The organism is Foliimonas ilicis (assembly GCF_039939195.1).
GTDB classification, from domain to species: domain Bacteria; phylum Pseudomonadota; class Alphaproteobacteria; order Rhizobiales; family Rhizobiaceae; genus Foliimonas; species Foliimonas ilicis.
In genome coordinates this window covers 1-55,510 of the sequence record NZ_JBDUUH010000008.1, presented here as the reverse complement: position 1 = coordinate 55,510, position 55,510 = coordinate 1, and the positions used below count along the sequence as shown (strand labels likewise).

The window sequence follows — 55,510 nt, the reverse complement described above, 5'->3', positions numbered from 1 at the left end:
GTCTTCGATTCATATTCATGCGTGGTGATCGTTTCAGAAACGACCTTGATGTCCATGCCGGCAAAAGGCTTCGCGGCATCGATGAACCATTGCATTTCAGCTTCCTGCGCCGCGCGGTCCAGCGCGGACATATCGCCGATCTCGGCGTCCAGGAATTTCTTCGCAGCGTCCATGTCGGCAAAAGCGCTGCCGGTGAAAACCAGCAGTGCCATGGCCGTCGTCGTAGCCAGAATATTACGTTTCATCAGTTCCTCCCGTTGAAACAAGGTTCGCTGTCTGTTTCTTGCCCCCGCGAAGCCAGCTATCGACGCGGTCGATCTTCCTCCCTCCGTTTCGCTGATCAGACGAAGCGGAATACGCCGATGGCGTAAGCCACCGACAGAGCCGTTGCCCACCACAGATCCGGACCGACAAGCCCGAGCCAGGCGAGATGAATGAACGCTGCGCCAAGCAGCGATATGAACAGCCGGTCGCCGCGCGTCGTCTCGAAGCGCAGCAGGCCAATGCGCGGATTGCCGCCGGGCGAGACATATTCCCAGACCGACATGGCAATCAGCAGCGCCAATATGGTAACGAAGAAGAGCGCGGTCGGCACGGTCCATGCCATCCATGAGAGGTTCATGAGAGTGCCTCCGGATGATGGTACGAAACCGGTCCACCCCCCTCTGGCCTGCCGGCCATCTCCCCCTCAAGGGGGGAGATTAGCTGCGGCAATGAGGAGAATAATCTCCCCCCTTGAGGGGGAGATGGCCGGCAGGCCAGAGGGGGGTGATTTTTGCTCACTAAGCCCATCACACCCTCCCCAGGGCAAAGCCCTTGGCGATGTAATTGCGTACGAACCAGATGACGAGCGCACCCGGAATAATCGTCAACACGCCTGCCGCCGCCAGTACCCCCCAATCCATTCCCGAAGCCGAGACCGTACGCGTCATGATTGCCGCAATAGGCTTCGCGTCCGTCGTCGTCAGCGTGCGCGCGATCAGCAGTTCGACCCATGAGAACATGAAGCAGAAGAAGGCAGCAACGCCGATGCCCGACGCGATCAGCGGCATGAATATCTTTACGAAGAAGCGCGGGAAGGAATAGCCGTCGATATAGGCCGTTTCGTCGATTTCCTTCGGTACGCCCGACATGAAACCTTCCAATATCCAGACCGCCAGCGGCACATTGAACAGGCAGTGCGCCAGCGCGACCGCGATATGCGTGTCGATCAGGCCGAAGGCCGAATAAAGCTGGAAGAAAGGCAGCACGAAAACGGCAGGCGGTGCCATGCGGTTGGTGAGCAGCCAGAAGAACAGATGCTTGTCGCCAAGGAACCGGTAGCGCGAAAAGGCGTAAGCCGCAGGCAGCGCCACGGACACCGAGATCACCGTGTTCATGACCACATAGATGATGGAGTTGATGTAGCCCTTGTACCAGGACGGGTCGGTGAAGATCACCGCGTAATTTCGCAGTGTCGGGTTCTGCGGCCACAGCGAAAAAGCGCCCAGAATTTCCTGATTGGTCTTGAAACTCATATTGATGAGCCAATAAATCGGCAGCATCAGGAAGATGATGTAGATGGTCGGCACCAGCCACCAGAGCCGTGACTCATCTCCGCGACGCCGCATGCGCCTCGCAAGGGCCGTATCGACTGGCGCAATGGCTCCGCCCGCATCATTATTGCGCAGTACGGTTTCGGACGTGGCGTTCAAATTCACCATCTCACCGCTCCGCGTCGTAATTGGTCATGACGGTGTAGAACACCCATGACAGCAGAAGGATGATCAGGAAGTAGATCAGCGACATGGCCGCCGCCGGTCCAAGATCGAACTGGCCGACCGCGATCTTCACGAGGTCGATCGACAGGAATGTCGTGGAATTGCCGGGTCCGCCGCCGGTCACGACGAAGGGCTCGGTGTAGATCATGAAGCTGTCCATGAAGCGCAGCAGCACGGCAATCAGCAGCACGCGGTTCATCTTCGGAAGCTGGATGTAGCGAAACACGGCCCAGCGCGATGCGCCGTCGATCTTGGCCGCCTGATAATAAGCATCCGGGATCGAGACGAGACCGGCATAGCAGAGCAGCACGACAAGACTCGTCCAGTGCCAGACATCCATGACGATTACCGTCACCCAGGCGTCGAACGGGTCGTTGACGTAATTATAGTCGAAGCCGAGCGACGTCAGCACATAGCCGAGCAGGCCGATATCGACGCGGCCGAAAACCTGCCAGATCGTGCCAACCACATTCCACGGAATGAGCAGCGGCAGAGACATCAGAACGAGACACACCGGCACGCCCCAGCCGGATTTCGGCATGTTGAGCGCGATGAAAATGCCGAGCGGTATTTCGATCGCCAGAATAATCCCTGAGAAAATCAGGTTCCGCCCCATCGCTTCCCAGAAACGGGATGAGGTCAGGATTTCCTCGAACCATTCGGTTCCGGCCCAGAAGAACTGGTTGTTGCCGAACGTGTCCTGCACTGAATAATTGACGACCGTCATAAGCGGGATCACCGCCGAAAATGCGACCAGCACGAGAACCGGCAGGACCATGAACCAGGCGCGATTGTTCCAGCTTTTTTCCATGATCAGCCCCCCGCCCCGTCTCGTCCGAGTTCGGCGCGCCCAAGTTCGACCCGCCAAGAGTCAGCGTAGAGGTTGATGCCCGCCGGATCGAAGCGGATGCGCGGTTCTGCCGGAACCTCATCATCCTCGCCGAGCAAAGCCGCGATCTCACGCCCTTCGAAGGTTCCGCGCACGATTTTCTGGCGCCCGATGTCCTCGACCTTGGAGACAGTCACCAGCATGCCCTCGCGTCCGAGCTTTACGAATTCGGGCCGCACGCCGAGTTCAAGCGAACCGGCGACAGCGGATGGCGCACCGGGCAATTCGATGGTCTGGCTGCCGACCCGCGCGGTTCGCCCGTCCAGCGTGGCGGGCATGACATTCATACCCGGCGAGCCGATGAAATAGCCGACGAATGTGTGCCGGGGCCGCTCGAACAATTCGTGCGGCGTGCCGATCTGCACGATCTGACCATCGAACATCACCACGACATGCTCGGCGAAGGTCAGCGCCTCGGTCTGGTCGTGCGTGACGTAAACCATCGTGTAGCCGAAGCGTTTGTGAAGCTGCTTCAACTGCGAGCGCAACTGCCATTTCATATGCGGATCGATGACCGTCAGTGGTTCGTCGAACAGGATCGCATTCACATCCGAACGCACCAGACCGCGGCCAAGCGAGATCTTCTGTTTCTGGTCCGCCGTCAGCCCGCGCGCCTTGCGATGCGCGCGCTCTTCGAGGTCCGTCATCGCCAGAATCTCGCGCACCTTGCGGTCGACATCGGCTTCGTTCACGCCGCGATTGCGCAGCGGAAACGCCAGATTGTCGTAGACCGTCATCGTGTCGTAGATGACCGGAAACTGGAACACCTGCGCAATATTGCGTTCCTGCGTCGAGGCGCGTGTCACGTCGCGCCCATCGAAAAGCAGCTTTCCATGCGAGGGATGCAGAAGGCCGGAAATGATGTTGAGCAGGGTCGTCTTGCCGCAACCGGAAGGGCCTAGCAGCGCATAGGCGCTGCCATCCTCAAACGTATGGTGCACCTCCTTCAGCGCATAATCGGCTTCCGACTTCGGATTGGCTCCGTAGGCGTGGCGGATATGGTCGAGATCGATGCGTGCCATCCCGGTCTCCCCTCACGCCGCCATTTGCGCGGCATGCATCGCGCGGCCATCGGCCCCGAACACCATGATGTGGCGCGGATCGATGAACACTTCGACGGTTTCGCCCGGCTCGAAAATGTGGATGCCCGGCGTCAGCATCACCCAGCGCATATCGGCGAAATCGACATGCACGAAGCTTTCAGACCCGGTGATTTCCGTAACCTGAACAGTCGCACGCACCGGCACTGCATCCGGCGAACGCTTTTGCAGCGACAGATGATGCGGCTGGAAACCGACCGTGTAGCTGGCGTCGGGAATGTCGCCCAGCGAAGCAGGAACGGCGAGATCGACCCCGCCATCGAGCACGAAGCTGCGCCCGCGCTTCTCCAAAACGATCGTATTGAGCGGCGGATCGGAAAAAGTTCTGGCCGTAATCAAATCTTCGGGCCGCCTGAACACATCGATCGTAAGCCCGAACTGCGTGACCCTGCCTTCGGAAAGCGTCGCAGTATTGCCGCCAAGAAGCAGCGCCTCATGCGGTTCGGTCGTCGCATAAACGAAAATCGCGCCGGTTTCGGCGAATATGCGCGGCAGTTCGGCGCGCAATTCCTCGCGCAGCTTGTAGTCCAGATTGGCCAGCGGCTCGTCGAGCAGCACCAGCCCCGCCTGCTTGACCATGGCGCGGGCCAGCGCCGTGCGCTGTTGCTGCCCGCCGGAAAGATTCAACGGCGTGCGTTCGAGATAAGGCGTCAGTTTCAGGAGATTGGCCGCTTCGCGGACTTTCTTGTCTATGGTCGCTTTGTCGACACCCGCGACCCGCAGCGGCGAGGCGATGTTCTCGTAGACGCTCATCGCCGGATAATTGATGAATTGCTGGTAGACCATGGCCACGGCGCGTTTCTGCACCGGCACGCCGGTCACATCCTTGCCGTCGATCCAGACCGTCCCGGAAGTCGGTCGGTCGAGCCCGGCCATCAGGCGCATAAGGCTGGTTTTTCCCGAAAGCGTCGGGCCGAGCAACACGTTGAGCGTGCCTGGATGAAGCGACAGCGATACGTCGTGGATATGATCCACGCCAGCCACGCTTTTGGTCACGTTCTTGAGTTCCAGCATTCCGCCTCCTCCCAGGCTTTATGCTCGACGGTCGCTTATTCGCCCGCCGTACTACTCACGCTTTCCAATTCCAAAATGTCATTTCAACGCGCCTGCTATTGTTATTCTTGATGCAGCAGGCTGCGCGCCGTTTTATCCAATTCCCCTCAGCCACAGCCCATATTCAGGTTGAAAGCTGATCGTCGCCGAAATTTCACCGAACGTCCATCAAAGAAGGCGTTACGCGGGCAAGTAGGGCTACTTTGCTCGCCCTTTCGACTTTCGAAGCGCAATGAACCTCCCTCATTACGAAACATTCCGCGATTATTTCGAACCATGATCGAATGTCAAACGAAATTCATTGCAATAGATTTATCGTCGTTTGCAGCGATGATCTTTTTCAACATCGGGAGCGCCATGATCACTCCGCAATCCGCCGCGGCGCGCTCAATGCCGCCCTCTGGATCGCTGCCAGTGACGATGCTGCCGAAACCTTCCGTGCCCTAGCTAGAGGGCTTCTTGCGAAGCCCGTGTAAATTGACGGCGCACTATACGTTGCTGGAAATCACCACAGCCGAGAAATACCGCAGGCGCCGTAGCCTTGATGGTTTCTGCCGAATAAGGTGCCATGGTTGCAAGTGGCCAAAGGATACACGGATGGGCAGCAATATTGCCGGGACATTGCGTATCGTCGCAGCGCTGACAGTTGTGATATCGCTCATCGCAGCGGGGTATCTGAGCCGCTCACCCTGGATCGTCGTGCTGGCGACGCCGGTGCTGACCTTGCTTTATGTGCTGGGCAAATTTCGACAGTGGCGAGCTGCATGGCGCGCCGGTGGAACGAAGTCCATCATGCTGAGCGTGCTGACGACGCTGCCTATCCAGCTAATTCTCGGCTACGTTCTCTACCTGATCGGACTTGGGCTGGCGCAGCTCATCGCACCGGCTCCTATCGCCAGTTTCGGCTCGGGAGACGTTCTTGGCGTCGGTCTCATGTTTGTGATCTGCCTGATCTGCTCCCTCGCCATCATCAGCCTTGAAGGAGATGCTCCCGCTGCGTTTCAGCAGGCAGGCACCGCGCAAGCCGCAAACCAGCCGGACCGGGATGAAGAGGTGGAGCTAGACATCGATCCGAACCCGCTGACATCGGAAACATTCTTCACCTCGCCAGGATATTGGCGACCCGATCCGGTGCGCGAAGTGCTGGAGGGGCGCGGCAGACGCGTTGCTAAACCTTTGCTGACGGCAAGCGATGCGGAGATCACCGCTGCCGAAGAGCGGATCGGTTTTCGACTGCCGCAAAGCCTGCGCGGGCTCTACCGCGTCATGAACGGAGGCAATGTCGGCGAGCTCTATGTGCCGCTGAAAGCCAAGCCGGGACCGGTCTATGACGATTGGCGCGGGGCCTTCAGCATCGATTACTCCAGCCTCAATCCACTGGACAGGCTGCGCACCGTGCGCGAGCATTATGAAGACTTCACCGAGGACCCGGATGAGTTTCCCGCCAATGCCGACAAGCTGCTTGTGCTTCAGGCGCGCTATGGCGACATGACCTTGCTCGATTATTCGAAGCCCGGCGAACCCAGGGTTTCGATCGTCGACTTCGACAAGAATGGCGATCTGCCCGACATTGCGTTCGACACATTCGATGATTTCTTCAAGGCGTTGCGTCGACCGAAGAAGGAACCGCTTCGCCCGTTCAATCGCGAGATGTACCGCAGCAAGCCGCTGGGGACTTTGCCGCGGGAGAACCGGGCGGCGGCTTTCTGGGGCACAGCCAACCATCCCTTCGCCAATATGGCGCAAGGGCGCGACGACGGCTGGCAGCCGAAAACCGCTGCCGACGACGCGCTGATCGCCGAGACGGAAAAGCGGATCGGTGCAAAGCTGCCCGAGGCGGTCAAGGCGCTATGGAAGGCCAGGAACGGAGGCGATGTAATGTACCGCTTTCTGGATGACGGTCCGGACAAGGAGATCCAGCCCTTCGAGGAACTGGCGCCGCTGGAATATGCCTCGAAGCTGGCCGAGCTTTCGCGGCGCATCGATTTTCCGCCGGGGGAAACGCCCTGGCATGAGACGATCGCCGGTGCCGACAAGCTGATCGTGTTGAACGCCAAGCGCGATGATCTGGTGCTGTTGGATTATCGCGGCGGCGGTGATCCGTCGCTCTTGCTGGTCGACGATTTTGAAGCCTCCGGCATCAACAACGCGCGCGTTTTTAAGGACGTTGATGCATTCGTCGAAAAGCTGCGGAAGTTCGAGCGGTCGCCATTGCTGCCAAAGCTTCCATGACGCGCAGAAGACAGGAAAGTACGATGAAAAATTTCCAGCTTTTGTTCGTTCGGCACGGAAAGCTCTTGCGTGGCTTGGTAATGGCCGCAGGGCTATTGACGCTCGCGCAAGGGCAAGTGCTGGCGCAGGACGCTCCGAGTACGTCCAAATTCAAGGAAAAGGTCGTATCCTGTTTCACGCCGCCGCCCGGCGCTACGGAAAAGACCATTGTTTCTGCCATGCTCGAACAGGACGGCTCTCTGAAGGGGAGCCCAGTGGTAGTCCATAAGGGCGATGGACCGATAAACGACACATTTGCGAAAGCGGCGGTTCGTGCGATTTTGAAATGTCAGCCTTATGCCGGGCTGGGCATTCAGGGAGAAGTCACGGTCAATTTCGTACCGGACCCCCTACCTGTTTCAAGTGCAGACGCTCAGCCAGAACCACAGATTTTAACAACGCCCGACGGAAGCCGATTGTCTTTCAATCCGCCACCGGGCCTTTGCCGGGTTGATCCAGCTCTGGGCGGAGCCGACGAGCAGATCTGGCGCACCAATCCTTTTGGAACCGGAGGCGCCGATCTGCTTGCGGTGTGGATCGATTGCGCTGCATTAAACACAATCAGAAAGGGCGACCGCTCCTCACCGCCCCGGCAAATGTTGTCAGTCGTCGAGATGCAGAGACTTCCGACGAACAATCCGCCGATATCCGACACTCTCAGTGGATTTGTTGCGGCTCTGGTCACCCGAGACAAGGACCGCTACACGCCGGTAAGCCAATTTCTGAACAATCCAACGCAGGACGGGAGCGCACTTGTCAATCACGATCAGCAAGCTGTTTATTACGGCCTTCGTAAAATAGGTTCCGATGGCACAGTCAACGGTGGCGGTGCCAGCGCTTACACCATGATTGGAACCCGTCCGCTGGTCGCTTTCAACATGACGTTCCGCGGCAGAAACTACGATGATGCCCTGCTATCGGAAAGCAAACCCATGATTGAAAGCCTGCACTCGCTCAATCGTTAGGAATTGATACGCAGCCAAGATTGTCAAAGGCAATTTACCTTTGGCAAAAAGGGTATCCTTACGGCCCGCAAGACCAAATACCCGACAATCAACAAATGAAGTAAAATGGCGCGCCCGAAAGGATTCGAACCTCTGACCCCCAGATTCGTAGTCTGGTGCTCTATCCAGCTGAGCTACGGGCGCGCATACCGCTAAGATGCGGTCAGAAACGAACAGGCAGTAGCCCGCTGCGTTTGCGAGACGGTACCTACCCACTGCCGAAAAGAATTGCAAGCGGGCATCTGCTAAAAGTTGGGAGGAATTTTGCATCCCCTAAGGGCAGCCTGTGCGAAACCGGCTAAAATCCGGCCCGGCGCGAAATCCCTGGGCCTTAGGCCGGGCGGCGCATAGAGTTGCGGGCTTCCTCGAGACGCACGGGCTGATCGGGAATCGTCACTGCGAACACAGTCTTGCCGCCGACGCTCTCCACAAGCTCTATCGAGCCGCTATGAGCGCGGACCAGTTCATGGGCGATGGCCAGCCCCAGGCCGGTGCCGCCGCTGCGTGCCGATCCCCTGAACGCCGCGAACAGGTTTTCACGCGCCTTCTGCGGGAGGCCGGGACCGGTATCGGCCACCATCACGCGGCACACGCTGCCCTCACGCTCGGCAGAAACGGTCAGGCGGCGCACGATCGCGCTCTCTTTATCTGCCGACATCGCCTCGACAGCGTTTCGGCAAAGATTGTTCAAGACGCGGAAAAGCTGTTCGGCGTCGGCATCGATCTCGAACGTGTGTTCGATCTCGTTGAAGAACTCTATGTCCTGATCGGAAGCGATGCCAAGCATGCCATGAACCTCATCGACCACCTGCCGAAGCCGTAGCCGTCGCCGCGAGGGTGCCGCTTCCTGCGTTCGTCCATAGGTCAAAACGCCTTCGGAATAGGAGACGGCGCGGTCGATCGTGCGCATCAGTTTTGGTACGAATGCCTGCACGGTCGGATCTTTCACCATGTTCAGCCGGTCGGACATGAGCTGCGCCGACGCCAATATGTTGCGCATGTCGTGATTGATCTTGGAAACGGCCAGGCCAAGATCGGCAAGATGCTTCTGCTCACCAAGCGTTTTTTGAAGCCGTATCTGCATTCTCGCCAGCTCGCGTTCCGCAACGCCGAGTTCATCAGCCCTGCCCTCAGGCTCGATGATGTGCCCCGGATTATCCGGCTCCTCCGAGAAGGCGAGCATCGAACGCGTTATCTTTCGGATTGGCCTGATCATTTTGCGGTCAATCGCGTAGAAGACCAGCATTGCCGTGAAAAGCGATATCAAAAGGGAAAGAAATGCGAGAATTTTGGAGAAGTTCAGCATCGCCGCCCGCAACTTCTTGTCGGGCATGATCAGTTCGAATTCCTTGGTACTGTCGCCGACAGGGCCATAGACGCGCAGCATCCGGTCCCCGCCGCGCACCAGCGTATCGAGCGCATCGACCATGGCAGATAATGGCGCGACATCGGCAAGGTTGACATGCTCATCGACGGTCGGCGGCATTTCAGTGGTCGCCAGAAGCCGCGAGACGCCGCCATCGCGCACGGCAATTGCCTTCGCACCGATGGATGCCAGAACATCGTTCTGCACGGGGCGTGAAAGCTCCATCGCGTCTTCCTGAACGAGCACGATGGATAGTGCTGCGGCCGTGTTCAGCCGTTCTTCCAGCCAGCGAATGCGGAAATTCGCGATAGCGGGGAAGAAAATCAGGATTTCCGCAATAAGGACGAAAATGACCGTCAGAATGAGAAGCTTGGTCGACAGGCCGCGCGACAACGGCACCATGCGCGATGTGCCGCACTTTTTCTCGGAAACGGTTTCTTCGCTCATAAATGCCTGTCTAACTTGCCACACCGGGCCAACATGGATTCGCGGCAGTGGTCTTTCGACATCTAAACTAGGCGATTAAGGCGGATTTTCCAATTTCGCCGGCTGACGCACGAAAGATTTCGGTTTGTGTTGTTTGCAAGACACGTATACGAGCCGCAAAGTGTTTCGGATGAAGTAAAGCTGCAACCGTCTATGCAACGGTCGGCAATTGACTTTCAGGCACCTTCTTTTTATAAGCCCGCCACGCTTGGGCCTTATCGTCTGGCGCAATTTGCATTGCGTTGAAGAAAGCCCGGCGAAAGCTCCTGTTACCAAGTGACAGAATTAAGAAGGGCCGCACCCCGCGGTATTAAAAGAAATGAAGCGTACATATCAGCCGTCCAAACTCGTTCGCAAACGCCGTCATGGTTTCCGTTCTCGCATGGCAACCAAGGGCGGTCGCAGCGTCGTCGCAGCTCGCCGCAACCGCGGCCGCAAGCGGCTTTCAGCATAAGGGAAGACGAGACGTTGCCGGAAACGGCTGCCCTCAAGCTCCCTGCCAGGCTCCGCAAACGTGCGGAGTTTCTGGCTGTCAGACGCGGTGAAAAACGCCGCGGACCACTGATGCTGCTGGAAGTGCTAAATCGCGGCGATGAACAAGCGCCGCGTTTCGGCATTACAGTTACCAAAAAAGTCGGCAATGCCGTCATTCGCAATCGCATCAGGCGGCGCATACGCGAGGCCGTACGCGTACATGCCGCAGGTGACATGACGCCCGGCACGGATTATGTGATCGTCGGCCGCGGCGAAATACTAAACGCGCCATTCGAGAAGCTCGCGTCAGAGCTTTCAAGACGAATTCGCGGAACGCGTTAGGACCAAAGGCCCCCGATGCAAAATAATCGCAATTTCCTCATCACCATCGCGCTTTCGGTGCTGGTCCTCACGCTGTGGCAAGTGTTCTACATGAACCCGCGCATCGAACGTCAGCGCGAAGCCGCGCAGATCGAGGCGCAGCAACAGCAGGCACAGCAGCAACAGGCGCAGCCAGGCAGCCCCGCACCGGGCGCCGCCGTTCCCGGCGCTCCGCAGGCCACTGTACCCGGCATTCCCGGCACGGACGGCACAACGCCTGTCGGTCGCGAGCAGGCGCTTGCCGCATCGGCCCGCATTCAGATCGAGACGCCGAGCCTTGAAGGCTCCCTCAATCTTACCGGCGCGCGCATCGACGACCTTCGCCTGAAGGATTACACGCTTACGGTAGACAAGAATTCGCCGATCATCGACCTGCTCAACCCGCAATCGCTGCCCAATGGCTATTATGCCGAAGTCGGCTATGTGGGCAACGAGGCGAGCGGCGACGTTCCCGGCCCGCAGACCACCTGGACTGCCGCAGCCAACCAGACGCTGACGCCGGACACCCCTGTCACGCTGACCTTCACCAACGACAAGGGCCTGACCTTCACGCGCGTCGTATCCGTCGATGCGGACTACATGTTCACGGTTTCCGACACGGTCGCCAATACGAGCGGCACCAGCGTTTCGCTGTCCAACTATGGCCGCGTGACGCGCTTCGACAAGCCAAGCACCGCCAGCGTCTACGTGCTTCACGAAGGCCTGATCGGCGTAACCGGCACCGAAGGCCTGCAGGAGATCAAATACTCCAAGATCGAGGACGACAAAGAGGTCAAGCCGGGCAAGTCCAGCGATGGCTGGCTCGGCATTACCGACAAGTATTGGGCGGTAACGCTCATTCCTTCAAAGACGCATGAATTCCAGCCGCGTTTCGGCTACTTCTCGGATGGCCGCTCGCGCTTCCAGTCCGACTATCTTTCCGACGCGATCACCATCGATGCCGGACAGTCCACAAATGTCGAAACTCTGGTGTTCGCCGGTGCCAAAGAAGTCGCCAAGATTGACGGCTATGAAAAAGACCGCGGCGTACGCCAGTTCGAACTTCTGATCGACTGGGGCTGGTTCTACTTCATCACCAAGCCGATGTTCTGGCTGATCGACACGCTCTACAAGATGCTCGGCAATTTCGGTCTTGCCATTCTGGCAACGACCGTCGTCGTCAAGCTCATCTTCTTCCCGCTTGCCAACAAGTCTTATGCTTCGATGGCGAACATGAAGAAGGTTCAGCCGAAGATGCTGGAAATCCGCGAGAAATATGCGGATGACAAGATGAAGCAGCAGCAGGCGATGATGGAGCTGTACAAGACGGAAAAGATCAATCCGCTTGCAGGCTGCTGGCCGATCCTCATCCAGATCCCTGTCTTCTTCGCGCTCTACAAGGTTCTCTACATCACCATCGAGATGCGCCACGCGCCCTTCTTCGGCTGGATTCAGGATCTTGCAGCACCGGACCCGACATCCTTGTTCAATTTGTTCGGCCTGTTGCCGTTCATGGTGCCGCAATACCTGCATATCGGCGTATGGCCGCTCATCATGGGTGTCACCATGTTCCTCCAGATGCGCATGAACCCGACGCCGCCAGACCCGACGCAGCAGATGATTTTCAACTGGATGCCGGTGATCTTCACCTTCATGCTGGCATCGTTCCCAGCCGGTCTGGTGATCTACTGGGCCTGGAACAACTCGCTTTCGATCCTCCAGCAGGGCGTGATCATGAAGCGCCAGGGCGCGAAGATCGAGCTCTGGGACAATCTGATCGGTCTCTTCAAGAAAAAACCGACGCCGGCGGAATAGCCGGAACTCCAAACAAAAAAGCCCGGCTCGACCGGGCTTTTTTTTATGTTCAACGGGTTTTCCAACGTGAAATGGCAAATTTCCCGTTTGCAACCGGGCCGTGTTAATTGTGAAACTCCTATTGTGGAATGCGGGGGAAACCATTTCCGTCTAGACTAATTGCGTAATGACCGGAGGACGACATGCACGGACCTAGCCCACAAACGAAGCACCCCACCCTTTTCAAGCGAGTCGGTTTTCTCAAGCCTCTGGTCAACGCACCGAATGTCGAGATTGGCGATTTCACCTATTACGACGACCCTGACGGCCCCGACCGTTTCGTCGAGAAATGCGTGCTTCATCACTACACATTCATCGGCGACAAGCTCGTAATCGGAAAGTTCTGCGCGATAGCCGAGGGCGCGAAGTTCGTGATGAACGGCGCAAACCACACGCTCGCCGGGTTTTCCACCTTTCCCTTCAACATATTCGGCCAGGGCTGGGAGAAGGGTTTCGACCCGGAAGTCTGGAAAAGCGAACTGCGCGGCGACACGGTGGTCGGCAACGATGTCTGGATCGGCATGGAATCCGTCATTCTGCCCGGCGTCACGATCGGCCACGGATCGATCGTCGCTGCGCGCGCAGTCGTCAGCCGTGATGTGCCACCCTACTCCATCGCTGCCGGAAATCCGGCGACGCCGGTCAAGATGCGCTTCGACGAAAAGACGGTCGAACGTCTGCTTGCGGTCGCATGGTGGGATTGGCCGGTTGACAAGATCACCAGAAACCTTGAAGCGATCCGGGGAGCCGACATCGACCGGCTGGAAGCTTCTGATTGATGATCGAAAGAGTGGTACGGTTTTGACGCGCGACGAGAACAGTTTTCCAAATCCCTGGATTTTCATCCGCGGCGTGCCGTCCATGAAGTTCCTGCCGCCCGAAGGGCCGTCGGAAATCGCTTTCGCCGGCCGTTCGAATGTCGGCAAATCCTCGCTGATCAATGCACTGGTCGGGCAAAAGGCGCTTGCCCGCACCTCGAATACGCCGGGCCGCACGCAGGAGCTCAACTACTTCGTGCCGGACGGCTATTCAGGTGAGCCGGGCGACCTGCCGCCGATGGCCCTGGTCGATATGCCGGGCTATGGCTACGCCAAGGCTCCCAAGGAGCAGGTGGATTTGTGGACGAAGCTCGTCTTCGACTATCTGAAGGGCCGCGTGACGCTGAAGCGCGTCTATGTGCTGATCGATTCCCGGCATGGCATCAAGAAGAACGACTCGGACGTCCTCGACCTGCTCGATAAGGCCGCCGTCTCCTACCAGATCGTGCTGACCAAGACGGACAAGATAAAAGTGGCGGGCATACCGCGCCTGATCGAAGAAACCGCCGAGAAAATTCGCAAAAGACCCGCCGCTTTTCCCGAAATCATCGCGACTTCTTCAGAAAAATCCGAAAATATCGACGAGCTTCGCGCCGCAATCATGTTTGCGATCAGCCATTAGAGCGCTTCATTAGAAGCGCTGGCGGGACATCACCCCCCTCTGTCCTGCCGGACATCTCCCCCTCAAGGGTGGAGATTGGCTGACATCGCTATCTGGTTTCATTCTGCAACATCAGCGATTGGTGCCGTGCATTCATGACAGGATAATCTCCCCCCTTGAGGGGGAGATGCCCGGCAGGGCAGAGGGGGGTGCCTCGCGATTGCGTCAAACAGAAACCGCTCAAAAGAAAAAAAGGGCCGGTTTCCCGGCCCTTTCAACGTGCTGGCCTGAGACGGCCGATCACATCTTGGGAAGAAGCACCTTGTCGATGACGTGAATGACGCCGTTCGACTGTTCGACATCGGCGATAGTTACATTTGCAACATTGCCGTTTTCATCGGTTACGGTGACTTTGCCGCCGGTGTCCTTGAGCGTCAGTTCGCAGCCGCCGACTGTCTTGACCTTGTGCTCGCCGCCATCATCCTTGACCATCTTCATCACGTCGGCCGACATCGCCTTTGCGCCGATGACGTGGCAGGTCAGAACCTTGGTGAGCTGATCCTTGTTTTCTGGCTTCAGAAGCGTGTCGACCGTGCCTGCTGGCAGCGCCTCGAAGGCTTCATTGGTTGGTGCCAGAACGGTGAACGGGCCTGCGCCCTGCAGCGTCTCGACCAGGCCTGCTGCCTTAACTGCTGCAACCAGCGTGGTGTGATCTTTCGAATTCATCGCATTTTCAACGATGTTCTTGTCGGTAAACATTGCCGCACCGCCGACCTTCGGATTTTCGGCATAGGCAGAACCTGCCAGTGCGGAAAAAGCAACGGCGCTGGCGAAGAGGATGGAGGTTAGTTTACGCATTTGGAAAAACTCCCTGGATTGTTTCCCTCTGTGGGGCGCAAGGAGATACGGAAAGAAAATCTACAAGTTTCCGGCTGCGCAAAAAAAGTTTTGATTTTTTTGCGATTTACAGAAAATAAAGCCGCCTTCGTCTTTACGAAAACCTTTAAAATAAAAATAAAGCCGCGCACCGCACCCTTACAGATGCAGAACACGACTTGCATTTACATGAGGAAAACTTTGTCGTCTTAGATGTTTCTCAAATCGCCCGCCGCTACAACTGGGCCGGTCGGCTGGCCGGTGGGGGAGCCGCCCTGCGGCTCAAGACTGACTGCGAGAACCGCACCGCCTGCCAGTTTCTGGCGTGCGGCCTCATCCATTTCCATCTTCATGTGAACGGAAGCACCGGCGGGGATGACACCCATCGAGACCGGAGCATTGTCGCCCTCGATCATCCAAAGCTCGAAATCCTTGCCGCTTTCGCGCTCCCCGGAGACATGCGACAGCGAAACCTCGCCCCGCGCCTCGTCATACATTGCGAGATAGCGCACATCGCTGTTGTCGGCTGCCAGTGAAGCCACCATCCGCATCGGCGGCGTGGTTGCCGGAGGGCTGACATAAGGAACCGCGATATAAATCGCGAGAGCGGCCACGGCAGCGGTGGCAAGCCCGCGCCAGAAGGCGAGGCTCAACCAAAGTCCGGCTTTGCTCTCGGTTGTTTTGGCCGACGAGGAGAACAGGCGCGCATCTATCGCCTGCTTTACCGATGCCGGTGCCTCGACGGGCGCGTAGCCATCATTGAGCGGCGAAAGATGTACCGTCCAGGCATCGACCTGCCGCGCGAAGTCCTGATCGGTCTCGACGCGAGCACTGGCAGCCTTGCGTTCGTCCGCAGGCAAGACGCCGAGCACGTATTCGGCGGCGATCATGTCGCCGTCTCCACGTTCGGGCAGGTTTTCGTCTGCGAAGCTCATCTTTCCAGGCATTCTCTCAGTTTCAACAGGCTGCGGCGCAGCCATGTTCTCATCGTGTTGAGGGGTACGCCGTGGCGCTCAGCCAGTTCGGCATAACTCTCGCCCGTCAGATAGGCACCGCGAACGGCGGCCGCCCTATCCTGCTCAAGTTCCTCCAGGCAATGATGGATACGCTCTCCCTCCGCGCCCGCAATGGCCGAAGCCTCGGGGTCTGGTGACGGGTCGGCAATATCGTACGCGGCATCTATATCTGTCGTCGGTTGCCGTCTCGCCCGGATTCGATCTATCGCGTGGTTCCTGGCAATCGCCACGAGCCACGATATCGGGCTTAGGTCCGTGACCGCGAAACGATCAGCCTTCGTCCATATCTTGACGTAGACTTCCTGCAACGCTTCCTCGGCTTCTGCTCGATTGTTCAAGACACGGAGGCACACGCCAAAAAGTTTCGAATTTGTTTGACGATAGAGCTGATCAAACGCGCTGCGATCCCTCATGGAGGTCCGGACAATCAACTTTGTGATATCCTGAGTAGTCATCGCAACCAAATTAGAATCCTGCCTAATATTTGCAATCGCTGATTTTATACCGCTGCAAGCAGCATTTTGTGGAAACGCAAAGGCTACGGTTTGGTTCAACGCAAAACAGAGCCTAAATCATAATGCTTTCCGGGTCGTGAACCATTTGCCCCCGGCATGATTTACCGCTAAGACCCCGCGCATTAATTGCCGCGAGGACACTCCATGAAATCTGACATGGCTACCGCCGAGATGCAGGCGGGTCTGCTTTCCGCCGCCCTGCCATTCATGCAGCGTTACGAGAACAAGACCGTGGTGGTCAAATATGGCGGGCACGCCATGGGCGATGCCGCGCTGGGCCAGGCTTTCGCGCGCGACATCGCGCTGCTCAAGCAATCCGGCGTCAATCCGATCGTCGTGCATGGCGGCGGCCCGCAGATCGGCGCGATGCTGACCAAGATGGGCATCGAATCAAAATTCGAAGGCGGCTTGCGCGTCACCGACCAGAGGACGGTCGAGATCGTCGAGATGGTCCTTGCAGGCTCGATCAACAAGGAAATCGTCGCGCTGATCAATGCCGAAGGCGAGTGGGCAATCGGCCTTTGCGGCAAGGACGGCAATATGGTTTTTGCCGAAAAAGCCAAGAAGACCGTGGTCGACCCGGACTCCAACATCGAGCGAGTGCTCGATCTCGGTTTCGTCGGCGAACCGGTAGAAGTCGATCGCACCCTGCTCGATTTGCTTGCACGCTCCGAAATGATCCCGGTGCTGGCACCTGTTGCGCCCGGCCGTGACGGCCACACCTACAACATCAACGCAGATACGTTTGCAGGGGCCATTGCAGGTGCGCTCGGCGCGTCACGCCTCCTGTTCCTGACCGACGTTCCCGGCGTGCTCGACAAGGACAAGAAGCTGATCGACGAGTTGACAGTCGCCGAAGCAAGGTCGCTCATCCGCGACGGCACGATTTCCGGCGGCATGATCCCGAAAGTAGAAACCTGCATCGAGGCCATCGAGCGCGGTGTCGAAGGCGTCGTGATCCTGAACGGCAAGACGCCGCATTCGGTGCTGCTCGAACTCTTCACCGAGCACGGCGCAGGTACGCTGATCGTTCCTTGAACCGGAGACGAAGAGAATGCCGGTCGTCTTCCGCTACAAGGGTTTCCGGTTTCTCTTCTATTCCAATGAGGGCGACCCCCGCGAACCGATGCACATTCACGTCGTGAAAGACGGCATCGACGCCAAGTTTTGGCTCTGGCCCGATGTTCTGGTAGACTATAATGACGGGTTCAATGCGAAGACCCTGCGTGAGCTTACGGAAATCATTGAGCAACGCCGCGACGAGATAGCGAGTGCGTGGGATGAATTCTTTGGTTAGAGCAACACAAGTCCGCTTCGATCAGGACAGCATGTGGGTCGATCTTTCCGATGGCCGCACATTGAGTGTGCCGCTTGCATGGTTTCCACGGCTTCTCCACGCGACTTCCTCGCAGCGCGATAATGTTGCCATCAGCAGCCGCGGACTACATTGGGAAGAGCTCCACGAGGACATTTCCGTGGAAGGCCTTCTCGCAGGACGTGGCGATCAAACCCGCCCCGGACCAAAGGTCGAAGCTGCGTAACCCGACTCAACTCCGCAAATGCTGCAAAGGTATGTGGCCGGGGCCTTTGATGTTCTGCAGCACCAGTTGCGTGTGGACGTCACGGACACCGGCCAGCCGCATCAGCCGGTGCATGACGAAGTCGTTCAGATCATCGACGGACGCCACCATGACATGCAGCAGGAAGTCGTGATCGCCCGTCATCGTCCAGCAGGATGACACCTCATCCATATCGCGGACGGCTGCGATGAAGCGTTCCGGCGAACCGTCGCTGTGGCTGGTCAGCCGAACCTGCACGAAGACCTCGACGGCAAGCCCCAACGCCCTTCTGCTGAGATTGGCCGAGAAGCCCTTGATGACACCGCTGTCCTGAAGCGCGTCGAAGCGGCGTGCGCAGGGCGTTGCAGAAAGCCCGACTTCCTGCGCCAGCTCCGTTACGGATTTGCGCCCGTCGCGCTGGAGAATGTTCAGGATCTTGATTTCAAACTCGTCGAAACTGCGCATCATCTTCTCCAAAACCCAGAAATTGAGAGAATTCCACTCATTCTGTCACCATTTCGGAAGAAACTAAGCCGGTTTCACTCGCTTTTCCATCTTACTCTTCGATAAACGGGAGGAAATCGAGATGAATATCAGCGTCGAAGCCTATGCCAGGGAATGCGCGGATCAGGGCCTGCGCGGTGATTACATGGCCTGCCGATCGGATTTTACGGTCGTGCAGAAATACAGCTACTCGAAGGCCGAACAGGATGTCTGGCGCACCCTATGCGACCGCCAGATCAAGCTCACCCGCAAGCTGGCGCATCATTCCTATCTCGACGGTGTGGAAACGCTCGGGCTTCTCGATAAAATTCCAGATTTCGGGAAGGTCAGCGAGCGGTTGCGTGAGCTCACAGGCTGGGAAATCGTCGCCGTTCCGGGCCTCATTCCGGCGGGACCGTTTTTCGATCACCTCGCCAATCGGCGGTTCCCGGTAACGAACTGGCTGCGCACGCGCGACGAACTCGACTACATCGTCGAACCGGACATGTTTCATGACTTCTTCGGGCATGTTCCGATCCTGACGCAGCCGGTTTTTGCCGATTTCATGCAGATGTATGGCCAGAAAGCAGAAGAAGTGATTGCGCTGGGCGGCGATCTGATGATTACGCGGCTTTACTGGTACACCGCGGAATATGGGCTCATTCAGGAACCCGGCGCACCGCTGAAGGCCTTCGGTGCCGGGCTGATGTCGTCTTTCACGGAACTGCAATTTGCGGTGGAAGGCGCTGATGCGCACCATGTGCCGTTCGACCTCGAAACGGTGATGCGGACCGGTTACGAAATCGACAAATTCCAGCGCGCGTATTTCGTGCTGCCGTCCTTCGACAAATTGCGTGACGCGTTCGCGAAAACCGATCTGAAGGCCATCGTGAAACGCTGGAAGGACGCGCCGCAGCTCGATCCTTCCGAGATTTAGCCAAAGGCCAGAAGCGTCAGGATACCACCGACGATCAGGATGCAGCCCGCTATCTCCAGCGGGCTGATCTTTTCCTTGAAGAAGAATATCGTTGCGGCGAATGTGAAGAGCATTTCGATCTGCGCCAGCGATTTCACCACTGCGGCCTGCTGCAGCGTCATTGCCATGAACCAGCCGAAGGATGCCGATGCGCCGACAAAGCCGGTGAACAGCGCGGGCTTCCAGGCTTTGGCGATGCGGCCAATTTCTGCGGGTTCCTTCCAGAGCATCCAGCCGAACATGATGATGCTTTGGAAAATGATGACGAAAAGCAGCGTCACGGCCGCCTGCATCATGAAATTCGGCCCATCCAGAGACAGGGATGCAGCACGATAGGCAACGCCGGAAATGCCGAAGAACATGCCCGATGCAAGGCCGATCAATGAATTCCGGCTTGCCAAGGATGACAGCATCGTGCGCCAGTTCACGGCAACGGGTGCGACGGAAATCAGCATGACGCCGAATACGCTGATCACGATTGCCGCGATAACGCCAATCGATGCGCGTTCGCCGAAGAATATCAATGCGAAGAGGGCCGCCTGTGCAGGTTCGGTTCTTGAATAAGCCGTACCGACCGCAAAATTGCGGAACGAAAACAGATAAAGCAGCAGAAATGTCGCCGCGATCTGCGCCAGCCCGCCAATCAAAGCCCAAAGCGCGAAACGCTCGTTCAGTGCAGGCAACGGATAGTCCGCGGCCAGATGAAGCAGCGCGACGAAGACGATTGCGAACGGCACGCCGAAACCGAAGCGCACGAAGGTTGCACCGGTGGTGCCCATCACGCCCTTCAGATGTTTTTGCGCCATCGAGCGCAAATTCTGCAGAAAGGCCGCAGCTATCGTTATCGGAATCCACAGTTCCATGAAGCGCACGCTGTTTGTTTGCGAAGCGCCTCTTCTAATCCAATTTTGTCGTGAAGAAACAGGTGGACAATGTTTTATGCGGCGTGGGCCACATCCTTGTCGAGAAACACCAAATTGCGCCCGCCGCGCTTGGCTTCGTAGAGCTTGGCATCGGCGCGGCGCATGATGTCACGCACGCTGGCACCGACCGCGCAGAGCGTTCCGCCTATGCTGACGGTCAGCGGGATGATTTGCTGGTCGGTCGGCCTGAAGCGGATCGCTTCCACCTCTCGCCGCACACGTTCGGCAACCAGTTCCGCTTCCTCATCGCTGGCGCCAACCAGAAACGCGCCAAACTCCTCACCGCCGATACGGCCCAGAACATCACCACTGCGCACGGCGCGCTTGATCGCCGCGACAATACTCAACAGCGCATCATCGCCCGCCAGATGGCCGAAACCGTCGTTGATTTTCTTGAAATGGTCGGCGTCGATGATCAGCAGCGCGCCCCGGTTCGGCTGGTCGCGCAGGCTTTCAAGCTCGACGAAAAAGCTCTCGCGGTTGAGCATGCCAGTCATGTCGTCGAGGCTGGCCTTCTTGGTGAGGTTTCGATGCGCAGATCTCAGATGCGCGTGGGCGCGCGAAAGTTCGCGGTGCGCCTGCTGCAGTTTCGCATTTTGCCAAAACGTGTAGGCGCTTGCAGGCCATGCAACGACGAGTGGGCAGACGATGCACATGAGCCAGGCGTTACCGTCCACCACGCCGCCAAGGGCTGGCACGACGGTAAGTGCTGCAAGCAGAGAAGCTCCCACCGCCAGCAATGTAACGATGGTCGCCTTCAGGAATATCTTTGTCATTACCCACCCCGTTCGTCAGATGGAGTACCACCGAGCGTTGAAGAGCCCATTTAACACGCACCTAAAATTTGAACCAATTCCTGCCAATCTGCCAGTTCACTTCTGAAAATGACTACGAAAATCGAAAAACCGTGGCATAAGGGCAGCATGACCGATAGCCCTGACCCCGCCCGCTTCGCCCATGTCAAAGACTGGGTTTTCGACCTCGACAACACGCTATATCCGCATCACTCGAACCTGTTTTCGCAGATCGACGTGAAGATGACGGCCTATGTGTCGGAACTGCTGCAACTGCCGAGGGATGAGGCGAGAAAGCTGCAGAAGGAGTTTTATCGCGATTACGGGACGACGATGAATGGCCTTATCGAAATACATGGGATCGATCCGGATGATTTTTTGAACAAGGTTCACGACATCGATTATTCGTCGCTTGCGCCGGACCCGTCTCTCGGAGAGGCCATCAAGGCGTTGCCCGGCCGCAAATTCATTTTCACCAATGGCGACAGGGGCCATGCCGAGCGCACGGCAAGACAACTCGGCATTCTCGACAATTTCGACGATATTTTCGACATTGTCGCCGCCGGTCTGACGCCCAAACCCGCCCAGCAGACCTACGATAAATTCGTAGCACTGCATAAAATCGCGGGTGCGAACGCCGTGATGTTTGAAGACCTCGCGCGCAACCTGACCGTGCCAAAGGCACTCGGCATGACCACCGTGCTGATCGTGCCGCGCAACTTCGAGCCTACATTCTCGGAGATATGGGAACGCGACCCGTTGAAGGACGATGACGTCGATTACGTCACCGACAATCTCTCCACGTTCCTGCAAGCGATAATCTAGGATTTCTTCGCACTCCGGCGTGAATTGACGCGCTCCACTGCCTTGTGAAGGTCATTGCGCGTTTCGTCGCGCGACGGGCCATGATCATTGCGCACCGCATGCGGGTAATCGTCGAGCCCTTCGTCCAGACGCTTTTCGAGCCGTGTTATGCGTTCTTCGAGCGCGTGCTGCGTTTCGGCGGGCAGTTGCTCTTCCGGCTTCTTGCCGGGATCGGCATCCTGATTCTTCTTCGCGGCATCTTTGTCGGGGTTGGACATGCGAGACATCACGCTCTCCCATTTTCAGGACAGGGAGAACGCCCGACAGGCCCGCACGTTCCGAGACGTGCGGGAAAGACTTAAAGTTTGTAGAAGCGGCGAATAATCTCCCAGGCTTCCTCGGCCGTATCGACATAGTCGATGATGTCCTGATCGCCCGGAGTAATCGTTCCCTGCTCGGCCAGATAATCGAGATCCATCGCGCGCTCCCAGAACTCCTTGCCGAAAAGGATGACAGGCACCCGCTCCATGCGGCCGGTCTGGATGAGGGTGAGTGTTTCGAAGAACTCGTCCAGCGTGCCGAAGCCGCCGGGGAAAACGGCTACCGCCTTGGCACGCATGACGAAATGCATCTTGCGGATCGCGAAATAATGGAAATTGAAGCACAGTTCCGGCGTCACATAGGCGTTGGGTGCCTGCTCGTGCGGCAGCACGATGTTCAGCCCGATGGAAGGCGCACCGACATCGTCGGCACCCCGGTTTCCGGCTTCCATGACGCCCGGCCCGCCGCCGGTGACGACGACATATTCACGGTAATAGGACGTTGCCGAATGCTGTGAGCAAAGACGCGCGAATTTCCGTGCCTCTTCGTAATAACGGCTGTTCTTTTCGAGATTCTTCCGCTGCGTCTCGTTCTTTGCAGCCCAGGCCTCGCCGCCCGGCTCAGGCAGGCGCGCGCCGCCGAACAGGATCACCGTCGAGCGTATGCCACGCTCTGCCAGAACGAGCTCGGGCTTCAAAAGCTCCAATTGCAGGCGCACGGGCCGCAATTCGCGGCGCGTCATGAAGTCCTCGTCCGTCCACGCCAAGCGGTATTCAGGCGCGCGCGTCTGGGGCGTATCGGGCACGCTTTTCGCGCGCTCGAGATCCTCGTCGGAGTGCGGCAGCGGCGTCCAGCCCGTGTTTTCCTCTGGTTTCATAATCTAGGCATTCCCGGTTTCTTAATCGATGCGCTTTGAAGGCGCTGGCATGATTGACCCTCGACCTTGCCTGACATAGGGTCCGCGCGAATTTTTGATACCTTAATAGCCTGCGCCTTAACAGCGCGTGTAACGGAGCATTTCATGGCCAAGACTGACCTCGCCGCACTCGAAAAGACCATCGAGAAGGCTTTTGACGAGCGCGATGGTGTCTCCACCGATACGCGAGGCGAGATCAGGGATGCGGTGGAAACGTCGCTGAACCTTCTCGACAAGGGTGAGGCCCGCGTTGCCGAAAAGCAGGCAGACGGCCAGTGGAAGGTCAATCAGTGGCTGAAGAAAGCCGTTCTCCTTTCCTTCCGCCTGAACCCGATGGAAGTGATGCGCGGCGGCCCCGCCGATGCCGTCTGGTGGGACAAGGTGCCATCGAAGTTCGACGGCTGGGGTGCGATGGATTTCGAAAAGGCAGGCTTCCGGGCCGTGCCGAACTGCATCGTGCGCCGTTCCGCCTACATTGCGCCCAGCGTCATTCTGATGCCGTCTTTCGTTAACCTCGGTGCCTATGTGGACACCGGCACGATGGTCGATACATGGGCCACCGTCGGCTCCTGCGCGCAGATCGGCAAGAATGTGCATCTTTCGGGCGGCGTCGGCATTGGCGGCGTTCTTGAGCCCATGCAGGCCGGCCCAACGATCATCGAGGACAATTGCTTCATCGGTGCACGTTCGGAAGTGGTCGAGGGCTGCATCGTGCGCGAAGGCGCGGTGCTCGGAATGGGCGTGTTCATCGGCAAGTCGACCAAGATCGTCGACCGTGCGACCGGCGAAATCTTCTACGGCGAAGTTCCGCCCTACTCCGTGGTCGTTGCCGGAACGCTGCCGGGCAAGCCATTCCCGAATGGTGAGGCCGGTCCGAGCCTCTATTGCGCGGTGATCGTCAAGCGCGTCGATGAAAAGACACGCTCGAAGACTTCGATCAACGAGCTGCTGCGCGATTGATGGATGCACCATTGCCGCAGGCTTTGGACTTGCTTTGACATGGAAAGGCTGGCACGAACCCACAGGGGTCGGCCAGCCTTCACGGTTGCCGGTCGGACCGTCATCGAAATCTGGACCGGATACCTCTTGTCTAACAGCAATCAATTCATCTGGTTCTTTTTCCGCTTCCAGGGCCGCGTCAGTCGCATGGCCTATTTTCTCGGCGGCCTGCTGATCGCAATCGCCCAGGCGTTTCCGCTGTATCGAGCGACGCTGGTGCCGCAGGACAGCACATCCGGCGAAATGTGGGCCTCCATCTTCATGGTGGCGCTGATTGCGTCGCTTTGGTCGAATGTGGCGCTTGGCGTCAAGCGCCTGCACGATTTCGGCAAGCCCGGCATCGCTGCGATCGCGCTCTTCATTCCAATCGTCTCTATCGCCATCTTTCTGGTGCTTTGCTTTTTCCCCGGCGACCGCGGCCCGAACCGCTATGGCTACGAGACAAACGCGCCTTAAAGATGCGCGGTGAATGAGGGCGCCCTGTCCTGCCTGTCGTGAAGCCCGTCTTCGTAGACGATAGGGGCTGCGGCCAGTTCCTCTTCCGTTGCATCATCCAGACAGACGACATTAACGGCGTGAAAATTGCCGTTGAACGGGTCCATCTCCAGATAGCCGCGGCTGAAAGGCTGCATGCCGCAATTCTCGCAGAAATAATGATCGATATGCCCTTCCGGCCAGTTGGAAGGTGTGGCGCGATAGGTTTTCAGGCTGTCCTTTCCTGCCGTGATGCGAAAATCATCCTTATAGGCAAATGCCTTCTGGTATCCGGCCTTCCGGCAAAATGTGCAGTTACATTTGCGAATTCCCTCCGAGAGATCGATTTCGCATTCGAATTTCACCTGACCGCAGTGGCAACTTCCGTGATATTTTTTCTTCATATCCTCACTCCTCGGATGGTTTTACACATAGGACGAACGCCAGAACGGGAAACCGACCGGCATTGAAGATAATTTTGTTGTGCTGGCATATTTCCGCGCATTTTCTGTCGCGTGACAGGCGGGATCGTTTCGACTATCCCTGCCATTCATGAGCACACCGACAGACCCCTCCGCCAACCTTGCAACGCTTATACGCTGCGCTTCCGTGACACCCGCAGAAGGCGGCGCCTTGTCGGCGCTTCAGGCCATGCTCGAACCGCTCGGTTTCAAGGTGGAACGGCCGGTTTTCAGCGAAGATGGCACGCCGGACATTGAAAATCTCTATGCAAGACGCTCCGGCAACGGACCGCATCTGATGTTTGCGGGGCATACCGATGTCGTGCCGCCCGGCGACGAAGCATCATGGCGTTTCCCGCCTTTCTCGGCTGAAATCCACAATGGCGAGATGTATGGGCGCGGCGCGGTGGACATGAAGGGCGGGATCGCCTGCTTCATCGCGGCACTTGCGCGCCATCTCGAAGATGGCGGCAAGCTGAACGGCTCCGTCTCGCTGCTGATCACCGGTGACGAAGAAGGCCCGGCGATCAACGGAACGGTCAAGCTTCTGGAATGGGCGGCGGCAAAGGGCGAAAGCTGGGACGCGGCAATTGTCGGAGAGCCGACCAACCCGAACCAGCTCGGCGACATGATCAAGATCGGCAGGCGTGGTTCGCTTTCGGGCACCGTCACCGTAAAGGGCGTGCAGGGCCACGCCGCCTACCCTCACCTTGCGGACAATCCCGTGCCCGGCATTTTGTTGATGGTCGATGCGCTGCTCGACCCGGCCTTCGATGAAGGCACAGGCGATTTCCAGCCTTCCAACCTCGAAGTCACGTCGGTCGATGTCGGCAATCCTGCGGTCAACGTCATTCCGGCCAAGGCGACCGCCTCGTTCAACATCCGCTTCAACGACACATGGACTGCCGAAACCGTGCAGGCGGAAATTCACAATCGTCTCGACAAGGCGAGCAGACGCCGGAAGTACCGCGAGGGAAAGCAGCCGGTGAATTTCGAACTCACCTGGCGCGACAGGCCGAGCCCGGTATTTCTGACCCGCGACGACAAACTCGTCGAGACGCTCAGCCGGTCGATCAATTCGGTAACGCAGCGCGAACCTACGCTTTCGACTTCGGGCGGCACCTCGGATGCGCGCTTCATCAAGGATTATTGCCCGGTCGTCGAATTCGGGCTCGTCGGCCAGACCATGCATATGGTGGACGAGCGCGTACCGCTGGAAGATCTCGAAACGCTGACCGAGATTTACCGTCACTTCATCGTCGATTGGTTTGCCTGAAACTAGGGTCTGAACGAAGATGCTGTCTGCCGACGATATTTACCAATATTTGAACGGTGCATGGCGGCTGATGCGGGGCAAGCCGGATGGCGTGCGCCTTCTCGATCTAAGCCCGGACGGCTTCTGGAATTCCTTTTTCGCAATCGTGCTGGCGCTGCCTGCGCTCATTCTTGGCTGGACCGGCGTTGCAGCCGAGTTCAGCGCCTCGGAGACGGGCACCAGCGCGTTCTCGGTCGTCCTGAGACTGGCGATCGTCGATCTTGGCTCGTGGATCCTGCCGCTCATCGCACTCGCCGCTGCCGCGCCCTATGCGGGTGTCAGCGACCGTTTCGTGCACTATGTCGTGGCCAGCAATTGGGGCTCGGCGCTGTTCGCCTGGATGATGTTGCCGGTCGCGCTGCTGCGCTTCCTCATGCCTTCGGCAGGCGACTTTCTGATCCTTGTATCTCTTTTCGTTTTCGGCCTTTCCATGGTCTTCTCATGGCGGCTGACCAACGCCGTGATCGCCAAGGGTCCGGCAGTCGGCACGACGGTTTTCGCCGCCATGTTCGTGGCGTCGCTGTTCGTGCTGTTTACCTTGCAGAGTCTGCTTGGAATTCAGTCGGCGGGATAATCGACGCCGGTTAGATAAAGCCCATCCGGCGGCGCCATCGACGCGCAGGCAGCGCGATCCTTTGCCTCCAATGCCGCTTTCACATCGTCGGCAGTCCAAGCGCCTTCGCCGACGCGCTTCAAGGTGCCGACCATCGAGCGGACCTGATTGTGCAGGAACGAACGAGCCGCAGCGCGAATTTCGATCACCTCGCCGTGACGCTGAACGTCGAGCAGTTCCAGCGTCCTGAGCGGACTGTTCGCCTGACATTGCGCCGAGCGGAACGTGGTGAAATCGTGCCTGCCGAGCAGCATTTTCGCGGCTTCATGCATGGCATCGGCATCCAGCGCTTTCGGCACCCACCACGCCTTGTTGAGTTCCAGAGCCAGCGGCGCACGGCGATTGACGATGCGGTACAGATAACGCCTGCCCGTCGCCGAAAAGCGCGCGTCGAAATCTTCGCTCACCAGGCTTGCCGAAATGATGGAAACGGTTTCCCGCTCCATTTTCATATGCGCGTTCAGCGCATCGCGCACGACATCGGCGCGCCACTCGGCAGTCAGATTGACATGCGCGACCTGACCTGTCGCGTGAACGCCTGCGTCCGTTCGGCCTGCCGCACGCAGCGAGATTTCCTCGCCGGAAAAACGCAGCACTGCGCGTTCTATCGCGCCCTGCACGGTCTGCTGGTCGGCCTGACGCTGCCAGCCCGCATAGGCGGTGCCGTCATATTCGATGTCGAGACGGTAGCGCGGCATCAGGACAGGCCGCTCATTTGAGCAGCGATCCCTTGCCCAGCCGCGCACCGCGCTGGAATTCTTCTGCCGTTGCCGCCTTGCTGCCCGCCTTTTGCAATTCGGTGATGCGCAGCGCGTCTTTCCCGCAGGCGACCGTCAGACGGTCGTCGAGCAACTCACCGGGAGTTCCCGTTCCCTCTGCAAGCCCTGTGCGCAGCAGCTTCAGACGCTCAGTCTTCTCGCCAACCGGCATTTCGCACCATGCGCCCGGAAACGGCGACAGAGCGCGGATTCGGTCATGCACGGTGGAGGCCGGAAGCGTCCAATCGATGCGCGCTTCGGATTTTTCTATCTTCTTCGCATAGGTCACGCCGTCCGGCGACTGCGGAATGAGCGGCAGATCGCCGGTCTCCAGCCTTTCCAGCGCCGTGACCATCAAAGCCGCGCCGATATTCATCAAACGGTCGTGCAGTTCACCCGCAGTCGTATCCGGCCCGATGACCACGCGCTCGGTCAGCGCGACCGGGCCAGTGTCCAGCCCCTCTTCCATCTTCATAATCATCATGCCGCTTTCGGCATCGCCTTCCATCACGGCGCGTTGGATGGGGGCAGCTCCGCGCCAGCGCGGCAGGAGCGAGGCGTGGCCGTTGAAGCAGCCGAGGCGCGGTGCATCGAGAATCGGCTTCGGCAGCAGAAGGCCATAGGCGACGACCACCGCGACATCCGCGTTCAATGCGCTGAATGCCTGCTGCTCTTCCGCACCTTTCAGCGATTTCGGTGAGCGCACTTCGATGCCCAGCCTCTCAGCTTCGCGCTGCACAGGCGACGGGGTGAGCTCGAGACCGCGCCGCCCGGCCGGACGCGGCGGCTGCGTATAGACCGCGACGATTTCATGCCCGGCTTGCGATATGGCGCGCAGGGTTGCCACCGAAAATTCCGGCGTACCCATGAAGATGACGCGCATTGCCATTATCCCACCATACGGCTTTGTGGTCGGTCCTTGGCGATTTTCTTGAATTTCTTGACCACCATATCGCGTTTCAGCTTCGATATGTGATCGATGAAGAGAACACCGTTGAGGTGATCGATTTCATGCTGGAGGCACGTTGCCATCAGGCCGTCGGCAAAGATTTCCTGTTCCTTGCCGTTGCGGTCGAGAAATTTCACATGCACGGCTGCGGGACGTTCCACCTCGGCATAATAATCCGGAATGGAAAGACAGCCTTCCTCATAGGTTGAACGCTCATCCGAGGTATCAACGACTTCCGGGTTGATGAACACTTGAGGCGCCGGTTCCTCGTCCTCTTTCGCAAGGTCGATGACCAGCAAACGAATCGGCTCGCCGATCTGGATGGCGGCAAGGCCGATGCCCGGCGCGTCGTACATTGTTTCGAGCATGTCATCGGCAAGCTTTAGCAGCAGCGCATCGACACGTTCGATGGGCTTGGACACGAGGCGCAGAACGGGGTCCGGCAATATGATGAGCGGTTTAATGGCCATGCCGCTCACCTAAAACTTCGGATCAAAACCGTCAACAGCTTTGCATTGCCGATGTTCTCGTTTTGATCTATGCGAACGGGCCGAATCGTATATGCTCGCGCGATGAATGACATTTTATCCGAGCCGATCGCGCGCCTTGGCGCCAGCACCGTCACGCTGGGCGACCTCTTCATTTTCGCCGGCGTGCTGCTTGGCGTTCTTCTCATCGCGCTCGTCGTCGTGGTGTGGCGTTCGGCGAAAGTGCGTGTGGCCGCGGCAGCGGAGGCCGCCGACAATGCGCGCGATGCGGAAGCGCGCATGGCCAGTATTCTTCAGTCGCAGGCCGAAATGCAGGGCCGCCTCGGTGCAGTCGCAGAAGTGTTCGGCGCGCGCCAAGCTGAACTCACACAATCGCTCGGCCAGCGCCTCGACGCGATGACCGGCAGGCTCGGCCAGACAATGACCGAGCAGACGAAATCAACGCATGAAAGCCTGGCGAAACTGCAGGAGCGGCTTGCCGTTATCGACAATGCGCAAAACAATATCCAGTCACTGACGGGCCAAGTCGTTCAATTGCAATCGATACTGTCGAACAAGCAGACGCGCGGCGCATTCGGCCAGTCGCGCATGGAAACGATCGTCGCCGACGGGCTGCCTATCGGCTCGTATGAATTTCAGGCGACGCTTTCCAACAACAGCCGCCCGGATTGCCTTATCAGAATGCCGAACGGCTCTCCTTCTCTGGCCATCGACGCCAAGTTTCCGCTGGAAGCGTGGAACGCTATCCGTGCCGCCGAAGGGCCTGAGGCACAGAAGTCCGCCGCGCAGGCGTTCCGCCGAGATATGGACGTCCACATCAAGGACATTTCAGAAAAATACCTGCTGACGGGCGAAACGCAGGACACCGCATTCATGTTCGTGCCTTCCGAATCCGTTTTCGCCGAAATTCACGAGAATTTCGAAGTCATCATCCAACGCGCCCATCGCGCGCGCATCGTGATCGTTTCGCCATCGCTGCTGATGCTGTCCATTCAGGTCATCCAGTCGATCCTGAAGGACGCGCGCATGCGCGAACAGGCGCATCTCATACAGGGCGAAGTCATTCGCCTCATGGAGGATCTCGGCCGTCTGGACGAACGCGTACGCAAGCTTCAAACGCATTTCGGACAGGCATCGAAGGACATTGACGACATTCTCGTCTCGTCGAGCAAGGTCACGCGTCGCGGGCAGAAGATCGAAGCGCTGGAATTCGGCGCGACCGGGGCGGAAGACGAGACACCGGAGCAGCGTCCGGCAGCGGCCAATTCAAAAACGGGACATCTTCGTCTGCGGGTCGTCGAGGGGGATGACTGATTCAGAGCGGTTTCTGTTTGGATGGAAACGCGAGGCACCCCCCTCTGCCCTACCGGGCATCTCCCCCTCAAGGGGGGAGATTATCTTGTCATGAAAGCGCGGCGCTAATTGCTGACGTTGCAAAATGAAGGCAGGGAGATGCATCAGCCAATCTCCCCCCTTGAGGGGGAGATGCCCGGCAGGGCAGAGGGGGTGTTGTTCCGCCAGCGCTTCTATCAAAAAATGAAAAGCTCTAGCTTTATCGCGCCGCCTTGGCGGAAAGTTTCATACGGCGTTTTTCCCATGTGCCGGTCGTTTGCGGCTTTACGAATAGTGCCGAGACTTCCGGCAATTCCTTTTTGAGGCGCGCTTCCAGCCGTTCCACACATGCTTCGATTTCGGGCGCGGATAGATGGTCTTCGAACTCGATGCTCAATCCGGTAACGATCTCGTTCGGTCCCATGTGAACCGTCAGGACGCCATTGGCGCTCTGCACCGCCGGATCGCTCTGCGCAATATCCAGAATGGCTTTCTGCGTTTCGGGAGCCGCCGGCTCGCCGATCAGCAGCCCCTTGCATTCGCGGGCGAGAAATATCGCCGTCGTCGCCAGAATTGCCGCAATGCCGAGAGAAGCGACACCGTCGAGTTCCGGCATGTCGAGAAGTTGCGCAGAGAGAATGCCGATGAAGGCGACACCAAGACCGAGCAATGCGGCGCTATCCTCGAACAGCACCGTGAAGACGCTGGGATCCTTGCTGCGCTTCACCGCCTCGATGTAGCCGAGCCTGCCCTTGCTCTGGCGGAACTCCTTCAACGCGACGCTCCACGATGCGCCCTCGAAAAGAAATGCCAGGCCGAGCACCACATAGTTGACGGTGGGATTCTCGACGCGTTCAGGATTTAGAATATGGATGATGCCTTCATAGAAGGAGACGCCCGCGCCCAGCGCGAACACCAGAAGTGCGACGATGAAGCTCCAGAAATAAAGTTCGCGTCCGTGGCCGAGCGGATGGGAATGGTCAGCCGGGCGCGCGGCGCGGCGCATGCCGTAGAGCAGCAGCCCGCCATTGCCGGTATCGACCAGAGAGTGCACGCCCTCGCTTAGCATTGCGGAGCTTCCGGTGAAGAAGGCGGCGATAAATTTGGTGATAGCAATCATGAGATTGCCGGCAAGCGCTGCGTAGATGACCTTCTTCGAGCCCGACTGCGTCGCCATGCGATTGTCTCCCTGCCAAATGCAATGTAGCGCATCGGCAGCACGCGTACAGGGAGCAGCTTGCCTGTATCAGCCTTATCGTTTCAGGCATTCTCGGTCTGAAACTATCGGCCTGAACTCCAGACGCAAAGCATCGAGCGCTGGACAAGCCTGCGCTCGATGAAAAAACATACGGAAGGAATCAGGGCCGCGGGGGCGGCGGCATGCGTCCGTTGCGAGCCTTGCGTGCGGCATAGCGCGCGTCGCGCTTGGCCTTACGCTCTTCTTCGTCAGCCAGAAGACGCGCAATGCGCTGCGATTCGTCCGCTGCGCGAGCGGCAGCTTCTGCGTTCGCAGCTTCTTCTTCGGCCAGACGAAGTGCTTCGGCTTCCGCTTCGCGCTTTTCGCGCTCTGCGGCTTCACGTGCTTCGCGTTCCTGCTTCTGCTTCAGCTTTTCTGCTTCGCGGATCTTGCGCGCTTCCAGAATGGCCTTGCGTTCGGCCTGCTTGGCCAGAACTGCCGGATCATCTGCTGCCGGCTTCGCCTTGAATCTTTCGAGTAGTGCCTTCTTGGCTTCATTTGCGGCATTTCGCCGTTCGTTGAAGTCTTTTTCTCTAAATATCGACAATTGTAGCCTTCGCTTCCGTTTAGTCACTTCGCGCCGCTTACATACGCCCAGCGGCGCAGAGTTCAAGCACGAAATCGGCGATTTCTCTATGAAACCTGTCTATTGTTGCGCACAGGGAACGCTTATTGCGCAATCCGGTATGCACTGTTCACCGTGTTGCTACTGGCGCGCCGGGTTTACGACCTCTAACTGAGCGTAAACGACACGTTGGGAAACTTGCCATGGAACTCGGCCTATACACATTCGGAGACGTCAGCCCCGATTCTACGGGCATCGGCCCACATGAACGATTGCGCAATCTGATCGAGGAAATCGAACTTGCCGATCAGGTCGGCCTGGACGTTTTCGGCCTCGGTGAACATCACCGCCCGGATTATGCAATCTCCGCACCGCCGGTCATTCTGGCGGCTGCGGCGGAAAGAACCAAGCATATCAAGCTGACAAGTGCCGTGACGGTTCTTTCGTCCGAAGACCCGGTTCGCGTCTTCCAGCAATTCGCAACTCTCGATCTGTTATCAGGCGGGCGTGCTGAAATCATGGCGGGACGCGGCTCTTTCATCGAGTCTTTCCCGCTTTTTGGCTACAATCTCGACGATTACGACACTTTGTTTGCCGAAAAACTCGATCTTCTGCTCGCAATTCGAGAAAAAGAGCGGGTTACATGGAACGGAAGCCTGCGCGCCGCGATCAATGATCGCGGCGTCTATCCCCGCCCCGACCGGGAGTTGCCGATCTGGATCGCCGTCGGCGGCACACCGCAATCTGTCGCGCGCGCCGGGGCCGTGGGGTTGCCGTTGGCGCTTGCCATCATCGGCGGTGAGCCTGCGCGCTTCGCACCGCTGTTCGAGCTTTATCGCGAGGCGGCAAGACGCGCCGGAAACGATCCGCAGAAGCTGGCGACCAGCATCAATGTTCACGGCTTCATCGCGGAGACGACCGAGCAGGCTGCCGATGATTTTTACGAACCGCAGGCAGCGGTCATGAACCGTATCGGTCGCGAACGCGGCTGGGGACCGACCAACCGTGCCCATTTCGATCAGTCGCGCGGGCCGCAGGGCGCGCTTTTCGTCGGGAACCCCGAGCAGGTCGCCGAAAAGATCGTCGCCCATCACAAGATTTTCAAGAACGATCGCTTCCTTCTGCAAATGGCAATCGGCCTGATGCCGCATGACAAAATCATGAAAGCGATCGAGCTTTACGGCACGAAGGTCGCCCCCCTCGTACGCAAGGAGACTGCCGGCGCTTCTACAGTTTCAGTCTGAGACGCCGGCAAAGGAACCAACGCCGCTTTCCCGCATTTGGCGGGTGAAGGGATTTCGCATTGTCGCGCTATTGTGGCCGGCACGCGAAATTTGTGGGGGTCCTCGTCATGAAAATCGAACCTGCCGCTTCCGACCCGTCCGTCGCGGAGAGGCGGAAGATTTCGTCGGATATGGGCCTGACAAGATCGCTGCTGATGGGGATATTTCTCTTCATGGCGGTCTACGCGCTCTATTTCGGGCGCGATTTCTTCATGCCGGTCATTCTCGCCTGCCTTCTGGCTTTGATGCTGACGCCGATCGTCCGTTTCCTGCGAAAACGCGGCATTCCCGAAGCCGTTTCAGCAACGGTTCTGGTTATCATCTCTGTCATCGCGATAGGCGTAACCGGTTATTTTCTGAGCGGGCCGGTCATCGCGCTGATCAATGATGCACCTCAGATCGGGCGTCAGCTCACGGAAAAGCTGGCACATCTGCGTGGCCCGTTCGAGCAATTGCTAAGCGTATCCCATCAGATTGAACGCGTGACAGAGACAGCGCAGGAACCCGGCGTTCAACGGGTGGTGGTGGCGCAACCCGGCATCATTTCGCAGGCAGCAGGCAACATATTGTCCGCCGGTACGACGACTGCCGTTACTTTCGTGCTGTCGCTGTTCCTGCTCGCTTCCGGCACGATGTTTTATGAAAAGATCATCCAGTCCTTCACACGGCTCAGCGAAAAGAAACGGGCGCTCCGGGTCGTCTACGATGTCGAACTGGAAATTTCCCGCTACCTGCTGACGATCGCACTGATCAATGCAGCGCTTGGTTTTGCTATCGCAATGGGTCTTTGGGCGATCGGCATGCCCAATCCATTCGTATTCGGCGTAGCGGCCGCACTGTTGAACTTTCTGCCCTATATCGGCGCGTTCATGACAATCCTGCTGGTCACGGCGATCGCGATCGTTTCGTTCAGCAGCCTTTCCTTTGCGATGATCGCACCAGCCTACGTTCTTTTGTGCAACATCATAGAAGGACAGTTCCTGACACCGCTGGTGGTGGGACGCCGCCTTGAGATCAACGCTGTGGCTATCTTTGTCGCGGTCGCGTTCTGGTCGTGGCTGTGGGGTTTCGTCGGTGCGCTTATCGCCGTTCCGCTGCTCGTCGTGGTGAAGGTTTTCTGCGACAATTTCGAGGGTCTTCGGCATGTCGGCAATTTCCTGTCTGCCCAGCAGATAGCGGATGAGGACGAAGAAGAGATAGCGGGTTAGGTTTTCTTTGCAGATTGGCGGTTCGTTCCTATATCCGGGGAACAATTCTCCAGAATTCGCAGAGGCCCTCATGATCCCGCTTTCCGTTCTCGATCTTTCGCCGATCACCGAAGGCAGCACCGCCTCGCAATCTCTGGCAAACACGCTCGATCTGGCGCGTCACGTCGAAAAGCTCGGCTACCAGCGCTACTGGCTCGCCGAACATCACAACATGTCGGGCATTGCGAGCGCGGCCACCTCCATCGTCATCAACCATGTCGCGGCGGGCACCAAGACAATACGCGTGGGTGCAGGCGGCATCATGCTGCCCAACCATGCCCCGCTGATTATCGCCGAGCAGTTCGGAACACTGGCCGCACTTCATCCCGGACGCATCGATCTTGGTGTCGGCAGGGCACCCGGAACCGACATGGCGACGGCACGCGCATTGCGCCGTAATCTTGAAGCAGGCGTCGATGGGTTCCCGCAGGATGTGGTCGAGCTGATCAACTATTTCGCGCCTGCCGAAGAAGGACAGCTCGTGCGCGCCATTCCCGGCGAAGGGCAGGATGTTGCCGTCTGGGTGCTGGGGTCCAGCCTCTACGGCGCGCAACTCGCGGCCATGCTTGGCCTTCCTTACGCTTTCGCATCGCATTTTGCGCCAAGCGAACTCGAACATGCGTTGGATATTTATCGTTCGCGTTTCCAGCCGTCAGAGCGGCTCGCAAAGCCTCATGCGATGGTCGGCGTGAATGTGTTTGCAGCCGACACGGATGCGGAGGCGAAGCTGCTTTTCTCATCCCTGCAACAGGCATTCGTGAACATCCGCACTGGACGCCGCGGGCTGTTGCCGCCGCCGATCGAAAATTTCGAAGCGACGCTCGATCCGCAAATCAGGGCAATGATCGATCATTCGCTGGCATGCTCAGTTGTGGGTTCACCCGAAACCGTGCGCAAGGGCATTCAGGATTTCGCGGCCAGCACCGGCGCCGACGAATTGATCGTCACCGCCCAGATGTTCGACCATAAGGCGCGGCTGCGGTCTTTCGAGATTTTGGCAGATGCGCACAGAGAGTTGTCGCAGGCCGCCTAGCGGGACGCGGTTTGATCAGGTTTTCGGCATGATGCGAATGCATCTAGCGTGCGATTGTAGACGCTGGTCTGGATGTCCATCATGCCGAGCACGGTGTCGAACAGATTGTCGTGCGAGAAGCGGTCGCCCGCCTTGCCCCTGATGCAAGCGGTGTCGAGTCCGTTTGTCGTTGCGAAATCGTCCGACATCCAGGCGATGAAGGGGATGTGCGTCTGCGTATCCGGTGCGATCGCATAGGGCGCGCCGTGGAGATACACGCCGTCCTCGCCGAGCGACTCGCCGTGATCCGACATATAAATTATCGACGAGGCGAACTCGCCCGAATGCTCTTTCAGCACGTCGATGATGGAAGCCAGAATGTGGTCCGTGTAGAGGATCGAATTGTCGTAGGCGTTGACCAGTTCGGCCGATGAGCATTCCGAGAGTTCAGGCGTCTGGCAGGCCGGTTTGAATTTCTCGAAACCCGGCTCGTAGCGCTGGAAATAGGCCGGGCCGTGGCTGCCCATCGTGTGAACGACGAGCACGCTGTTGTCCTTGAAATCCGCGATATGCTCGCGCAGGCGTTTAACCAATATCTCGTCGAGGCACTCACCGTTTGTGCAGAGCGCATTGTCGCCCGTCTCCGACATGGTCACTGTGGGGATACGGTCCGCTACGCTTTTCGGGCCGGTATTGTTTTCCCACCATTCGACCTTCAGGCCCGCGTGCTGAAGCACATCGACCAGATTTTCCGATGAAAGTGCCGCGCGGCGCGAATAATTATCGTGCCCGATATGCGAGAACATGCAGGGCAGCGAAACGGCGGTCGCCGTGCCGCAACTCGTGACGTTCTGGAACGCAAATACGTCGCGTGCTTTCAGTTCGGGATTGGTGTCGCGCGCATAGCCATTGAGGCTGAAATTCTGCGCCCTTGCAGTTTCACCGACCACGATGACCGTCAGCATCTTTTTCGGTGAGGCCGCTATCCTTGGACCCTGCTTCGCATCGCGTCCATAAGGACCGGCAACGATATTGATGTCGCGCATCTGACGCTGGGCATAGTCGATGGTGCCGATGAAGGCCATTGCCGGGTTCAGATAGGACATGGTGGTTTCGCGCTGATGCTGCCAAAGCGGAATGAAGGTCCGCGAATTGACGGCGATGACGCCCGCGCAGACTGCCAGGCAACCCACAATGACGACCGTGTTTCGCCGGACCTTCTGCCAGATCGGCAGATGAACGATGCGGACCCACAGCACGGCAAGTGTCGGCAGCACACCCAAAATCAGCAGGTGCATTGCGAGATTGGTGGTTAGCAGATGACTCGATTCCGCACCGTTCGTCTGCGCGACATTCTGGATCATGTCGCGGTCGACCATGATGCCGAATTTATCGGTAAAATAGGACGCAGCCGCCGCGACCCATATGGCGAAAATATAGATCGGCTTGATGATATAGGGTGCCGAGAAGACCAGCAAAACCGCGAAATAAAGCAGGAAAAGCATCAATCCGAGCAGCGCCAGACAGATGGGCTGATCTGAGAGAACGGACGAAATCTTCGTCCAGAATGTGTGATTGGTGAGAAAAAGCAGCCATGCGGCTACCAGCATTGCCAGCGTCGTGCTGCCGATGGCAGGACCTCGTGAGATCATGATCTTCATCCGCTAAATTTCCGGCGAAGTCAGATCACCCAAATTGTGTCTGTCTCAAGGCTATGGCTTGAGGGCTATTTCAGTGCGCCGACAATCCCGGCATCGGGAAAGCAGGTTGCCGCGCGCCCGTTTTTCGCCTGCCAGTCGCCGATAGAACGCCTCGTCTTGAAGCCCGGCAAGCCATCTGCGCCGCCGACATCGTAGCCTGCCTTTTGCAGACCGCGCTGCATGGCGGCTATATCCGAGCGGTAAAGCCCGCCGACCTTGCCCCATTCGCCGGAAAAGCGGCGGTCGCCATGCGCGATGCGATCGGCTCCGTGGCCGATGAAAAGAGCATAGAGATCGCTCATATTGTATTCTTTCAGAACGTAGAAGTTCGGCGTCACGATGAAAGCGGGACCGCTGCGTCCGGCAGGCATCAGCAGAAAGCCTTCGGCGCGCGCTTCATTCGCCGGAAACGCTCTGCCGCCGACCCTCTCGATGCCCATGCGCGCCCAATCGGAGATCTTGCGGCCCTGATCCGGACCTTCCAGCGCGCAGGAAACGGATGCGGGGACGTTGACTTCGAAGCCCCAATCCCTGCCCTTCACCCAGCCATAATGGGTCAGGTAATTCGCGATGGATGCCAGCGTGTCCGGCACCGAATTCCAGATGTCGGCGCGGCCGTCGCCGTCGAAATCGACGGCATGGGCGAGAAATGAGGTCGGCAGGAATTGCGGCTGGCCAAGCGCACCAGCCCATGACGAACGCATCGCCTCGCGGCTTACCATGCCGCGCTCGACCATTTCGAGACCGGCAAGCACTTCCTTTCGGAACATGTCCTTGCGGGTGGCGAGGAAAGCCTTCGTGCCAAGCACTTCGAATGCGTCATACGGCATTTTGGCTGCGCCGAAGCCCGATTCGCGACCCCAGATTGCAACGATCACGCCAGCGGGAACACCATAGCGCTTTTCGATGGCCGCCAGCGTTCTGGCATGCTGGTTGACACGCGTGCGCCCACCGGCAGTGACGCCGCTGACCGTCTTTTCCGCGAAATAATTGCCGGGCGAACCGAACTCGGCCTGATGCTGTTTTTTCGGCGTTTCCGCGCTCTGGCCGGGCAGAACGAGATCGGGGAGTTTGAGGTTAGGCTTCACGCCCGCAAAGGCGGCGTTGAACGTGGCTTGAGAAATGCCCTTTGACCGCGCTTCCGGCCATAGGTCGTTCTTTAGCCATGTCTGGAATTGGACGTCGGTGGATTGAGCGTGTGCGGGGGAGAGGGTGAAGGCGGCGGCAAGAAAAAATACTGTTCGGATGACAGTAGAACGAATTTTCGAGGTCCAGTCACCCCCCTCTGTCCTGCCGGACATCTCCCCCTCAAGGGGGGAGATCAGCAGTTGAGGTGTCGGTGATTGGCTAATCTCCCCCCTTGAGGGGGAGATGTCCGGCAGGACAGAGGGGGGTGAGAACGACGGGCGCAACGTTTGCAAGGCTTTAGAAATTATGGACTTGCAACAAAACATCAAAACACCGTCCTCGATTTCAGCGCCGCCGTCAGCGTACCCTCATCCAGATAGTCCAGCTCGCCGCCGACCGGCACGCCATGCGCCAGCCTCGTGATCTTCACCTCGAAGCTGGACAATTGATCCATGAGATAATGCGCGGTCGTCTGGCCTTCGACGGTCGCGTTGACCGCCAGGATGATTTCGCTCACCTCGCCCGTCGCGATGCGGTCGATCAATCCGGCAATATTAAGCTGATCAGGGCCGATGCCGTCCAGCGGCGAGAGCGTGCCGCCGAGAACGTGGTAGCGCGCATTCATCGCTGCCGCCCGCTCCAGCGCCCAAAGATCGGACACGTCTTCCACGACGATTATGGTCGTCGCGTCACGGCGCGGATCGGAACAGACCATGCAAGGATCGACCGTATCGACATTGCCGCAAACGGAGCAGATGCGCACTTTCTCGACCGCATCGCTCATGGCGGATGCAAGCGGCGCGAGAAGCTGTTCTTTTTTCTTGATGAGATGAAGAGCCGCCCTGCGGGCAGAACGCGGACCAAGCCCCGGCACCTTCGACAGGAGCTGGATCAGGCGTTCGATTTCAGGACCGGCGATTCGCTTGGACATGGAGGTTTTATAGAGCGAATAGGGAATAGCGAATAGGGATCGAAGAAAGTCCGCTATTCGCTAATTCCTACTCGCTATTCGCTTTTTAGAAAGGCAGCTTCATGCCGGGCGGGATGGGCAGACCGGCGGTCAGCGCCTTGGTCTTTTCCTGCATTTCGGCTTCGACCTTAACCTTGGCGTCGTTATGCGCAGCGAGGATAAGGTCTTCGAGGATTTCGACATCGTCTTCCTTGAAGAGCGACGGGTCGATTTTCAGCGACGTCATTTCGAACTTGCCTGAAATCGTGACGGTGACCAGGCCGCCGCCAGACTGACCGGAGGCTTCCATGGTTGAGATTTCTTCCTGCATGGCCTGAAATTTGGCCTGCATTTCCTTGGCTTTGCCCATCAGGCCCAGAAGGTCTTTCATGGTGCTTTCCTTTTATCAGCTATCGTCATCATCATCCACTGAGGGATCAGGCGGGATATCGCTTTCCGTATCGACTTCCGGCGCGTCCGGAATTCTCACATCTATGATCTTCGCGCCCGGAAAGCGCGATAAAATGGCGGCGACGGTCGGGTCGCTCTTTGCGTCGAGAAACGCGGTTTCGCGCTTGCTCGCTTCCATCTCGGCCATTGTCGGCCCGCCCTCTTCGCGGGCGAGCGTCACGACCCAGCGGCGGCCCGTCCATTTCAGGAGCTTGCCGGTCAGGTCGCCGAGCAAAGTCTTAGGCGCTTCGGGCGTCAGGCTGACTTCCAGTCTGCCCGGCTCGATGCGAACCGGACGCACGCAACGCTTCAGCAGAACCTTGAAGGTCATGTCGCGGTTGGCATCCGCCAGGGCGACGATATCGGCGATGGATTTGAGCGGGACTTCCGGCTCTTCGGGCTGGGCCTGAATTTCGGGCTTTACGAACTCGGCAGGTTCCGGCGCAACCAGCCGCATCGTCTGGCCGCCATTGCCGCCGCCCGACGAAACCCGCGCCGTTGAGACAGCATGAGCGCCATTGCCGGGGCCAGCACCATTTCCATTACCGGATGAAGGACGCGAGCCTTGCGGCGCAGGCTGATCGGAATCGCCAAGCGATTTCAGCGCTTCGTCCAGCGTCGGCAAATCCGCAGCATGCGCAAGACGGATCAGCAGCATCTCGCCAGCGCTGACAGGGCGATTCGAGCTTTGTACTTCTGGAATTCCCTTGAGCAGCATCTGCCATGCGCGTGAAAGCACGCGAACCGACAGCGCATCGGCAAACTCGAGGCCGCGGCGGCGTTCTTCTTCCGACAGTGTCGCATCTTCCGCCGCTTGCGGCACGAAGCGCAGGCGCGTCACCAGATGGGTGAATTCTGCAAGATCGGTGAGAACGGCGGAAGGGTCCGCGCCTGTATCGTACTGCGTGCGAAACTCCGCCAATGCGGCAGCAGCATCGCCCTTCATGACATGCTCGAACAGATCGACGATGCGTGTGCGGTCGGCAAGACCCAGCATCGAACGCACGGCCTCGGCAGTAACCGTGCCTGCGCCATGGGCGATCGCCTGATCGAAGATCGACAGCGAATCACGCGCCGAACCTTCGGCGGCACGTGCGACCATTGCGAGGGCGGCGTCATCGACGTCGATGCCTTCGAGGCCGGCTATGTTGCGCAGATGGCCGACGAGTGCGGACGAATCAATGCGGCGCAGATCGAAACGCTGACAGCGCGAAAGCACCGTAATCGGCACTTTGCGGATTTCGGTCGTCGCGAAAATGAATTTTACATGAGGCGGCGGTTCTTCAAGCGTCTTCAGCAGGCCGTTGAAGGCCTGTGTGGACAGCATGTGAACTTCGTCGATGATGTAGACCTTGTAGCGCGCCGAAACGGGCGAATAGCGCACCTGTTCGATGATATCGCGAATGTCGTCGATGCCGGTATGGGAAGCGGCGTCCATCTCGATCACATCGACATGGCGGCCTTCCATGATCGCTTTGCAATGCTCTCCGAGCTCGCGCAGATCGACGGACGGTTCGTTGATATCGGCGGTTTTATAATTCAGCGCACGCGCCAGAATGCGCGCGGTGGTGGTCTTGCCCACACCGCGAACGCCGGTCAGCATCCATGCTTGCGCGATGCGGCCTGTTGAAAATGCGTTGGTGAGCGTGCGGACCATCGGCTCCTGGCCGATGAGCGTATCGAAATCGGAAGGCCGATATTTTCGGGCGAGAACTCGATAGGCGCCGGCAGCCTTCTGATTCTGGTCGTTTCCGGCTTCGCTCATGCGCCCGTTTCGCTCCGATCGCTATAGCCATGCGCTCCGGTAGATGGACGCGGGCTCTTCGTTGTCACTCGACCATGCCACGATCGGCCGTGAATGTCTCGGCGGACCGCTACGGCATATGGCGAAGAGGTGGGAGGCTGGCACAATGACCCGTGCCGTGGCTCGTTAGGGCTGCTTCCTTCCGGACCTGACCCGGTTGGCGAGTGGCTCGTCCACCACCAACCTCCCGCTTTCCATATCGGCAATTCGATCGAGAAATGCAAGAGCGTTGGCCAGAGGCTTTCAATGATTCGCTTGCAGTCGGCATGCGCGACAACTAGCCTCTCGCTGAAAATGAGGGAAAGCACATGATCGCTGGCCTGAAGGCCGGGTTTGAGTTGGACGCGAAACTCGAGTCCGACACTGAACCCTTGATGTGGCTCGGCCTCTGTGAATTGCGCGTGATGAACGACCAGAGATGGCCGTGGCTCATTCTCGTTCCGCAACGTCCCGGTATCGAAGAAATTCACGACATGACGCCGCTCGACCAGGCGATGCTGACATTTGAGACGAATATGGTGGCGGCGGCCCTGAAAAACACGACCGGCTGCACCAAGATCAATTCCGGCGCACTGGGCAACATTGTTCGCCAGTTGCATGTCCATATCATCGCACGAAACGAGAATGACGCCGCGTGGCCCGGCCCGGTCTGGGGTCACGGATTGCGCGAACCTTACGAGCAAAAGAAACTTCGCCCTTTCATCGAGAAGATAAAAGCCGCGCTGTAATTGCCGGTCCATAGAGACAGCTTAGAGCCATCCATGACATTCAAACTTTTCGACGCGCCATTGCGCGAACCAAGCCAGTTCACAGGGTTTTCCGGAAACAATATCGACAGGCAGTCCGAGAACCGGGCCGACGATTGCGTGCAGATTGCCCTTGCAGATCCGACGGCGCGGCTGCTTCTGATGCGCGGCGGGCGGCTTCATCTGAAATATGATGGCAGTAATTTCGACGCCTATTTCAATATATCGCAGGCAGCACCCTTTCTGCCGAAGCTTGAAGATTCGGTTCTGCTCGGATTGTCGGAGCAAGGGCCGGTGCTGGCGGTTCCCATCGGAGTCGAAGCGGAAGATTTGCCCGAGACGATCAAGGCGATCGATTACCGGTCGGTCTATATGCAGGGTCTGGTGGATTCTGCTGCGGTTGGCGCTTTGGCGCAGGGCGGCGCTCTGCTCGCATGGCACAGCACGCATCGCTTTTGCGGACGCTGCGGGCATCCCACGGAGATTCGCGCTGGCGGTTACAAAAGGCTCTGTACAAACTGCGCGACCGAGCATTTCCCGCGCACCGATCCGGTTGCCATCATGCTGACCGTCAAGCGCGACAAATGCATTCTCGGCCGCAGCCCGCATTTCGCACCGGGCATGTATTCCGCGCTGGCAGGCTTCATCGAGCCGGGCGAAACCATCGAGGCGGCAGTGCGGCGCGAAACATTCGAGGAGTCCGGCATCCGGCTCGGACGCGTGCTTTATCACGCAAGCCAGCCATGGCCTTTTCCCTATTCACTGATGATCGGCTGTTATGGCGAGGCGCTGGACGACGAGATTCGCGCAGACATGACCGAGCTGGAGGATTGCCGCTGGTTTTCGCGTGAGGAAGTCCTGACCGCGATTACCGGCAAACACCCTGAAGGCATCGTCGTTCCGCCCAGAGAGGCAATTGCCAGCCTTCTAATCCGCAATTGGGCGCAACAGGACTGAACCATCCAATGATTTCGGGAGAAAATCCGTGATCCGTCATACCGTCGTTTTCCGGCTTAAACACGCTTCTGGCTCTGCAAAGGAGAAGGATTTTCTCGAAAGTGCGAAAGCGCTGGCCGACATTCCAGGCGTCGAGCGATTCGAGCAGCTTCGGCAAGTCAGCAAAAAGAACGATTACGCTTTCGGCTTCTCGATGGAATTCGCGGATGAGGCCGCCTATGCCGGCTACAACAACCATCCAGCCCATGTCGCATTCGTCCGCGACCGGTGGGTGCCGGAGGTCGAAGCCTTCATGGAAATCGACTATGTGCGGCTGGATTGAAGCGGGACAAGCCCCTCATCCCCTGAGAGGCATTTAGTGCTCTAAGCTTCCAGATTATACAGCGCCCGCGTTTCGTGGGCGGGATAGACGCCCAGAATGCGAACTTCGCGTGAGAAGAATTTCAGCTCTTCAAGCGCCAGCGCGACATTACTGTCTTCCGGGTGGCCTTCAACATCGGCATAGAACTGCGTCGCGGTGAACGCGCCGAGCTGGTAGCTTTCGAGCTTCGTCATGTTGACGCCGTTGGTCGCGAAACCGCCCATCGCCTTGTAGAGAGCGGCTGGAACGTTGCGCACATTGAACACGAATGTCGTCACCATCGAAACGCCGGGCAAACGCTCTGCCCATTTCTTGGTTTTCGAAAGCACGACGAAACGCGTAATGTTGTTTTCGATGTCCTCGACGTCTTCTTCCAGAATATCGAGACCGTAGAGGCTGGACGCGAGAAGCGGCGAAAGTGCTGCCATCGTGCGGTCCTTGACCTCGGAAACCATCTTTGCAGCGCCCGCAGTGTCGCCCGCAATCACCGGTTTCCAGCCATTCTTGCGAATATATTTACGGCACTGGCCGAGCGCATGGATGTGGCTGTGCACGGACTTAATTTCATCGCGCTTTACGCCCGGCAGAACCATGAGCTGGAAATGGATCGGCAGGAAATACTCACCAACGATATGCAGCTTCGATTCGGGCAGAAGGTGATGAATATCGGCGACGCGTCCGGCGATCGTGTTTTCGATCGGAATCATCGCCAGATCGGCTTTGCCCGTTTCGACCGCATTGAACGCATCCTCGAAAGTCGGGCAAGGCAACGGCTCCATGGTTGGAAATACGTTGCGGCAGGCCGTATCGGAATTCGCGCCAGGCTCACCCTGGAAGGAGATGCGGTTGGTTTTTTCGGGCATGATGAACCTGTCTCAGGAAAGAATCGCGCGGGCGCGATCGAGGTCTTCGGGCGTATCGACGCCAAGCGGAACGGAATTGACGATTTCGGCGTCTATGCGCATGCCGGCTTCCAGAGCGCGCAATTGCTCCAGCCTTTCGCGACGCTCCAGAACGGACGGGCTTAGCGCCACAAAACGTTCGAGCGCGCGGCGCCTGTAAGCATAGAGGCCGATGTGATGATAAAGCGGCCCCTCGCCCCAAGGTGCGGTGGCGCGCGTAAAATAAAGAGCGCGCAGTCTTTGCTCGGACAGAGGCGAGCCGACGAGCTTCACCACATTGGGGTTGAGCTTTTCTTCCTCGCGTTCAATTTCGACGCAGAGCGTCGCAATATCCACGGAAGGCTCGTCGAATGGGCGAAGTGCCGCCCTGATCGTTTCGGGCTCGACGGTCGGCAGATCGCCCTGCACATTCACCACCGTTTCAACTTTTTTGTCGGGATCAACCTGAGACAGGGCCTCAAAAATGCGGTCCGAGCCCGATTCGTGGCCGACTTTCGTCATCACCGCTTCGAAACCATGTGCGCGAACGGCAGCGGCAACTTCGGCAGTATCTGTGGCCACGACAATGCGTCCGAGGTCGCTTTCGCGGGCGCGCTCGGCAACATGGACGATCATCGGCTTTCCCGAAATATCGGCCAAAGGCTTACCTGGCAGGCGGGTCGAGGCCATTCTTGCTGGGATTAGGATGAGTATGGACATGAGAATCGGGTGTTCCGGGACAAGCAATCAAAAGTGGCAAAAAGTCTCACTACGGGGCCTCTTATATGTGTTGCAACGGGCGAGCAAAAGACCTAGTTTCCGCCAAATTCAGCCGGCCCGGACCGGCTACTGAAGCATGCGGTCGGAGACACGGACTAGCGCCTTACGCAGGCCGGCCGGACAAGGGAGCCCTGGGGCGAATGGACTCATTCGAATTCAACAAGATAATCGGCGGCCTTCTGGGCACGGTATTCGTCGTGTTCTCTATCGCGATTGTCTCGGACGGGATCTTTGCCGCTCCGGTACCGGAGAAGCCCGGTTTCCACATCGAAGCCGTAGAGCCGGAAGCTGGCGGCGCAGCCGAAGCTGCCGTTGTCGTGCCGATCGCCAATCTGCTTGAAAAAGCGGATGCGGCAGCAGGCGAAGCGGTCTTCAGGCGTTGCACGGCCTGCCATTCCGGCGAAAAGGGCGGCCCGAACAAGGTCGGTCCCGACCTCTGGGACATCGTGAACCGTCCGGTCGCCTCGCATGAAGGCTTTGCCTATTCGGGCGCGCTCAAGGAATTCGCACAGGGCGGCTCGGTTGTCTGGGACTACCAGCACCTTTCCGACTTCATCCATGCTCCAAAGGGCCTCGTTCGCGGAACGGCAATGGGCTTCGCGGGCATCAAGAAGGACGATGAACGCGCAAATCTGATCGCTTATCTGCGTACGCTTTCCGACAATCCGGCACCATTGCCAACGCCGGAAGCAGAACCTGCAGCAGCTCCCGCCGAAGGCGCAGCACCGGCTGACGGCGCAGCTCCTGCCGAAGGTGAGGCTCCTGCACAGGAAAACAATGCCGAACAGCCTGCCGCACCGGCACCTACCGAGGGTGAAGCACCGGCAAATGGTGAAGCGGAACAGCCTGCAAAGGAAGCTCCTGCCGAAGGCGAGAACGCTCCCGCCGAGCAGCCTGCAACACCTGCGCCAGCGCAATAACGAAATTGTAATATTGCAGATCATGAAAAAGCCGGGTTCAGCCCGGCTTTTTTGTTAGAAATTCTGCATGTGCCTGAAAAAACGCAAAGACTGGCGGTTTTCATGGTGCGGGAATTCACTAGACTGGCGATTCAATTTTTGAAGAGGACAGTATGCGAGCAGGCTGGAAAGCGACCCTTCACGGAAACGGCTTCATTGCCGCCCTTCTCGCAATCGGTGTAGCAACCGCCTTACCAACCCTGGCCCACGCCGACGAGTGGCGCGTGTCTTCATCGCTGGACGCCGAGTCGAAATATGGCACTGATTTCAAACGCTACGACTATGTGAACCCTGACGCGCCCAAGGGCGGCACGCTCAATTCAGTGGCATCGGGCTCCTTCGACAGCTTCAATCCCTACATCGTGCAAGGCTCTCCCGCGGCCGGTTTCGCATCCTTCGGCGGTGGAATTCTCTATGAAACGCTGATGGAGCAGTCTCGCGACGAACCCAGCGTCAGCCACCCGCTGATTGCAGATGCGTTCAAATATCCGGATGACTTTTCCTCGGTCACCTACCGCCTGGATCCTCGCGCCAAATGGCATGACGGCACGCCGATAACCACCGACGACGTCATCTGGTCGTTCAACGTGCTGAAAACCAACAGCCCGATGTACAACCGCTATTACACCAACGTCACCGAGGCCGTGGCTATCTCCGACCGCGAGGTCGAGTTCCGCTTCGACCAGAAGGGCAATCGTGAATTGCCCAAGATCATCGGCGATCTCGTCGTGCTGCCCAAGCATTGGTGGGAAGGCACGGACAAGAACGGCAAGAAGCGCGACGTAACCCGCCCGACGCTGGAAGCGCCGCTGGGTTCCGGCCCCTACAAGCTCGAGAGTTTCCGGCCAGGCTCCGAAATAATCTGGAGCCGGGTCCCTGACCATTGGGCCGCGGATATCGGCGTCAATGTCGGCCGTAACAATTTCGATCGCCGCCGCTATGTCTATATTCAGGACGAATCCGCAGCCTGGCAGGCCTTCACCAAGGGCGGCATCGAGGATATCGAGGCGGAAGCCAGCGCGCGCCGCTGGATGACCGTCTATAATTTCCCTGCCTTCAACGCAGGCGATGTCATCAAGCGCGAGTTCAAGGCGACCGCTTACCAGAACATGCAGGGCTTCATAATGAACCTGCGCAGGCCGATGTTTCAGGATCGGAAGGTGCGCGAGGCTCTGACATACGCCTTTGATTTCGAGACCATGAACCGCACGCAGTCCTTCGGCCTCAATGTCCGCACGGACAGCTATTTCGTCGGCGGCGATCTCGCATCCAGCGGTCTGCCGCAGGGCGCGGAACTCGAAATCCTCAACGAGTACAAGGACCAGTTGCCGCCCGAACTCTTTACGCAAGAGTTCAAATTGCCTGTCTATGAAACGCCTCAATCCGAACGGCAGAATTTGCGCAAGGCGATCGAGCTGTTTGCCGAGGCGGGCTGGAAAATAAAAGACGGCAAGATGACCAACGAAAAGACAGGCGCGCCATTTGTCTTCGAAATTCTGGATTCGAGGCAAGGATCGGAATCGACGATCAATCCGTTCATCGCCAATTTGCGCAAGATCGGTGTTACCGCCTCGCTACGCGTTATCGACAGCAGCCAGTATATAAACCGGGTCAACGGCTTCGATTACGACGTGATAACTTCGGTCCTGCCGCAGTCCAGTTCGCCCGGCAACGAACAGCGCGATTACTGGGGATCGCAGGCTGCCGACGCGCAGGGTTCGAGAAACTATTCAGGCATCAAAAATCCGGTGGTCGATGCGCTTGTCGATAGGATCATCTTCGCCACCGACCGCGACGATCTCGTTGCCGCCACCCATGCACTCGACCGGGTTTTGTTGTGGAATTATTACATCGTTCCGCAGTTCAGCCGGCCGAACATCTTCCTGGCCTACTGGAACAAATTCGGCATTCCCGACAAGCAGCCGGAATATCTCGGCGCGGATATCGACTCCTGGTGGATCGACCCTGAAAAGGAAAAGGCGCTGGCGGCCAAATACAAGAGCGGCAATTGATGACGAGCTTCCGGCTGCCACGCCGCGCATTTCTCGCCGCCACAGGTTCGGCGGCGCTGGCAGCAATTCTGCCGGGCCGTGCATTTGCCGAAAGCCTAACCGAGGTGAAGCTTCACGGGCTGTCGGCATTCGGCGATCTGAAATATCCAAAAGACTTTCCGCATTTCGACTATGTGAATGCGGATGCTCCAAAGGGCGGAACCTTCAATTTCTCGCCGCCCAACTGGGGCTTTAATCAAAGCGTTCTCACCTTCAACACGCTGAACGCATTCTCGCTAAGAGGCGACGGACCGCCGCGCATCGAGATGTGCTTCGATTCGCTGATGGGTTCAGCATTGGATGAACCGGATGCGGTTTACGGGCTGCTCGCAGAAAGCGTGACGCTTTCGGCAGATCGCAACAGCTTCGAATTTTCACTGCGCCCGGAAGCGAAATTCCATGACGGAACGCCGCTGACGGCGCGTGATGTCGCTTTCACATTCGATACATTCAAGGAATCCGGGCATCCGACCCTGATGCTTTCGCTGACCGAAATGACGGAAGCGAAGGCGCTGGATGATCGCACCTTCCGCCTGACTTTCTCAGGCAAGCAATCGGCGCGGACCATTTTGAATGTCGTCGGTTTCCCGATCATTTCGTCCGCCTATTATACGGAAAACAAATTCGACGCCTCGCAGATGAAGCCGCCGCTGGGTTCCGGCCCCTACAAGGTCGGGCGCTTGTCGGCAGGCCAATGGATCGAATACGACCGGGTCGAGGATTACTGGGCGCGCGACCTGCCGATCAATCGCGGACAGTATAATTTCGACCGCATCCGTATCGAGTTCTACCGCGATAGGCAGGCCGGATTCGAAGCTTTCAAGAAAGGCGACATCTTCTATCGGCAGGAAGCGACAGCCCGCATATGGGCAACGGGATATGATTTTCCCGCGCTTAATGCAGGCAAGGTCATCAAGCGCGATTTCCCGTCGGATTTACGTCCTTCGATGCAAGGCACTGCGATCAACCAGCGCCGCGAACGCTTCAAGGATATTCGCGTGCGGCGCGCGCTGAACCTTTGCTTCGACTACGAATGGACCAATCGCAATCTGTTCTTCGGTCTGTATGAGCGGTCGCAATCCTGCTTCGAAAAATCCGAGTTCAAGGCCGAAGGCTCTCCCTCACCGGAAGAACTGGCGCTTCTCGAACCGTTTCGCGGAGAGTTGCCGCTGGAAGCATTCGGCGATGCCGTTATCCAGCCCGTTTCCGACGGTTCGGGGCGGGACAGAAAGCTCCTCAGCCAAGCTTCGAAGCTTTTTGCCGAAGCCGGATGGAAGCGCAGCGGCAATATGCTGAGAAACGAAAAGGGCGAGACGCTCGACGCCGAAATGCTGGTGGATGACGATTCTTTCGTCCGGCTGGTCGGCCCATGGGTGGAAAATCTGAAGGCTGTCGGCGTCAACGCAACGATCCGCCTGGTCGATTCCGCGCAATACGAAGCCCGGCAGCGCGATTTCGACTATGATCTGTACATGCAGGCACTGTCATTCAGCGCGACTCCGACCCGCGACGAGTTGGAAAACGTGTTTCACTCGCGCGCCGCCAGTGTTTCCGGTAGCCGCAACCTTCCCGGCACGGCCAGTCCCGCGATCGACGCCCTGATCAACGCAATCGGTGCTGCGGACAATCGCGAGACGCTGACTGTGGCAATGCGCGCGCTCGATCGGGTCTTGCGCGTGCGGCAAGACTGGATTCCAAATTGGTTTTCGCCGAATCACCGGGCAGCATTCTGGGATATGTTCGGTTTCAAGGAACCGAAACCCGATTATGGCTTCCCGGTCGAGGCAATCTGGTGGTTCGACAAGGACAAGGCGGCGGCAATTGGCAAGGGGTAATGAGCGCAACGCGCATCTGGCGGGACATGGATTGTCGCGCAATCCTGAAACCCGTCTCGCTGTGAGCATCGGCTGATGGGCGCCTATATTCTTCGACGCGTTCTGCTGATGGTGCCGACATTGCTCGGCATCATGGCCATTTCGTTCCTCGTCATCCAGTTCGCCCCCGGCGGGCCTGTCGAGCAGGTCATTTCACGCATAACCGGACAAGGCGGCGATTCCACCGACCGTCTCGGCGGTGGTGGTGGCGATGCCGGGAGTATGACCAATTTCGAAGTGGGCGGCGAAGTCTCGTCCAAATATCGCGGCGCGCAGGGGCTGGACCCCGAATTCATCGCGAAACTCGAGAAACAATTCGGTTTCGACAAGCCGCCGCTGGAACGCTTCGGCATGATGATCTGGAATTATGCGCGCTTCGATTTCGGGGACAGTTATTTCCGCGACATATCGGTGCTCGATCTCATTCTGGAAAAAATGCCGGTTTCAATATCGCTGGGGCTCTGGATAACGTTTTTATCCTATCTGATTTCGATACCGCTCGGCATTCGGAAGGCGGTGAAGGACGGCTCGGCCTTCGACATATGGACCAGCGGCATCGTCATCGTCGGCTATGCGATACCGGGTTTCCTGTTCGCTATCCTGCTCATGGTGCTGTTCGCGGGCGGATCCTTCTTCGACTGGTTCCCCTTGCGCGGCCTGACATCGGATAATTTCGACCAGCTTTCGATCGGCGGGAAAATCCTCGATTATCTGTGGCACATCACCCTGCCGTTGACCGCAATGGTGCTTTCGGCGTTCGCGACGACGACACTTCTGACCAAGAATTCCTTCCTCGACGAAATTCGCAAGCAGTATGTCGTGACCGCCCGCGCCAAGGGCTTGTCGGAACGGCAGGTGCTTTACGGCCACGTCTTCCGCAATGCCATGCTCATCATCATCGCAGGCTTTCCGGGCGCCTTCATCTCCGCCTTCTTCACCGGCTCTCTACTCATCGAAAACATCTTCTCGCTGGATGGGCTCGGCCTTCTCGGTTTCCGCTCGATCCTCGATCGCGATTATCCGGTGGTCTTCGCCAATCTCTACATCTTCTCGCTGATTGGCCTCGTTATCAGCCTTGTTTCCGACCTGACCTACACCTGGATCGATCCGCGCATCGATTTCGAGCGGCGAGACGTTTGATGAATAGCGTCGTGAACGAACCACTCGCGCCAGCAGCAGTCGAGAAGCGAAAGCGGCCATGGCTTTCGCCCCTTAATCAACGTCGCTGGCAGAATTTCAAGGCGAACCGGCGCGGATACTGGTCGCTCTGGATTTTCCTCATCATCTTCGTGCTGTCGCTGTTCGCCGAGTTTCTGGCGAATGACAAGCCGGTACTCGCCTATTACAAGGGCGAGATTCTGATGCCTGTTCTGATCGATTATCCGGAGGAGAAATTCGGCGGCTTCTACGCCATAACGGATTACCGCGATCCGATCATCATGGACGAGATCGAAGCGAATGGCTGGGCGATCTGGCCACCGATCCGCTATTCCTACCGCTCCGTGAACAATGAAATTCCGCAGGCGGCACCCGCCAAGCCATCATGGATGTACGACAAGGAAACGCGCTGCACGCGCTATCCGCAGGGCGCGAACGATCCCAATTGCGTCGTCGGCAACTGGAACTGGCTTGGCACCGATGATCAGGCGCGCGACGTCATGGCGCGTGTCATCTACGGGTTCCGCGTCTCGGTTCTTTTCGGCCTGATCCTGACGCTCGGCTCTGCCCTCATCGGTGTCTCGGCCGGTGCCGTTCAGGGTTATTTCGGCGGCGTCACCGACCTTATCTTCCAGCGTTTCATCGAAATCTGGTCGGCCATTCCGGTTCTCTACCTTCTGCTGATTGTGGCTGCCGTTCTGCCGCCGGGGTTCTTCATCCTGCTTGGGCTGATGCTGCTTTTCTCGTGGGTCGCTTTTGTGGGCGTCGTTCGCGCCGAGTTCCTGCGCGCGCGCAATTTCGAATATGTGAATGCGGCCCGCGCGCTTGGTGTGCCGAACCGCACGATCATGTTCCGGCATCTGCTGCCCAACGCCATGGTGGCGACGCTGACATTCCTGCCCTTCATCCTGAACGGCTCGATCACCACGCTGACCTCGCTGGACTTCCTCGGCTTCGGCCTGCCGCCCGGCTCGGCTTCGCTCGGTGAATTGCTGAAGCAGGGACAGCGCAATCTGAACGCGCCCTGGCTTGGGCTTTCCGGCTTCTTCGTGATTTCGATCATGCTGTCGCTGCTCATATTCGTCGGCGAAGCGACGCGCGACGCGTTCGATCCGCGGAAGACGTTCAAATGAGTAAAGAGCCTTTGCTGTCCGTCCGCGACCTCTCCATCGCCTTCACGCAAGGCGGGCGGGAGTCGCTGGCCGTCGATCATATCTCCTTCGATATCCAGAAGGGCGAGACGGTGGCGCTGGTGGGCGAATCCGGTTCGGGCAAGTCGGTTTCGGCGCTGTCCGTGCTGAAGCTCCTGCCCTACCCTTCGGCCAGCCATCCTTCCGGGCAAATCCTGTTCGAGGGCGAGGATCTGCTCGCGAAAGGCGAAAAAGCGCTTCGTAAGGTTCGCGGCAACAAGATCACCATGATCTTTCAGGAGCCGATGACCTCGCTCAATCCGCTGCACACGATCGAGCAGCAGATTGTCGAAGTCCTGAAAATACATCAGGGCATGGGCGACAAACAGGCGCGTGCGAGGACACTCGCGCTACTGAACGAGGTCGGTATCCGCGAGCCGGAAAAACGCCTTGGCGCCTATCCGCATCAGCTTTCCGGCGGCCAGCGCCAGCGCGTGATGATCGCCATGTCGCTCGCAAACGAACCCGCGCTGCTGATTGCCGACGAGCCTACGACCGCGCTGGACGTGACCGTTCAGGCACAGATTCTGGAGCTCCTGGCGAACCTCAAGACGAAGAATGGCATGTCGATGCTGTTCATCACGCACGACCTCGGAATCGTGCGCAAGATCGCGGACCGTGTCTGCGTCATGACCAAGGGCAAGATCGTCGAGACGGGTCCGACCAAGGACATCTTCGCCAATCCGCAGCACGAATATACGCGCCATCTTCTGGCCGCCGAGCCGAAGGGCAAGCCGCCGGTTGCGGACGCCTCCGCAAAGACTGTGATGTCGGGCGATGACATCAAGGTCTGGTTTCCGATCAAGCAGGGCTTCTTCCGCAAGACTGTCGATCACGTCAAGGCGGTCGATGGCATCGACATCGCCATTCGTGCCGGGCAGACGGTCGGCGTGGTCGGCGAATCCGGGTCGGGCAAGACCACGCTTGGGCTGGCACTCTCGCGGATGATTTCCTCGACCGGGAAAATCCATTTCGACGGACGCAACATAAACGAATTGTCGTTCAACGATATGCGGCCGCTGCGCCGTGAATTGCAGATCGTCTTTCAGGACCCGTTCGGATCGCTCAGCCCGCGCATGTCGGTCTCCGAAATCATCGAGGAAGGCCTGAAAATCCACGAGCCGAAGCTGAACGCCGACCAGCGCGACGAGCGCGTCGTGAATGTTCTGCGCGAGGTGGGCCTCGATCCTGAAACACGTCTTCGCTATCCGCATGAGTTTTCCGGCGGCCAGCGCCAGCGCGTCGCGATTGCGCGCGCGATGGTTTTGAAGCCACGCTTCGTCATGCTGGACGAGCCGACATCGGCGCTCGATATGAGCGTTCAGGCGCAGGTGGTCGATCTTCTGCGCAGCCTGCAAGCCAAACATGACCTCGCTTATCTGTTCATCAGCCACGATCTGAAGGTGGTGCGCGCGCTGGCGAATGAGGTGATCGTCATGCGCAACGGCAAGGTCGTGGAATACGGCTCCTCCGAGCAGATTTTCGAAAACCCGCAAACCGACTATACTCGCGCCTTGATCTCGGCAGCTTTCCGCATCGAGACGGCGGAGGTCGGCGCAGTCAGCGAATAGCAGGCAGGGGCATATCTCATGGCAGACGACAGCAGCGGACGCATTCTTGTTTCAGTGACGGGTCTGAACCCGCAGCATTGGCACGATGCCCTGTCGGGCAAGCGCAAGGTGGTGCTGGAGCCCGAAGGCGCGCAGGACCCGTCCATCGAATACGCCGTCGTCTGGAGGCAGAAGCACAATGTGCTGAAAAACCTGCCCAATCTGCGCGCGATATTCTCGGTGGGCGCCGGGATCGATCACATTCTGACCGATCCCGGCCTGCCGGATGTGCCGATCGTGCGCGTCGTGGCCGACAATCTCACCCGCCATATGACCGAATATCTCGTCTGGCGCGTGATGGATCATCACCGGCAGGGGCATCTTTTCCGCGTCCAGCAGCAGCGCAAGATCTGGCATGAGCCGCTGCAGCGAACCGCAAACGACATTTCCGTCGGTATCATGGGGTTCGGCGAATTGGGCCGTGCGACCGCCAAGCAGCTTCTGGCGCTCGGCTTCCGCGTGAATGGCTGGAGCCGGAATGCCAAGAGCTTCGAGGGCGTCGATACATTTGCGGGCGATGCCGGGCTGGTTCCGTTTCTGAACGCAACCGATATTCTGATCGTGCTTTTGCCATGGACACCAGCCACCGAAGGCATCGTCAATTACGAATTGCTGCGCGAATTGCGCCGCCGCAATGGGCTTGGCGGGGCGGTGCTTATTCAGGCCGGTCGCGGCAGATTGCAGAAAGATGCCGACATCGTCCGCGCGCTGGATGACGGAACGCTCAAGGAAGCGAGTCTCGATGTGTTCGAGATTGAGCCGCTGCCCAAAACCAGCCCAATCTGGACCCATCCGAAAATCTTCGTAACGCCACATGCGGCAGCGACATCTGACCCCGACCAGCTTGCACGCATGATGCTTGCGCAGATGGACGCTATTGATCGTGGAGAAGCGCCACAGAATGTGGTGGATCGCGATGCGGGTTATTAAGGTCATTCATTCTTAAATAGAAATGCAGGC

General features: G+C 58.2%; 58 protein-coding genes, 1 tRNA gene, 1 other RNA gene and 1 pseudogene (1 of these 61 cut by a window edge). 31 read left to right on the top strand and 30 right to left on the bottom strand.

The window, feature by feature from the left end; genetic code table 11:
- The 6 genes from ABFT80_RS17545 to ABFT80_RS17520 all read right to left on the bottom strand — a co-directional run.
- A protein-coding gene (locus ABFT80_RS17545; RefSeq protein ID WP_347973219.1) for an ABC transporter substrate-binding protein crosses the window boundary here: on the bottom strand, positions 1-245 show its beginning. The gene continues 1,477 nt to the left of window position 1, outside the view; 245 of the gene's 1,722 nt are visible here — the first part of the coding sequence; its start codon is at positions 243-245; its stop codon lies off the left edge, out of view.
- Positions 246-340: 95 nt separating this feature from the next.
- Positions 341-622, bottom strand: coding sequence for a DUF2160 domain-containing protein (locus ABFT80_RS17540; RefSeq protein ID WP_347973218.1), 282 nt, complete (start codon positions 620-622; stop codon positions 341-343).
- Positions 623-791: 169 nt separating this feature from the next.
- On the bottom strand, positions 792-1,610 hold the full coding sequence (locus ABFT80_RS17535; protein WP_347973378.1) for a carbohydrate ABC transporter permease: 819 nt from the start codon (positions 1,608-1,610) through the stop codon (positions 792-794).
- Between the two features lie 94 nt (positions 1,611-1,704).
- Positions 1,705-2,571 carry a carbohydrate ABC transporter permease gene (locus ABFT80_RS17530; protein WP_347973217.1) on the bottom strand — a complete coding sequence of 289 codons (867 nt, stop codon included), beginning with the start codon at positions 2,569-2,571 and terminating at the stop codon, positions 1,705-1,707.
- A 2-nt stretch (positions 2,572-2,573) separates the two neighbouring features.
- Entirely contained in the window at positions 2,574-3,671 is a 1,098-nt protein-coding gene (locus ABFT80_RS17525) for an ABC transporter ATP-binding protein (RefSeq protein WP_347973216.1), read from the bottom strand.
- A gap of 12 nt (positions 3,672-3,683) precedes the next feature.
- Positions 3,684-4,763, bottom strand: coding sequence for an ABC transporter ATP-binding protein (locus tag ABFT80_RS17520; RefSeq protein ID WP_347973215.1), 1,080 nt, complete (start codon positions 4,761-4,763; stop codon positions 3,684-3,686).
- Positions 4,764-5,185: 422 nt separating this feature from the next.
- On the opposite strand from ABFT80_RS17520, the pseudogene ABFT80_RS28115 reads away from it, so the two are divergent.
- The 3 genes and pseudogenes from ABFT80_RS28115 to ABFT80_RS17510 all read left to right on the top strand — a co-directional run.
- A pseudogene (locus ABFT80_RS28115) lies at positions 5,186-5,278 on the top strand (TetR/AcrR family transcriptional regulator); the annotation flags it as partial.
- 121 nt (positions 5,279-5,399) lie between these two features.
- Positions 5,400-7,034: an SMI1/KNR4 family protein gene (locus tag ABFT80_RS17515; RefSeq protein ID WP_347973214.1), complete on the top strand. Its 1,635-nt coding sequence runs from the start codon at positions 5,400-5,402 to the stop codon at positions 7,032-7,034.
- A 23-nt stretch (positions 7,035-7,057) separates the two neighbouring features.
- Positions 7,058-8,038 (top strand): hypothetical protein, encoded by a 981-nt coding sequence (locus ABFT80_RS17510; protein ID WP_347973213.1) that lies wholly within the window; start codon positions 7,058-7,060, stop codon positions 8,036-8,038.
- A gap of 106 nt (positions 8,039-8,144) precedes the next feature.
- On the opposite strand, the gene ABFT80_RS17505 is transcribed toward ABFT80_RS17510, so the two are convergent.
- A tRNA-Arg gene (locus tag ABFT80_RS17505) sits at positions 8,145-8,221 on the bottom strand.
- Positions 8,222-8,408: 187 nt separating this feature from the next.
- Positions 8,409-9,890: a sensor histidine kinase gene (locus tag ABFT80_RS17500; protein ID WP_347973212.1), complete on the bottom strand. Its 1,482-nt coding sequence runs from the start codon at positions 9,888-9,890 to the stop codon at positions 8,409-8,411.
- A 358-nt stretch (positions 9,891-10,248) separates the two neighbouring features.
- Here ABFT80_RS17500 and rpmH point away from each other — a divergent pair, with 358 nt between their 5' ends.
- From rpmH to yihA, 5 genes are all read left to right on the top strand, one after another.
- Positions 10,249-10,383, top strand: coding sequence for a 50S ribosomal protein L34 (gene rpmH / locus ABFT80_RS17495; RefSeq protein ID WP_347973211.1), 135 nt, complete (start codon positions 10,249-10,251; stop codon positions 10,381-10,383).
- A 14-nt stretch (positions 10,384-10,397) separates the two neighbouring features.
- Positions 10,398-10,745 carry a ribonuclease P protein component gene (gene rnpA / locus ABFT80_RS17490; protein ID WP_347973210.1) on the top strand — a complete coding sequence of 116 codons (348 nt, stop codon included), beginning with the start codon at positions 10,398-10,400 and terminating at the stop codon, positions 10,743-10,745.
- Between the two features lie 15 nt (positions 10,746-10,760).
- Positions 10,761-12,578 carry a membrane protein insertase YidC gene (gene yidC, locus ABFT80_RS17485; protein ID WP_347973209.1) on the top strand — a complete coding sequence of 606 codons (1,818 nt, stop codon included), beginning with the start codon at positions 10,761-10,763 and terminating at the stop codon, positions 12,576-12,578.
- 182 nt (positions 12,579-12,760) lie between these two features.
- Entirely contained in the window at positions 12,761-13,396 is a 636-nt protein-coding gene (locus ABFT80_RS17480; protein ID WP_347973208.1) for a CatB-related O-acetyltransferase, read from the top strand.
- Positions 13,397-13,418: 22 nt separating this feature from the next.
- Positions 13,419-14,057 (top strand): ribosome biogenesis GTP-binding protein YihA/YsxC, encoded by a 639-nt coding sequence (gene yihA, locus ABFT80_RS17475; RefSeq protein ID WP_347973377.1) that lies wholly within the window; start codon positions 13,419-13,421, stop codon positions 14,055-14,057.
- A gap of 279 nt (positions 14,058-14,336) precedes the next feature.
- Here the strand turns inward: yihA and ABFT80_RS17470 are convergent, their stop codons facing one another.
- From ABFT80_RS17470 to ABFT80_RS17460, 3 genes are all read right to left on the bottom strand, one after another.
- Positions 14,337-14,894 carry a fasciclin domain-containing protein gene (locus ABFT80_RS17470; RefSeq protein ID WP_347973207.1) on the bottom strand — a complete coding sequence of 186 codons (558 nt, stop codon included), beginning with the start codon at positions 14,892-14,894 and terminating at the stop codon, positions 14,337-14,339.
- 227 nt (positions 14,895-15,121) lie between these two features.
- A complete protein-coding gene (locus ABFT80_RS17465) occupies positions 15,122-15,847 on the bottom strand; it encodes an anti-sigma factor (RefSeq protein WP_347973206.1) in 726 nt (241 codons plus the stop codon).
- Positions 15,844-16,383, bottom strand: coding sequence for a sigma-70 family RNA polymerase sigma factor (locus ABFT80_RS17460; RefSeq protein WP_347973376.1), 540 nt, complete (start codon positions 16,381-16,383; stop codon positions 15,844-15,846). The genes ABFT80_RS17465 and ABFT80_RS17460 overlap by 4 nt, the downstream gene beginning before the upstream one ends.
- A gap of 204 nt (positions 16,384-16,587) precedes the next feature.
- Here ABFT80_RS17460 and argB point away from each other — a divergent pair, with 204 nt between their 5' ends.
- Genes argB through ABFT80_RS17445 form a run of 3 tightly spaced genes read left to right on the top strand, consistent with a single transcriptional unit; the run spans position 16,588 to position 17,984 of the window.
- Positions 16,588-17,481, top strand: coding sequence for an acetylglutamate kinase (argB, locus tag ABFT80_RS17455; RefSeq protein ID WP_347973205.1), 894 nt, complete (start codon positions 16,588-16,590; stop codon positions 17,479-17,481).
- A gap of 16 nt (positions 17,482-17,497) precedes the next feature.
- Positions 17,498-17,740, top strand: coding sequence for a DUF4160 domain-containing protein (locus ABFT80_RS17450; protein WP_347973204.1), 243 nt, complete (start codon positions 17,498-17,500; stop codon positions 17,738-17,740).
- Positions 17,733-17,984 (top strand): DUF2442 domain-containing protein, encoded by a 252-nt coding sequence (locus ABFT80_RS17445; RefSeq protein WP_455189958.1) that lies wholly within the window; start codon positions 17,733-17,735, stop codon positions 17,982-17,984. The genes ABFT80_RS17450 and ABFT80_RS17445 overlap by 8 nt, the downstream gene beginning before the upstream one ends.
- A gap of 6 nt (positions 17,985-17,990) precedes the next feature.
- On the opposite strand, the gene ABFT80_RS17440 is transcribed toward ABFT80_RS17445, so the two are convergent.
- A complete protein-coding gene (locus ABFT80_RS17440; RefSeq protein WP_347973375.1) occupies positions 17,991-18,467 on the bottom strand; it encodes an Lrp/AsnC family transcriptional regulator in 477 nt (158 codons plus the stop codon).
- A 121-nt stretch (positions 18,468-18,588) separates the two neighbouring features.
- Between ABFT80_RS17440 and phhA the strand changes: the two genes are divergently transcribed.
- Positions 18,589-19,422, top strand: coding sequence for a phenylalanine 4-monooxygenase (phhA, locus tag ABFT80_RS17435; protein WP_347973202.1), 834 nt, complete (start codon positions 18,589-18,591; stop codon positions 19,420-19,422).
- Here the strand turns inward: phhA and ABFT80_RS17430 are convergent.
- Positions 19,419-20,324: a DMT family transporter gene (locus tag ABFT80_RS17430; RefSeq protein WP_347973201.1), complete on the bottom strand. Its 906-nt coding sequence runs from the start codon at positions 20,322-20,324 to the stop codon at positions 19,419-19,421. The two genes, phhA and ABFT80_RS17430, sit on opposite strands and share 4 nt — an antisense overlap.
- A 74-nt stretch (positions 20,325-20,398) precedes the next feature.
- Positions 20,399-21,160 carry a GGDEF domain-containing protein gene (locus tag ABFT80_RS17425; protein WP_347973200.1) on the bottom strand — a complete coding sequence of 254 codons (762 nt, stop codon included), beginning with the start codon at positions 21,158-21,160 and terminating at the stop codon, positions 20,399-20,401.
- A gap of 147 nt (positions 21,161-21,307) precedes the next feature.
- On the opposite strand from ABFT80_RS17425, the gene ABFT80_RS17420 reads away from it, so the two are divergent.
- Complete coding sequence (locus tag ABFT80_RS17420) at positions 21,308-22,003, top strand: pyrimidine 5'-nucleotidase (protein WP_347973199.1); 696 nt, start codon at positions 21,308-21,310, stop codon at positions 22,001-22,003.
- On the opposite strand, the gene ABFT80_RS17415 is transcribed toward ABFT80_RS17420, so the two are convergent.
- Positions 22,000-22,269: a hypothetical protein gene (locus tag ABFT80_RS17415; RefSeq protein WP_347973198.1), complete on the bottom strand. Its 270-nt coding sequence runs from the start codon at positions 22,267-22,269 to the stop codon at positions 22,000-22,002. The genes ABFT80_RS17420 and ABFT80_RS17415 overlap by 4 nt on opposite strands.
- Before the next feature lie 71 nt (positions 22,270-22,340).
- On the bottom strand, positions 22,341-23,180 hold the full coding sequence (locus ABFT80_RS17410) for an LOG family protein (RefSeq protein WP_347973197.1): 840 nt from the start codon (positions 23,178-23,180) through the stop codon (positions 22,341-22,343).
- A 144-nt stretch (positions 23,181-23,324) separates the two neighbouring features.
- On the opposite strand from ABFT80_RS17410, the gene dapD reads away from it, so the two are divergent.
- Together dapD and ABFT80_RS17400 are read left to right on the top strand one after the other, a co-directional pair.
- Positions 23,325-24,179, top strand: coding sequence for a 2,3,4,5-tetrahydropyridine-2,6-dicarboxylate N-succinyltransferase (dapD, locus tag ABFT80_RS17405; RefSeq protein WP_347973196.1), 855 nt, complete (start codon positions 23,325-23,327; stop codon positions 24,177-24,179).
- A 39-nt stretch (positions 24,180-24,218) separates the two neighbouring features.
- Positions 24,219-24,674: a DUF805 domain-containing protein gene (locus ABFT80_RS17400; RefSeq protein ID WP_455189957.1), complete on the top strand. Its 456-nt coding sequence runs from the start codon at positions 24,219-24,221 to the stop codon at positions 24,672-24,674.
- Here the strand turns inward: ABFT80_RS17400 and ABFT80_RS17395 are convergent.
- Positions 24,671-25,096, bottom strand: coding sequence for a GFA family protein (locus ABFT80_RS17395; RefSeq protein ID WP_347973195.1), 426 nt, complete (start codon positions 25,094-25,096; stop codon positions 24,671-24,673). The two genes, ABFT80_RS17400 and ABFT80_RS17395, sit on opposite strands and share 4 nt — an antisense overlap.
- A 148-nt stretch (positions 25,097-25,244) precedes the next feature.
- On the opposite strand from ABFT80_RS17395, the gene dapE reads away from it, so the two are divergent.
- Positions 25,245-26,429, top strand: a complete 1,185-nt coding sequence (gene dapE, locus ABFT80_RS17390) for a succinyl-diaminopimelate desuccinylase (RefSeq protein WP_347973194.1) — start codon at positions 25,245-25,247, stop codon at positions 26,427-26,429.
- Positions 26,430-26,448: 19 nt separating this feature from the next.
- Complete coding sequence (locus tag ABFT80_RS17385; protein WP_347973193.1) at positions 26,449-27,042, top strand: transporter; 594 nt, start codon at positions 26,449-26,451, stop codon at positions 27,040-27,042.
- On the opposite strand, the gene truA is transcribed toward ABFT80_RS17385, so the two are convergent.
- Genes truA through def form a run of 3 tightly spaced genes read right to left on the bottom strand, consistent with a single transcriptional unit; the run spans position 27,027 to position 29,258 of the window.
- Complete coding sequence (gene truA, locus ABFT80_RS17380; protein ID WP_347973192.1) at positions 27,027-27,779, bottom strand: tRNA pseudouridine(38-40) synthase TruA; 753 nt, start codon at positions 27,777-27,779, stop codon at positions 27,027-27,029. The genes ABFT80_RS17385 and truA overlap by 16 nt on opposite strands.
- Positions 27,780-27,792: 13 nt before the next feature.
- Positions 27,793-28,722 carry a methionyl-tRNA formyltransferase gene (gene fmt, locus ABFT80_RS17375; protein WP_347973191.1) on the bottom strand — a complete coding sequence of 310 codons (930 nt, stop codon included), beginning with the start codon at positions 28,720-28,722 and terminating at the stop codon, positions 27,793-27,795.
- A 5-nt stretch (positions 28,723-28,727) separates the two neighbouring features.
- A complete protein-coding gene (gene def / locus ABFT80_RS17370) occupies positions 28,728-29,258 on the bottom strand; it encodes a peptide deformylase (RefSeq protein ID WP_347973190.1) in 531 nt (176 codons plus the stop codon).
- A gap of 102 nt (positions 29,259-29,360) precedes the next feature.
- On the opposite strand from def, the gene ABFT80_RS17365 reads away from it, so the two are divergent.
- The gene (locus ABFT80_RS17365; RefSeq protein WP_347973189.1) at positions 29,361-30,590 is read left to right on the top strand and encodes a DNA recombination protein RmuC; all 1,230 of its coding nucleotides are present in this window, start codon (positions 29,361-29,363) and stop codon (positions 30,588-30,590) included.
- A 238-nt stretch (positions 30,591-30,828) separates the two neighbouring features.
- Here ABFT80_RS17365 and ABFT80_RS17360 read toward each other — a convergent pair whose 3' ends face one another.
- Positions 30,829-31,785, bottom strand: coding sequence for a cation diffusion facilitator family transporter (locus tag ABFT80_RS17360; protein ID WP_347973188.1), 957 nt, complete (start codon positions 31,783-31,785; stop codon positions 30,829-30,831).
- 181 nt (positions 31,786-31,966) lie between these two features.
- The gene (locus tag ABFT80_RS17355; protein ID WP_347973187.1) at positions 31,967-32,392 is read right to left on the bottom strand and encodes a DUF6481 family protein; all 426 of its coding nucleotides are present in this window, start codon (positions 32,390-32,392) and stop codon (positions 31,967-31,969) included.
- A gap of 221 nt (positions 32,393-32,613) precedes the next feature.
- Between ABFT80_RS17355 and ABFT80_RS17350 the strand changes: the two genes are divergently transcribed.
- From ABFT80_RS17350 to ABFT80_RS17340, 3 genes are all read left to right on the top strand, one after another.
- Positions 32,614-33,654 (top strand): LLM class flavin-dependent oxidoreductase, encoded by a 1,041-nt coding sequence (locus ABFT80_RS17350; protein WP_347973186.1) that lies wholly within the window; start codon positions 32,614-32,616, stop codon positions 33,652-33,654.
- Positions 33,655-33,761: 107 nt separating this feature from the next.
- Positions 33,762-34,901, top strand: a complete 1,140-nt coding sequence (locus ABFT80_RS17345) for an AI-2E family transporter (RefSeq protein ID WP_347973185.1) — start codon at positions 33,762-33,764, stop codon at positions 34,899-34,901.
- A 70-nt stretch (positions 34,902-34,971) separates the two neighbouring features.
- Complete coding sequence (locus ABFT80_RS17340) at positions 34,972-35,973, top strand: LLM class flavin-dependent oxidoreductase (RefSeq protein ID WP_347973184.1); 1,002 nt, start codon at positions 34,972-34,974, stop codon at positions 35,971-35,973.
- Here ABFT80_RS17340 and ABFT80_RS17335 read toward each other — a convergent pair.
- The 6 genes from ABFT80_RS17335 to ffs all read right to left on the bottom strand — a co-directional run bounded on the left by ABFT80_RS17335 (position 35,970) and on the right by ffs (position 42,171).
- Positions 35,970-37,604, bottom strand: coding sequence for a phosphoethanolamine transferase (locus ABFT80_RS17335; RefSeq protein WP_347973183.1), 1,635 nt, complete (start codon positions 37,602-37,604; stop codon positions 35,970-35,972). The two genes, ABFT80_RS17340 and ABFT80_RS17335, sit on opposite strands and share 4 nt — an antisense overlap.
- Positions 37,605-37,678: 74 nt before the next feature.
- Positions 37,679-38,953, bottom strand: coding sequence for a lytic murein transglycosylase (locus tag ABFT80_RS17330; protein ID WP_347973182.1), 1,275 nt, complete (start codon positions 38,951-38,953; stop codon positions 37,679-37,681).
- A gap of 152 nt (positions 38,954-39,105) precedes the next feature.
- Positions 39,106-39,711, bottom strand: a complete 606-nt coding sequence (recR, locus tag ABFT80_RS17325) for a recombination mediator RecR (protein ID WP_347973181.1) — start codon at positions 39,709-39,711, stop codon at positions 39,106-39,108.
- 85 nt (positions 39,712-39,796) lie between these two features.
- Entirely contained in the window at positions 39,797-40,120 is a 324-nt protein-coding gene (locus ABFT80_RS17320) for a YbaB/EbfC family nucleoid-associated protein (protein ID WP_347973180.1), read from the bottom strand.
- A gap of 15 nt (positions 40,121-40,135) precedes the next feature.
- A complete protein-coding gene (locus ABFT80_RS17315; RefSeq protein ID WP_347973179.1) occupies positions 40,136-41,944 on the bottom strand; it encodes a DNA polymerase III subunit gamma/tau in 1,809 nt (602 codons plus the stop codon).
- A gap of 129 nt (positions 41,945-42,073) precedes the next feature.
- Positions 42,074-42,171: signal recognition particle sRNA small type (ffs, locus tag ABFT80_RS17310), an RNA gene on the bottom strand.
- Positions 42,172-42,291: 120 nt separating this feature from the next.
- Here ffs and ABFT80_RS17305 point away from each other — a divergent pair.
- Genes ABFT80_RS17305 through ABFT80_RS17295 form a run of 3 tightly spaced genes read left to right on the top strand, consistent with a single transcriptional unit; the run spans position 42,292 to position 44,008 of the window.
- Entirely contained in the window at positions 42,292-42,711 is a 420-nt protein-coding gene (locus ABFT80_RS17305; protein ID WP_347973178.1) for an HIT family protein, read from the top strand.
- Positions 42,712-42,744: 33 nt separating this feature from the next.
- Positions 42,745-43,686 carry an NAD(+) diphosphatase gene (nudC, locus tag ABFT80_RS17300; RefSeq protein ID WP_347973177.1) on the top strand — a complete coding sequence of 314 codons (942 nt, stop codon included), beginning with the start codon at positions 42,745-42,747 and terminating at the stop codon, positions 43,684-43,686.
- A gap of 28 nt (positions 43,687-43,714) precedes the next feature.
- Positions 43,715-44,008 carry a Dabb family protein gene (locus tag ABFT80_RS17295; protein WP_347973176.1) on the top strand — a complete coding sequence of 98 codons (294 nt, stop codon included), beginning with the start codon at positions 43,715-43,717 and terminating at the stop codon, positions 44,006-44,008.
- A gap of 41 nt (positions 44,009-44,049) precedes the next feature.
- Here the strand turns inward: ABFT80_RS17295 and ABFT80_RS17290 are convergent, their stop codons facing one another.
- Positions 44,050-44,910, bottom strand: coding sequence for a prephenate dehydratase (locus ABFT80_RS17290; protein ID WP_347973175.1), 861 nt, complete (start codon positions 44,908-44,910; stop codon positions 44,050-44,052).
- 12 nt (positions 44,911-44,922) lie between these two features.
- On the bottom strand, positions 44,923-45,648 hold the full coding sequence (locus ABFT80_RS17285) for a 3-deoxy-manno-octulosonate cytidylyltransferase (protein ID WP_347973174.1): 726 nt from the start codon (positions 45,646-45,648) through the stop codon (positions 44,923-44,925).
- A gap of 200 nt (positions 45,649-45,848) precedes the next feature.
- Between ABFT80_RS17285 and ABFT80_RS17280 the strand changes: the two genes are divergently transcribed.
- From ABFT80_RS17280 to ABFT80_RS17250, 7 genes are all read left to right on the top strand, one after another.
- Positions 45,849-46,628, top strand: coding sequence for a c-type cytochrome (locus tag ABFT80_RS17280; RefSeq protein ID WP_347973173.1), 780 nt, complete (start codon positions 45,849-45,851; stop codon positions 46,626-46,628).
- 152 nt (positions 46,629-46,780) lie between these two features.
- Positions 46,781-48,679: an extracellular solute-binding protein gene (locus ABFT80_RS17275; protein ID WP_347973172.1), complete on the top strand. Its 1,899-nt coding sequence runs from the start codon at positions 46,781-46,783 to the stop codon at positions 48,677-48,679.
- The gene (locus tag ABFT80_RS17270) at positions 48,679-50,553 is read left to right on the top strand and encodes an extracellular solute-binding protein (protein WP_347973171.1); all 1,875 of its coding nucleotides are present in this window, start codon (positions 48,679-48,681) and stop codon (positions 50,551-50,553) included. The genes ABFT80_RS17275 and ABFT80_RS17270 overlap by 1 nt, the downstream gene beginning before the upstream one ends.
- Before the next feature lie 75 nt (positions 50,554-50,628).
- Positions 50,629-51,732: a microcin C ABC transporter permease YejB gene (locus tag ABFT80_RS17265; protein ID WP_347973170.1), complete on the top strand. Its 1,104-nt coding sequence runs from the start codon at positions 50,629-50,631 to the stop codon at positions 51,730-51,732.
- Complete coding sequence (locus tag ABFT80_RS17260) at positions 51,732-52,883, top strand: ABC transporter permease (protein WP_347973169.1); 1,152 nt, start codon at positions 51,732-51,734, stop codon at positions 52,881-52,883. Before ABFT80_RS17265 ends, ABFT80_RS17260 begins: the two co-directional genes overlap by 1 nt.
- On the top strand, positions 52,880-54,511 hold the full coding sequence (locus ABFT80_RS17255) for an ABC transporter ATP-binding protein (RefSeq protein WP_347973168.1): 1,632 nt from the start codon (positions 52,880-52,882) through the stop codon (positions 54,509-54,511). The genes ABFT80_RS17260 and ABFT80_RS17255 overlap by 4 nt, the downstream gene beginning before the upstream one ends.
- 18 nt (positions 54,512-54,529) lie before the next feature.
- Complete coding sequence (locus ABFT80_RS17250) at positions 54,530-55,480, top strand: 2-hydroxyacid dehydrogenase (RefSeq protein WP_347973167.1); 951 nt, start codon at positions 54,530-54,532, stop codon at positions 55,478-55,480.
- The last annotated feature ends 30 nt before the right edge of the window (positions 55,481-55,510 follow it).

Bases quoted from the DNA above. Each gene is read 5' to 3' on its own strand.
- ABFT80_RS17540 (WP_347973218.1), bottom strand. From the start codon at position 622: ATGAACCTCTCATGGATGGCATGGACCGTGCCGACCGCGCTCTTCTTC.
- ABFT80_RS17535 (WP_347973378.1), bottom strand. From the start codon at position 1,610: ATGCGGCGTCGCGGAGATGAGTCACGGCTCTGGTGGCTGGTGCCGACC.
- ABFT80_RS17530 (WP_347973217.1), bottom strand. From the start codon at position 2,571: ATGGAAAAAAGCTGGAACAATCGCGCCTGGTTCATGGTCCTGCCGGTT.
- ABFT80_RS17525 (WP_347973216.1), bottom strand. From the start codon at position 3,671: ATGGCACGCATCGATCTCGACCATATCCGCCACGCCTACGGAGCCAAT.
- ABFT80_RS17520 (WP_347973215.1), bottom strand. From the start codon at position 4,763: ATGCTGGAACTCAAGAACGTGACCAAAAGCGTGGCTGGCGTGGATCAT.
- ABFT80_RS17515 (WP_347973214.1), top strand. From the start codon at position 5,400: ATGGGCAGCAATATTGCCGGGACATTGCGTATCGTCGCAGCGCTGACA.
- ABFT80_RS17510 (WP_347973213.1), top strand. From the start codon at position 7,058: ATGAAAAATTTCCAGCTTTTGTTCGTTCGGCACGGAAAGCTCTTGCGT.
- ABFT80_RS17500 (WP_347973212.1), bottom strand. From the start codon at position 9,890: ATGAGCGAAGAAACCGTTTCCGAGAAAAAGTGCGGCACATCGCGCATG.
- rpmH (WP_347973211.1), top strand. From the start codon at position 10,249: ATGAAGCGTACATATCAGCCGTCCAAACTCGTTCGCAAACGCCGTCAT.
- yidC (WP_347973209.1), top strand. From the start codon at position 10,761: ATGCAAAATAATCGCAATTTCCTCATCACCATCGCGCTTTCGGTGCTG.
- ABFT80_RS17480 (WP_347973208.1), top strand. From the start codon at position 12,761: ATGCACGGACCTAGCCCACAAACGAAGCACCCCACCCTTTTCAAGCGA.
- ABFT80_RS17470 (WP_347973207.1), bottom strand. From the start codon at position 14,894: ATGCGTAAACTAACCTCCATCCTCTTCGCCAGCGCCGTTGCTTTTTCC.
- ABFT80_RS17465 (WP_347973206.1), bottom strand. From the start codon at position 15,847: ATGAGCTTCGCAGACGAAAACCTGCCCGAACGTGGAGACGGCGACATG.
- ABFT80_RS17460 (WP_347973376.1), bottom strand. From the start codon at position 16,383: ATGACTACTCAGGATATCACAAAGTTGATTGTCCGGACCTCCATGAGG.
- argB (WP_347973205.1), top strand. From the start codon at position 16,588: ATGAAATCTGACATGGCTACCGCCGAGATGCAGGCGGGTCTGCTTTCC.
- ABFT80_RS17450 (WP_347973204.1), top strand. From the start codon at position 17,498: ATGCCGGTCGTCTTCCGCTACAAGGGTTTCCGGTTTCTCTTCTATTCC.
- ABFT80_RS17440 (WP_347973375.1), bottom strand. From the start codon at position 18,467: ATGCGCAGTTTCGACGAGTTTGAAATCAAGATCCTGAACATTCTCCAG.
- phhA (WP_347973202.1), top strand. From the start codon at position 18,589: ATGAATATCAGCGTCGAAGCCTATGCCAGGGAATGCGCGGATCAGGGC.
- ABFT80_RS17430 (WP_347973201.1), bottom strand. From the start codon at position 20,324: ATGGAACTGTGGATTCCGATAACGATAGCTGCGGCCTTTCTGCAGAAT.
- ABFT80_RS17425 (WP_347973200.1), bottom strand. From the start codon at position 21,160: ATGACAAAGATATTCCTGAAGGCGACCATCGTTACATTGCTGGCGGTG.
- ABFT80_RS17420 (WP_347973199.1), top strand. From the start codon at position 21,308: ATGACCGATAGCCCTGACCCCGCCCGCTTCGCCCATGTCAAAGACTGG.
- ABFT80_RS17415 (WP_347973198.1), bottom strand. From the start codon at position 22,269: ATGTCTCGCATGTCCAACCCCGACAAAGATGCCGCGAAGAAGAATCAG.
- ABFT80_RS17410 (WP_347973197.1), bottom strand. From the start codon at position 23,180: ATGAAACCAGAGGAAAACACGGGCTGGACGCCGCTGCCGCACTCCGAC.
- dapD (WP_347973196.1), top strand. From the start codon at position 23,325: ATGGCCAAGACTGACCTCGCCGCACTCGAAAAGACCATCGAGAAGGCT.
- ABFT80_RS17400 (WP_455189957.1), top strand. From the start codon at position 24,219: ATGGAAAGGCTGGCACGAACCCACAGGGGTCGGCCAGCCTTCACGGTT.
- ABFT80_RS17395 (WP_347973195.1), bottom strand. From the start codon at position 25,096: ATGAAGAAAAAATATCACGGAAGTTGCCACTGCGGTCAGGTGAAATTC.
- dapE (WP_347973194.1), top strand. From the start codon at position 25,245: ATGAGCACACCGACAGACCCCTCCGCCAACCTTGCAACGCTTATACGC.
- ABFT80_RS17385 (WP_347973193.1), top strand. From the start codon at position 26,449: ATGCTGTCTGCCGACGATATTTACCAATATTTGAACGGTGCATGGCGG.
- truA (WP_347973192.1), bottom strand. From the start codon at position 27,779: ATGCCGCGCTACCGTCTCGACATCGAATATGACGGCACCGCCTATGCG.
- fmt (WP_347973191.1), bottom strand. From the start codon at position 28,722: ATGCGCGTCATCTTCATGGGTACGCCGGAATTTTCGGTGGCAACCCTG.
- def (WP_347973190.1), bottom strand. From the start codon at position 29,258: ATGGCCATTAAACCGCTCATCATATTGCCGGACCCCGTTCTGCGCCTC.
- ABFT80_RS17365 (WP_347973189.1), top strand. From the start codon at position 29,361: ATGAATGACATTTTATCCGAGCCGATCGCGCGCCTTGGCGCCAGCACC.
- ABFT80_RS17360 (WP_347973188.1), bottom strand. From the start codon at position 31,785: ATGGCGACGCAGTCGGGCTCGAAGAAGGTCATCTACGCAGCGCTTGCC.
- ABFT80_RS17350 (WP_347973186.1), top strand. From the start codon at position 32,614: ATGGAACTCGGCCTATACACATTCGGAGACGTCAGCCCCGATTCTACG.
- ABFT80_RS17345 (WP_347973185.1), top strand. From the start codon at position 33,762: ATGAAAATCGAACCTGCCGCTTCCGACCCGTCCGTCGCGGAGAGGCGG.
- ABFT80_RS17340 (WP_347973184.1), top strand. From the start codon at position 34,972: ATGATCCCGCTTTCCGTTCTCGATCTTTCGCCGATCACCGAAGGCAGC.
- ABFT80_RS17335 (WP_347973183.1), bottom strand. From the start codon at position 37,604: ATGATCTCACGAGGTCCTGCCATCGGCAGCACGACGCTGGCAATGCTG.
- ABFT80_RS17330 (WP_347973182.1), bottom strand. From the start codon at position 38,953: ATGTCCGGCAGGACAGAGGGGGGTGACTGGACCTCGAAAATTCGTTCT.
- recR (WP_347973181.1), bottom strand. From the start codon at position 39,711: ATGTCCAAGCGAATCGCCGGTCCTGAAATCGAACGCCTGATCCAGCTC.
- ABFT80_RS17320 (WP_347973180.1), bottom strand. From the start codon at position 40,120: ATGAAAGACCTTCTGGGCCTGATGGGCAAAGCCAAGGAAATGCAGGCC.
- ABFT80_RS17315 (WP_347973179.1), bottom strand. From the start codon at position 41,944: ATGAGCGAAGCCGGAAACGACCAGAATCAGAAGGCTGCCGGCGCCTAT.
- ABFT80_RS17305 (WP_347973178.1), top strand. From the start codon at position 42,292: ATGATCGCTGGCCTGAAGGCCGGGTTTGAGTTGGACGCGAAACTCGAG.
- nudC (WP_347973177.1), top strand. From the start codon at position 42,745: ATGACATTCAAACTTTTCGACGCGCCATTGCGCGAACCAAGCCAGTTC.
- ABFT80_RS17290 (WP_347973175.1), bottom strand. From the start codon at position 44,910: ATGCCCGAAAAAACCAACCGCATCTCCTTCCAGGGTGAGCCTGGCGCG.
- ABFT80_RS17285 (WP_347973174.1), bottom strand. From the start codon at position 45,648: ATGTCCATACTCATCCTAATCCCAGCAAGAATGGCCTCGACCCGCCTG.
- ABFT80_RS17280 (WP_347973173.1), top strand. From the start codon at position 45,849: ATGGACTCATTCGAATTCAACAAGATAATCGGCGGCCTTCTGGGCACG.
- ABFT80_RS17275 (WP_347973172.1), top strand. From the start codon at position 46,781: ATGCGAGCAGGCTGGAAAGCGACCCTTCACGGAAACGGCTTCATTGCC.
- ABFT80_RS17270 (WP_347973171.1), top strand. From the start codon at position 48,679: ATGACGAGCTTCCGGCTGCCACGCCGCGCATTTCTCGCCGCCACAGGT.
- ABFT80_RS17265 (WP_347973170.1), top strand. From the start codon at position 50,629: ATGGGCGCCTATATTCTTCGACGCGTTCTGCTGATGGTGCCGACATTG.
- ABFT80_RS17260 (WP_347973169.1), top strand. From the start codon at position 51,732: ATGAATAGCGTCGTGAACGAACCACTCGCGCCAGCAGCAGTCGAGAAG.
- ABFT80_RS17255 (WP_347973168.1), top strand. From the start codon at position 52,880: ATGAGTAAAGAGCCTTTGCTGTCCGTCCGCGACCTCTCCATCGCCTTC.
- ABFT80_RS17250 (WP_347973167.1), top strand. From the start codon at position 54,530: ATGGCAGACGACAGCAGCGGACGCATTCTTGTTTCAGTGACGGGTCTG.